This is a genomic window from Cupriavidus sp. 05L310, from assembly GCF_056398185.1.
Genome location: NZ_JBFTOX010000001.1, coordinates 1 through 56,840 on the forward strand (window position 1 = coordinate 1; position 56,840 = coordinate 56,840).

General features: G+C 66.0%; 52 protein-coding genes (1 of these 52 running past the window's edge). 28 read left to right on the forward strand and 24 right to left on the reverse strand.

Annotation, left to right across the window (positions count from 1 at the left end):
- On the reverse strand, positions 1–272 hold a 272-nt coding region (locus tag AC1DS6_RS00005), incomplete at its 3' end, for a citrate/2-methylcitrate synthase (protein ID WP_441637642.1).
- A gap of 69 nt (positions 273–341) precedes the next feature.
- On the reverse strand, positions 342–1,250 hold the full coding sequence (gene prpB, locus AC1DS6_RS00010; protein WP_035867779.1) for a methylisocitrate lyase: 909 nt from the start codon (positions 1,248–1,250) through the stop codon (positions 342–344).
- Positions 1,251–1,539: 289 nt separating this feature from the next.
- Between prpB and prpR the strand changes: the two genes are divergently transcribed.
- Positions 1,540–3,555, forward strand: a complete 2,016-nt coding sequence (prpR, locus tag AC1DS6_RS00015; RefSeq protein WP_477101677.1) for a propionate catabolism operon regulatory protein PrpR — start codon at positions 1,540–1,542, stop codon at positions 3,553–3,555.
- A 12-nt stretch (positions 3,556–3,567) separates the two neighbouring features.
- Here prpR and AC1DS6_RS00020 read toward each other — a convergent pair whose 3' ends face one another.
- From AC1DS6_RS00020 to AC1DS6_RS00060, 9 genes are all read right to left on the reverse strand, one after another.
- Positions 3,568–4,566: a cysteine synthase A gene (locus AC1DS6_RS00020; protein ID WP_441628694.1), complete on the reverse strand. Its 999-nt coding sequence runs from the start codon at positions 4,564–4,566 to the stop codon at positions 3,568–3,570.
- Between the two features lie 170 nt (positions 4,567–4,736).
- The gene (locus AC1DS6_RS00025; RefSeq protein WP_235185115.1) at positions 4,737–5,060 is read right to left on the reverse strand and encodes a putative quinol monooxygenase; all 324 of its coding nucleotides are present in this window, start codon (positions 5,058–5,060) and stop codon (positions 4,737–4,739) included.
- Positions 5,061–5,319: 259 nt separating this feature from the next.
- Positions 5,320–6,780 carry an N-acyl-D-amino-acid deacylase family protein gene (locus AC1DS6_RS00030; protein ID WP_441628692.1) on the reverse strand — a complete coding sequence of 487 codons (1,461 nt, stop codon included), beginning with the start codon at positions 6,778–6,780 and terminating at the stop codon, positions 5,320–5,322.
- Between the two features lie 32 nt (positions 6,781–6,812).
- Entirely contained in the window at positions 6,813–7,805 is a 993-nt protein-coding gene (locus AC1DS6_RS00035) for an ABC transporter ATP-binding protein (protein ID WP_477101678.1), read from the reverse strand.
- Positions 7,802–8,854, reverse strand: a complete 1,053-nt coding sequence (locus AC1DS6_RS00040; protein ID WP_441628688.1) for an ABC transporter ATP-binding protein — start codon at positions 8,852–8,854, stop codon at positions 7,802–7,804. Before AC1DS6_RS00040 ends, AC1DS6_RS00035 begins: the two co-directional genes overlap by 4 nt.
- A 16-nt stretch (positions 8,855–8,870) precedes the next feature.
- Positions 8,871–9,773, reverse strand: coding sequence for an ABC transporter permease (locus AC1DS6_RS00045; RefSeq protein WP_441628686.1), 903 nt, complete (start codon positions 9,771–9,773; stop codon positions 8,871–8,873).
- Between the two features lie 30 nt (positions 9,774–9,803).
- Positions 9,804–10,739 (reverse strand): ABC transporter permease, encoded by a 936-nt coding sequence (locus tag AC1DS6_RS00050; protein WP_035867767.1) that lies wholly within the window; start codon positions 10,737–10,739, stop codon positions 9,804–9,806.
- Positions 10,740–10,779: 40 nt separating this feature from the next.
- The gene (locus AC1DS6_RS00055; protein WP_477101679.1) at positions 10,780–12,363 is read right to left on the reverse strand and encodes an ABC transporter substrate-binding protein; all 1,584 of its coding nucleotides are present in this window, start codon (positions 12,361–12,363) and stop codon (positions 10,780–10,782) included.
- Between the two features lie 58 nt (positions 12,364–12,421).
- Positions 12,422–13,876: a M81 family metallopeptidase gene (locus AC1DS6_RS00060; protein ID WP_441628680.1), complete on the reverse strand. Its 1,455-nt coding sequence runs from the start codon at positions 13,874–13,876 to the stop codon at positions 12,422–12,424.
- A 340-nt stretch (positions 13,877–14,216) separates the two neighbouring features.
- On the opposite strand from AC1DS6_RS00060, the gene AC1DS6_RS00065 reads away from it, so the two are divergent.
- Positions 14,217–14,957, forward strand: coding sequence for a helix-turn-helix domain-containing protein (locus AC1DS6_RS00065; protein WP_441628678.1), 741 nt, complete (start codon positions 14,217–14,219; stop codon positions 14,955–14,957).
- Between the two features lie 309 nt (positions 14,958–15,266).
- Positions 15,267–16,478, forward strand: coding sequence for an HD-GYP domain-containing protein (locus tag AC1DS6_RS00070; RefSeq protein WP_035867758.1), 1,212 nt, complete (start codon positions 15,267–15,269; stop codon positions 16,476–16,478).
- Positions 16,479–16,523: 45 nt separating this feature from the next.
- Here the strand turns inward: AC1DS6_RS00070 and AC1DS6_RS00075 are convergent, their stop codons facing one another.
- Entirely contained in the window at positions 16,524–18,164 is a 1,641-nt protein-coding gene (locus tag AC1DS6_RS00075; protein ID WP_441628674.1) for an acyl-CoA dehydrogenase family protein, read from the reverse strand.
- 109 nt (positions 18,165–18,273) lie between these two features.
- On the opposite strand from AC1DS6_RS00075, the gene AC1DS6_RS00080 reads away from it, so the two are divergent.
- A complete protein-coding gene (locus tag AC1DS6_RS00080; RefSeq protein WP_477101680.1) occupies positions 18,274–18,957 on the forward strand; it encodes a TetR/AcrR family transcriptional regulator in 684 nt (227 codons plus the stop codon).
- A gap of 153 nt (positions 18,958–19,110) precedes the next feature.
- Here AC1DS6_RS00080 and AC1DS6_RS00085 read toward each other — a convergent pair whose 3' ends face one another.
- From AC1DS6_RS00085 to AC1DS6_RS00105, 5 genes are all read right to left on the reverse strand, one after another.
- Positions 19,111–19,905, reverse strand: a complete 795-nt coding sequence (locus tag AC1DS6_RS00085) for a peptidylprolyl isomerase (protein ID WP_035867754.1) — start codon at positions 19,903–19,905, stop codon at positions 19,111–19,113.
- A gap of 4 nt (positions 19,906–19,909) precedes the next feature.
- Entirely contained in the window at positions 19,910–20,224 is a 315-nt protein-coding gene (locus AC1DS6_RS00090) for a BolA family protein (RefSeq protein WP_045236318.1), read from the reverse strand.
- Positions 20,225–20,311: 87 nt separating this feature from the next.
- Positions 20,312–20,851, reverse strand: coding sequence for a septation protein A (locus AC1DS6_RS00095; protein WP_035867747.1), 540 nt, complete (start codon positions 20,849–20,851; stop codon positions 20,312–20,314).
- A gap of 70 nt (positions 20,852–20,921) precedes the next feature.
- Positions 20,922–21,368: a peptide-methionine (R)-S-oxide reductase MsrB gene (msrB, locus tag AC1DS6_RS00100; protein WP_035867745.1), complete on the reverse strand. Its 447-nt coding sequence runs from the start codon at positions 21,366–21,368 to the stop codon at positions 20,922–20,924.
- 102 nt (positions 21,369–21,470) lie between these two features.
- Entirely contained in the window at positions 21,471–23,033 is a 1,563-nt protein-coding gene (locus AC1DS6_RS00105; protein WP_441628710.1) for a protein adenylyltransferase SelO, read from the reverse strand.
- 395 nt (positions 23,034–23,428) lie between these two features.
- Here AC1DS6_RS00105 and AC1DS6_RS00110 point away from each other — a divergent pair, with 395 nt between their 5' ends.
- The 6 genes from AC1DS6_RS00110 to AC1DS6_RS00135 all read left to right on the forward strand — a co-directional run bounded on the left by AC1DS6_RS00110 (position 23,429) and on the right by AC1DS6_RS00135 (position 30,383).
- On the forward strand, positions 23,429–25,054 hold the full coding sequence (locus AC1DS6_RS00110) for a 3-(methylthio)propionyl-CoA ligase (protein ID WP_441628669.1): 1,626 nt from the start codon (positions 23,429–23,431) through the stop codon (positions 25,052–25,054).
- A 163-nt stretch (positions 25,055–25,217) separates the two neighbouring features.
- Positions 25,218–26,456, forward strand: coding sequence for a branched-chain amino acid ABC transporter substrate-binding protein (locus tag AC1DS6_RS00115; RefSeq protein WP_477101681.1), 1,239 nt, complete (start codon positions 25,218–25,220; stop codon positions 26,454–26,456).
- 178 nt (positions 26,457–26,634) lie between these two features.
- Positions 26,635–27,582: a branched-chain amino acid ABC transporter permease gene (locus tag AC1DS6_RS00120; RefSeq protein WP_035867737.1), complete on the forward strand. Its 948-nt coding sequence runs from the start codon at positions 26,635–26,637 to the stop codon at positions 27,580–27,582.
- Between the two features lie 4 nt (positions 27,583–27,586).
- A complete protein-coding gene (locus AC1DS6_RS00125) occupies positions 27,587–28,900 on the forward strand; it encodes a branched-chain amino acid ABC transporter permease (RefSeq protein WP_441628663.1) in 1,314 nt (437 codons plus the stop codon).
- Positions 28,897–29,670, forward strand: a complete 774-nt coding sequence (locus AC1DS6_RS00130) for an ABC transporter ATP-binding protein (protein WP_035867733.1) — start codon at positions 28,897–28,899, stop codon at positions 29,668–29,670. The genes AC1DS6_RS00125 and AC1DS6_RS00130 overlap by 4 nt, the downstream gene beginning before the upstream one ends.
- Entirely contained in the window at positions 29,670–30,383 is a 714-nt protein-coding gene (locus AC1DS6_RS00135) for an ABC transporter ATP-binding protein (protein WP_441628660.1), read from the forward strand. The genes AC1DS6_RS00130 and AC1DS6_RS00135 overlap by 1 nt, the downstream gene beginning before the upstream one ends.
- Positions 30,384–30,514: 131 nt before the next feature.
- Here AC1DS6_RS00135 and AC1DS6_RS00140 read toward each other — a convergent pair whose 3' ends face one another.
- Complete coding sequence (locus AC1DS6_RS00140) at positions 30,515–31,888, reverse strand: esterase-like activity of phytase family protein (protein WP_441628708.1); 1,374 nt, start codon at positions 31,886–31,888, stop codon at positions 30,515–30,517.
- Positions 31,889–32,224: 336 nt separating this feature from the next.
- Here AC1DS6_RS00140 and AC1DS6_RS00145 point away from each other — a divergent pair, with 336 nt between their 5' ends.
- Both AC1DS6_RS00145 and AC1DS6_RS00150 read left to right on the forward strand, forming a co-directional pair.
- The gene (locus AC1DS6_RS00145; protein ID WP_441628658.1) at positions 32,225–33,130 is read left to right on the forward strand and encodes an amino acid ABC transporter substrate-binding protein; all 906 of its coding nucleotides are present in this window, start codon (positions 32,225–32,227) and stop codon (positions 33,128–33,130) included.
- 40 nt (positions 33,131–33,170) lie between these two features.
- Positions 33,171–34,139, forward strand: coding sequence for a threo-3-hydroxy-L-aspartate ammonia-lyase (locus AC1DS6_RS00150; RefSeq protein WP_477101682.1), 969 nt, complete (start codon positions 33,171–33,173; stop codon positions 34,137–34,139).
- 65 nt (positions 34,140–34,204) lie between these two features.
- On the opposite strand, the gene AC1DS6_RS00155 is transcribed toward AC1DS6_RS00150, so the two are convergent.
- On the reverse strand, positions 34,205–35,743 hold the full coding sequence (locus AC1DS6_RS00155; RefSeq protein WP_441628654.1) for an amino acid permease: 1,539 nt from the start codon (positions 35,741–35,743) through the stop codon (positions 34,205–34,207).
- 533 nt (positions 35,744–36,276) lie between these two features.
- On the opposite strand from AC1DS6_RS00155, the gene AC1DS6_RS00160 reads away from it, so the two are divergent.
- The 15 genes from AC1DS6_RS00160 to AC1DS6_RS00230 all read left to right on the forward strand — a co-directional run bounded on the left by AC1DS6_RS00160 (position 36,277) and on the right by AC1DS6_RS00230 (position 52,477).
- Positions 36,277–38,358, forward strand: coding sequence for a 3-hydroxyacyl-CoA dehydrogenase NAD-binding domain-containing protein (locus tag AC1DS6_RS00160; protein ID WP_477101683.1), 2,082 nt, complete (start codon positions 36,277–36,279; stop codon positions 38,356–38,358).
- Between the two features lie 96 nt (positions 38,359–38,454).
- The gene (gene pncA / locus AC1DS6_RS00165) at positions 38,455–39,090 is read left to right on the forward strand and encodes a bifunctional nicotinamidase/pyrazinamidase (protein ID WP_441628650.1); all 636 of its coding nucleotides are present in this window, start codon (positions 38,455–38,457) and stop codon (positions 39,088–39,090) included.
- A gap of 128 nt (positions 39,091–39,218) precedes the next feature.
- Positions 39,219–40,397 carry an acetyl-CoA C-acyltransferase gene (locus AC1DS6_RS00170; protein ID WP_045236328.1) on the forward strand — a complete coding sequence of 393 codons (1,179 nt, stop codon included), beginning with the start codon at positions 39,219–39,221 and terminating at the stop codon, positions 40,395–40,397.
- Positions 40,398–40,413: 16 nt separating this feature from the next.
- Positions 40,414–40,842: a PaaI family thioesterase gene (locus tag AC1DS6_RS00175; protein ID WP_441628648.1), complete on the forward strand. Its 429-nt coding sequence runs from the start codon at positions 40,414–40,416 to the stop codon at positions 40,840–40,842.
- A 199-nt stretch (positions 40,843–41,041) separates the two neighbouring features.
- Positions 41,042–42,892 (forward strand): acyl-CoA dehydrogenase, encoded by a 1,851-nt coding sequence (locus AC1DS6_RS00180; protein ID WP_441628646.1) that lies wholly within the window; start codon positions 41,042–41,044, stop codon positions 42,890–42,892.
- A 69-nt stretch (positions 42,893–42,961) separates the two neighbouring features.
- Positions 42,962–43,744, forward strand: a complete 783-nt coding sequence (locus AC1DS6_RS00185) for an SDR family oxidoreductase (protein ID WP_441628644.1) — start codon at positions 42,962–42,964, stop codon at positions 43,742–43,744.
- Between the two features lie 89 nt (positions 43,745–43,833).
- Positions 43,834–44,277 (forward strand): PaaI family thioesterase, encoded by a 444-nt coding sequence (locus AC1DS6_RS00190; RefSeq protein ID WP_045236331.1) that lies wholly within the window; start codon positions 43,834–43,836, stop codon positions 44,275–44,277.
- A gap of 123 nt (positions 44,278–44,400) precedes the next feature.
- Positions 44,401–45,756: a serine hydrolase domain-containing protein gene (locus AC1DS6_RS00195; RefSeq protein WP_477101684.1), complete on the forward strand. Its 1,356-nt coding sequence runs from the start codon at positions 44,401–44,403 to the stop codon at positions 45,754–45,756.
- A 76-nt stretch (positions 45,757–45,832) separates the two neighbouring features.
- On the forward strand, positions 45,833–46,843 hold the full coding sequence (locus AC1DS6_RS00200) for an NADP-dependent oxidoreductase (RefSeq protein WP_035867707.1): 1,011 nt from the start codon (positions 45,833–45,835) through the stop codon (positions 46,841–46,843).
- An 87-nt stretch (positions 46,844–46,930) separates the two neighbouring features.
- Positions 46,931–47,785 (forward strand): class II aldolase/adducin family protein, encoded by an 855-nt coding sequence (locus AC1DS6_RS00205; RefSeq protein WP_035867704.1) that lies wholly within the window; start codon positions 46,931–46,933, stop codon positions 47,783–47,785.
- Between the two features lie 4 nt (positions 47,786–47,789).
- The gene (locus AC1DS6_RS00210) at positions 47,790–48,611 is read left to right on the forward strand and encodes an SDR family oxidoreductase (protein ID WP_477101685.1); all 822 of its coding nucleotides are present in this window, start codon (positions 47,790–47,792) and stop codon (positions 48,609–48,611) included.
- Between the two features lie 51 nt (positions 48,612–48,662).
- Positions 48,663–49,598 carry a glutathione S-transferase family protein gene (locus AC1DS6_RS00215; protein WP_441628635.1) on the forward strand — a complete coding sequence of 312 codons (936 nt, stop codon included), beginning with the start codon at positions 48,663–48,665 and terminating at the stop codon, positions 49,596–49,598.
- Positions 49,599–49,663: 65 nt separating this feature from the next.
- Entirely contained in the window at positions 49,664–50,569 is a 906-nt protein-coding gene (locus AC1DS6_RS00220) for an SDR family oxidoreductase (RefSeq protein ID WP_035867699.1), read from the forward strand.
- Positions 50,570–50,688: 119 nt separating this feature from the next.
- Positions 50,689–51,609, forward strand: coding sequence for an alpha/beta fold hydrolase (locus tag AC1DS6_RS00225; protein WP_441628631.1), 921 nt, complete (start codon positions 50,689–50,691; stop codon positions 51,607–51,609).
- A gap of 157 nt (positions 51,610–51,766) precedes the next feature.
- The gene (locus tag AC1DS6_RS00230; RefSeq protein ID WP_441628629.1) at positions 51,767–52,477 is read left to right on the forward strand and encodes an aspartate/glutamate racemase family protein; all 711 of its coding nucleotides are present in this window, start codon (positions 51,767–51,769) and stop codon (positions 52,475–52,477) included.
- Between the two features lie 42 nt (positions 52,478–52,519).
- On the opposite strand, the gene AC1DS6_RS00235 is transcribed toward AC1DS6_RS00230, so the two are convergent.
- From AC1DS6_RS00235 to AC1DS6_RS00255, 5 genes are all read right to left on the reverse strand, one after another.
- Complete coding sequence (locus AC1DS6_RS00235; protein ID WP_477101686.1) at positions 52,520–52,900, reverse strand: type II toxin-antitoxin system VapC family toxin; 381 nt, start codon at positions 52,898–52,900, stop codon at positions 52,520–52,522.
- Positions 52,897–53,103 (reverse strand): type II toxin-antitoxin system VapB family antitoxin, encoded by a 207-nt coding sequence (locus AC1DS6_RS00240; RefSeq protein WP_477101687.1) that lies wholly within the window; start codon positions 53,101–53,103, stop codon positions 52,897–52,899. Before AC1DS6_RS00240 ends, AC1DS6_RS00235 begins: the two co-directional genes overlap by 4 nt.
- Before the next feature lie 194 nt (positions 53,104–53,297).
- The gene (locus AC1DS6_RS00245) at positions 53,298–53,666 is read right to left on the reverse strand and encodes a VOC family protein (RefSeq protein WP_441628623.1); all 369 of its coding nucleotides are present in this window, start codon (positions 53,664–53,666) and stop codon (positions 53,298–53,300) included.
- A 336-nt stretch (positions 53,667–54,002) separates the two neighbouring features.
- Entirely contained in the window at positions 54,003–54,524 is a 522-nt protein-coding gene (locus AC1DS6_RS00250) for an O-acetyl-ADP-ribose deacetylase (RefSeq protein WP_477101688.1), read from the reverse strand.
- Positions 54,525–54,605: 81 nt separating this feature from the next.
- Positions 54,606–55,754 (reverse strand): iron-containing alcohol dehydrogenase, encoded by a 1,149-nt coding sequence (locus tag AC1DS6_RS00255; protein WP_441628619.1) that lies wholly within the window; start codon positions 55,752–55,754, stop codon positions 54,606–54,608.
- 230 nt (positions 55,755–55,984) lie between these two features.
- Between AC1DS6_RS00255 and AC1DS6_RS00260 the strand changes: the two genes are divergently transcribed.
- Positions 55,985–56,840, forward strand: partial view of an alpha/beta hydrolase gene (locus AC1DS6_RS00260; protein ID WP_477101689.1) — the 5' portion only. 170 nt of this gene lie beyond the right edge of the window; only the first 856 of its 1,026 coding nucleotides appear in the window; its start codon is at positions 55,985–55,987; its stop codon lies beyond the right edge, outside the window.

Genomic DNA, 56,840 nt, shown 5'->3' on the forward strand with positions numbered 1-56,840 from the left:
GCCTTGACGTTGGCGGGCAGGCCGCGCAGGGCCTTGAGCTTGGCCTTGTAGGCGGTGAGTTCGGCGCGGGTGGGGAGCTTGCCGTGCACCAGCAGGTGGGCGATCTCTTCGAACTCGCAGGTCTCGGCGATGTCGATGATGTCGTAGCCGCGGTAGTGCAGGTCGTTGCCGGTACGGCCGACCGAACACAGCGCGGTATTGCCGGCGGTCACGCCCGACAGGGCGACGGATTTCTTCGGCTTCGGGGCGGCGAGCGGTTGCGCTTCGGACATGGGGGAGTCTCCTTGGGGAATGCTGTGCTGACTGATGTTGCTTACGATCGTACTGCTGTGCAGTTGTGCTTACTTGGCCTTGCCCTGGGCAAACAGGGCATCCAGTTTTTGTTCGAAGTCGTGATAGCCAATGCTCTCGTACAGCTCGGCGCGCGTCTGCATGGTATCGACCACATTTTGCTGCGTGCCGTCGCGGCGGATTGCAGCGTACACGTTTTCGGCCGCCTTGTTCATGGCGCGGAAGGCCGACAGCGGGTAGAGGACCATCGACACACCGGCACCACCCAGTTCCCCGGTGGTGAACAGCGGCGTAGCGCCAAATTCGGTGATGTTGGCCAGCACCGGCACCTTCACGGCGTCGACGAACTTGCGGTACATGGCCAGGTCGGTCATGGCTTCGGGGAAGATGGCGTCGGCGCCGGCTTCCACGCAGGCCACGGCCCGCTCGATGGCCTTGTCCAGGCCTTCCACGGCCAGCGCGTCGGTGCGCGCCATGATGACAAAGTTCTCATCGGTGCGGGCATCGACCGCGGCCTTGATGCGGTCCACCATCTCGCCTTGCGAGACGATTTCCTTGCCCGGACGGTGGCCGCAGCGCTTGGCGCCGACCTGGTCTTCGATATGCATCGCGCCCGCGCCGAACTTGATCAACGACTTGGTGGTGCGGGCCACGTTGAAGGCCGATGCGCCGAAACCGGTGTCCACGTCCACCAGCAGCGGCAGGTCGCACACGTCGGTGATGCGGCGGACGTCGGTCAGCACGTCGTCCAGGTTGGAGATGCCCAGGTCAGGCAGGCCCAGCGAACCCGCGGCCACGCCGCCGCCCGACAGGTAGATGGCGCGGTAGCCTGCGCGCTTGGCCAGCAGCGCATGGTTGGCATTGATGGTGCCGACGACCTGCAGGGGGTGCTCATCGGCCAGGGCCTGGCGGAAGCGGGCGCCGGCGGAGCGGGCGAGGTCGGAAGTGGAGAAGGTCATGATGTTCGCTTTGGGAGTGGACGGGCTATTAGCGCAAGGGGTGTGCCAGGCGTGCCCGGCTACTTGCCCCGGGGAATCGCTGCGACCGCCGTGCAAGGCATCAGCCGTTGTCAGGCTTGGCCTGGCGGCGATCCGCAGCCATTTGCCGCGAGTCATTGCGATGAAACCGGTACGTGCGTGAAATTTCAGATTTGAAAGGATTGCATTTCAATATTGAAATGCACGTTGCCTGCGCGCACAATCTCAAGATTAGCTTGCTACTGGCAAGAGCACTGTTTTTTCCGCTCCCATGACGATTGGCCTTCCCGCTCCGATCAACGCCGCCGGCACCGGCAATGCCGCGCGCCCCCGCATCTGGGCCATCGGCATCAGCCGCCTGTCGCGCGCCTTTGCCGACCTGATCCCCGGCTATGCCGCCCAGGCGGAATTCCGCATCGTCGGCAAGGGCTACGCGGCCGCCGCCAGCGCCGTCGCACGCGAAGCGCGCGAGGGCCGGCTCGATGCCGTGGTGGCGGGTGGCTCCAACGGCGCCTACCTGCGCCAGCATGTCGATGTGCCCGTGGTGCTGGTCAAGGTGACTGGCTTCGATGTGATGAGCGCGCTGGCGACGGCGCGGCGCATCTCGCCGAAGGTGGCGCTGGTGACGCACGCGGCTACCTATCCGGAGGTGGACGAATTCGTGCGGACTTTCTCGCTGTCGATCCCGGCCTACACGTACCTGACCGAGGACGATGCCGCCGCCCGCGTGAAGGCCCTCAAGCAGGAGGGCGTGAAGGTGGTGGTGGGGCCCGGCATGGTGACCGACCTGGCGGACAAGATCGGCCTGATCGGCGTGTTCCTGTACTCCGGCAATTCGGTGCGGGGCGCGCTGGAGGATGTGATTGAAGCGGCCCGCCTGCGCCGCATCGAGTCGGGCCGGCGCGACTACGTGAACACCATCCTGGCTCACCTCAACGAAGGCGTGGCCGCGGTCGACGCGGAAGGGCGCATCCAGACCTACAACCCGGCCATGGAGCGCTTTCTCGGCACGGCGCCGGCCGCCGCCCTGGGCCGCAAGCTGCAAACGCTGGCTCCGGCGCTGTCGCTCGACGGCGTGATGCAAAGCGGCAGCAAGGAGCTGGAAGCCATCCACAAGCTCGGCGACAAGATGGTGGTGGTCAACCGCATCCCCATCGTGACCGAGAACGGCACCGCCGGCGCGGTGCTGACCTTGCAGGACGCCAATGCCATCCACCGGGTCGACCGCAACCTGCGCTCGCGCAGCCGCGCCCGGCCGGCCGGGGTGCGCTACAGCCTTGATGATCTCGCCGGCGCTTCCCCCGCCATGCATCACCTGCGCGAACTGGCGCGTCGCTATGCGGCGGTGGATTCCACCGTGCTGGTGGGCGGCGAAAGCGGCACCGGCAAGGAAGTGCTGGCGCAGGGCATGCACGACGCCAGCCCGCGCCGGGCGTTTCCCTTCGTCGCGGTCAATTGCGCCGCGTTCCCCGAAACCCTGCTGGAAAGCGAACTGTTCGGTTACGAAGAAGGCGCCTTTACCGGCGCGCGCCGCGGCGGCAAGGCGGGCCTGTTCGAATCCGCCCACAACGGCACGCTGTTCCTGGATGAAGTGGGCGATATGCCGCCCGCGCTGCAGACCCGCTTGCTGCGCGTGCTGCAGGAAAAGCAGGTGCTGCCGATCGGCGGCCTGGACGCGGTGCCGGTCAATGTGCGGGTGATCGCCGCCACGCACCGCAACCTGGGCGAACTGGTCCGGCAGGGCAGCTTCCGCCAGGATCTCTACTACCGCCTCAATATCCTGCGCATCGAGATGCCGCCGCTGCGCGAGCGCGCCGGCGACCTGCCCGAACTGGCGGAACTGCTGTACCGCCGTGCCCAGGAACGCCTGGGGCAGCCGGCGCCGCAGCCGCTGCCGCAAGCGGTGCGGGCAAGGCTGGCGGGCTATGCCTGGCCGGGCAATATCCGCGAGCTGGAAAACGTGACCGAGCGCATTGCCGTGCTGGTGGCGGGGCGCGAGCTGGCGCCCCGGGATTTGCTCGATGAATTGCAGGCGGCCGCGCCGGAGTTGTTTGGCACGGAGCCGCAGGGCGATCCTGCGCCGCTGGCCGGCGGCTTGCGGCGCGCGGCGGCCGGGGCGGCGGACGATGCGGCCGGGGCCGGCTCGCTCGCGGGCGTGGCCCGCGCGAGCCAGGCAGAGCATATACGGCGCGTGCTGGCGGAATGCGGGGGCAACCGCGCTGCCGCCTGTCATCAGTTGGGCATCAGCGCCACTACCCTGTGGCGGCGCCTGAAAGAGGCGCCGTAGCCATGCCAGGGCTCAGTGCCGTGCCACGAGGGGCTGCGGCGTCAGCCCCTTGGCCGCCAGCCAGTCCGCATTGAACAGGCGCCCGGCATACAGGTCGCCGCGGTCGCACAGCAGCGTAACGATGGTGTGGCCGGGCCCCATCTCGCGGGCCAGCCACGCCGCCGCCGCCACGTTGATGCCGGACGAACCGCCCAGCCATAAGCCTTCCTCGCGCAGCAGCCGGTAAACCGTGTCGACGCAGGACCGGTCGTCGATCCGGACCGCATCGTCGATCGGCGTGTCCGCCAGGTTGGCGGTGACCCGGCTGGAGCCGATGCCCTCGGTGATGGAGTTGCCCTCGGCCTTGACCTCGCGGTGCTTGACGAAGTGATACAGCCCGCTGCCGTGCGGATCGGCCAGCACGATGCGCACGGGCGGGTTGCGCTCCTTCTCCTTCAGGAAACGCGCGACGCCGGCCAGCGTGCCGCCCGTGCCGGTGGAACAGACAAAGGCATCGACCTTGCCGGCGGTGTCATGCCAGATTTCCGGGCCGGTGGTTTCGTAATGCGCCTGGCGGTTGGCCAGGTTGTCGAACTGGTTCGCCCAGATGGCGTTTTCCGTCTCCTGGGCCAGGCGCCCGGCCACCTTCTGGTAGTTGTTGGGGTCGGCATAGGGCGCCGCGGGCACCGGGCGCACCTCGGCGCCGAGCAGCCGCAGGCGGTCCATTTTTTCCGGGGACTGGGTGTCTGGGATCACCACGATGCATCGATAGCCGCGCGCGGAGCAGATATGGGCCAGGCCGATGCCGGTATTGCCGGCGGTGCCTTCCACCACCGTGCCGCCGGGCTTGAGCACGCCGCGCCGTTCCGCATCGCGGATGATGAAGAGCGCCGCGCGGTCCTTGACCGAACCGCCCGGATTGAGGAATTCCGCCTTGCCCAGGATTTCGCAGCCAGTCTCCGCGCTCAGTCCTGCCAGCCGGATCAGCGGCGTGTGGCCGATGGTGCCGACGAAACCATCCCTGACGTCCATGATGTACTCCGGGTGATGCGCTCCGGATGCGCTGGAGCGTCACTCAAAGTGATAGATCGGCGTTGGGGGAATAACAAGCCGTGCCGGAAAAACCGGATGGCCGACGGGTTCGGCTTCGGCCGGAAAAGCGGGTTTTGGGCCACTTCGGGATGGCGGCCCTTGGGCGGCCGTCAGGCAGCGTTCAGCCACCGGAAATTGATGTCACCCTCAAGAAATTCCTGCCGGGTGTCGTGAAAATCACGCACATATTCGCTGTTGAGATGCGATTCCAGCGCGTGCCTGGAATTCCACTCCATATAAAGCACAAACACCTCGGCATCCTCGGCGTCTTCTCCCACGTGGTAGCGCAGGCAACCGGGTTCCATGGCGCCGCGCAGGCGCAGCGCGGCCAGCTTGGCAACCAGGACTTCACGGCGGTGAGCCTTGGCGCGCGCAATTCCGACAAGCGTGTACGTTGTGGACATGGTGTGAACGGCAAGCGTGTGGCGCGCCATTGTAGCCGTGCTGCCGGTCCTTGGGCCGAATGCCCGAGGGCGCTGGCCGGATATTTGGGCGGGTTGACAAGTGGGCCCGAGGGTGATGGCGGGGTGCGGCGCCGGCACCGGTGGGCATAGCGGGTTCGCATGCGCCTCATGCGCCTCAGGTCCCGTATGCGCCAGCCGGCATGTGCGTCGCTAAGCCGCAACGCCCGGAACTCGTGGCCGAGATCAAGGCGGTGGCGGCGGTCCGTAAGCAAGCGGCACGTTTCCCGCGTTATGGCGTGGCTTGCCGTGTGATCACCTGCCCGTTGCGCGCCCCGCTGTGCGCGCCGTGCCGCCACGTAATGGCACCGTTGACGATCACGGTGTCGATGCCTTCGGCCGGTCGGGCAGGGGTTTCGTAGCTGGCGGCATCGCGCACGTTCGCGGCATCGAAGACGACGATATCGGCATGGTGGCCCACCTCCAGCGTGCCGCGTTGATGCAGGCCGAAGTTGCGCGCCGTCAGCCCGGTCATCTTCCACACCGCCGTCTCTAGCGGGAACAGCCCGATCTCGCGGCAGTAGTGGCCGAGTACGCGCGGGAAGGTGCCCCACAGGCGCGGATGCGGGCTTTCGCCGACAGGAATGCCGTCGGAGCCGATCATGGTTTCGTCGAACGCGAGGATGCGCTGGACATCGTTCTCGTCCATCAGGAAGTAGACCGCGCTGCCGGGCTGCAGGCGGCGCGCGGCCTCGTCCTTGGGCACGCCCCATTCCCTGGCAATGTCGTCGAGATCGCGGCCCGCGCATTCGGGGTGCGGCTGGCTGGCGGAGATCAGCACCCGGCCTTCGAGCATGCCGCGGTCGGTGCGGATCATGGTGGAGCCGGCCGTGTACGGGTAGCAGTCGAGCGAGACGCACTGGTGCTTCATGGTTTCACGGATGAATGGCAGCGTGACCTGGCTCTTGCCGAAATTTGCCGTGTTCTGCACCTTGTGGTGCGACACCACCACCGGCACGTCGAGCTCGCGGCCGATGCGGAAGGTTTCTTCCAGCGACTGCATGACATGGTCGGACTCGTCGCGCATATGCGTCACGTATAGCGCCTTGCGCGCGCTGAGCGGCCGGCAGACCTCGATGATCTCCTCGGTCGTCGCCTTGGCGGCGGGCGGGTAGAAGGTGCCGGTCGACAGGCCGATCGCGCCGGCCTGCATGGCTTCCTCGACCAGTGCCCGCATGGCAGCAATTTCCTCGGCATTGGCGGGCCGGTCGAGCGCTGGCATGGTGACCGCGCGCAGGGTCGAATGCCCGACCATCGCCGCCACGTTGACGGAGCTTGGCGTGGCGCGCAACGCGTCGAGATAAGCCGCGAAGGTGGTGAAGCGGCCCTCGGCCGGCGAGTCGATCAGGCTCAGCGGCATGGGCAGGTCCATGTCGGCGCGCAACGGGGCGGCACTGATGCCGCAATTGCCGGCAATCACGGTCGTTACGCCCTGCGAGATCTTGAAGGGCATGGTGGCCTGCGACAGCACGGCCTGGTCATCGTGCGTGTGCGCATCGATGAAGCCGGGCGCGACGATCTGGCCCGCCGCGTCCAGCGTCCGGTCGGCCGTGTGCCCGGTCAGGTTGCCGATCGCCGCGATGCGGCCGCCGCGCACGCCGATATCGGCGCTGAAGCGGGGTGCCTTGCTGCCGTCGATCACCGTGCCGCCAGCGATCAGCAGGTCGTAGTGCGTGGAATTGGGATCGGACATCGGATTCCTCATTTTGGTCTGCAGCGAGTCGGTCAGCGGAAATGGCAGGCCACCTGATGCCCACCGCCGGCGGATGGCCGTTCGGTGAGGGCGGGCGCCTGTTCCTTGCATACGGCTTGCGCCAGCGGGCAGCGTGTGTGAAAGCGGCAGCCCGCTGGCGGGTTGGCCGGGCTCGGCGGGTCGCCTTGCAGTAGCAGGCGCCGGGCCGGCGTGCGCGGATCGGGCACTGGCACCGCGGACAGCAGGATCTCGGTGTACGGGTGGCGCGGTGCGGAGAACAAGGTGTCGCGGCCGGCCAGTTCGACGATCTGGCCCAGGTACATCACGGCGACCCGGTGGCTGATGTGGCGCACCACCGCCAGGTCATGCGCGACGAACAGGTAGGCGATGCCGAACTCGGCCTGCAGGTCCATCAGCAGGTTGACCACCTGCGCCTGCACCGAGACGTCGAGCGCCGACACCGGTTCGTCGCAGACGATCAGCTTGGGGTTGAGCGCGAGCGCGCGTGCGATGCCCAGCCGCTGCCGCTGGCCGCCCGAGAATTCGTGCGGGAATTTCTTCGCGGCCTCCGGCCGCAGGCCGACCTTGCCGAACAGCCACTGCACGCGTTCGCTGCGCTCGGCGCGCGACTGCACGCCGAAATTGCGCAGCGGCTCGCTGACGATCTCGCCGGCTGTCAGGCGCGGGCTTAGCGAGGCATAGGGATCCTGGAAGATGATCTGCAGGTCGCGCCGGCGCAGCCGCATGGCGCTGGCCGGCAGGCCCACCAGTTCCTCGCCGTCGAGCTGCACCGAGCCCGAGGTAGGCTCGATCAGGCGCAGCACCGACTTGGCGGTGGTGGTCTTGCCGCAGCCGGATTCGCCGACCAGCGAGAGCGTTTCGCCGCGCTCGACGGTGAAGGACACGCCATCCACCGCCTGGATGGGCGGCTTGCGCGGCGCCAGCCAGCGCTGCGGCGCGACGTAGTGCTTTTTGAGCCGGTCGACCTTGAGCAGGGGCGATGGCGTTGCGGAGTTGGTGCTCATGCGATGGCTTCCTGGGCTTCCCGGGCTTGCTGGTTGCATTCGATACGGCCTTCCTCGACCGCGAAGCAGGCCACCGCATGGTCTGCGCCGTGGCGCGTGAGTTGCGGGATCTCGCGCGCGCAGCGCGTGTCGGCATGCGGGCAGCGCGCCGCGAAGGCGCAGCCCCGGCGCGCTTCCTGGGGCGATGGCACCAGGCCGGGGATTTCGGCCAGGCGCTGGCTGCTGGTATTCATCGAGGGCATCGAGGCCATCAGCGCGCGGGTATAGGGGTGCAGCGGGCGGTCGAACAGGTCGGTGACATCGGCTTCCTCGACCTTGCGCCCGGCGTACATCACGATCACCCGGTCGCAGCACTCCGCCACCACGCCGAGGTCGTGCGTGATCATCACCACGCCCATGCCAAGCTCTTTCTGCAGGCGGCGGATCAGGTCCAGGATCTGGGCCTGGATGGTCACGTCGAGCGCGGTGGTGGGCTCGTCGGCGATCAGCACTTCGGGGTTGCAGGCCAGCGCCAGCGCGATCATCACGCGCTGCCGCATGCCGCCGGACAGCTGGTGCGGATACTCGTTGACGCGGCGCTCGGGCTCGGGGATCTGCACCAGGCGCAGCATTTCCACCGCGCGCCGCATCGCGCCGGCACGGCTTGCACCCTGATGCAGGCGCACCGTCTCGGCGATCTGGCGGCCGATCGTGAGCACCGGGTTCAGCGAGGTCATCGGCTCCTGGAAGATCATCGAGATGCGGTTGCCGCGGATGCGGCGCATCTCGCGCTCGCTGATCTGCAGCAGGTCGGTGCCGCGCAGCCGCACGGCGCCGCGGATGCGCGCCGGCGGCGTCGGCAGCAGCCGCATGACCGACAGTGCCGTCACGCTCTTGCCGCAGCCCGACTCGCCAACCACGCCAAGGGTCTGGCCGGCGCATACCGTGTAGGAGACGCCGTCGACCGAGCGGGCGGGGCCGGTGAGCGTATCGAAATGGGTGTAAAGCTCGTCGACTTCGAGCAGCGGCTCGCCGGTGGCCATGGCGGCGCGGGACATCGTCATCGTCATGAATGCGCTCCCTGGTTCAGAGTTGCCGCGCCAGGCGCGGATCGAGCGCATCGCGCAAGCCGTCGCCCAGCAGGTTGATCGCCAGCACCGTCGCGGCCAGCAGGATGCCGGGGTACAGGATGATGTGGAAGGCCACGGCCACGAAGTTGCGGCCCTCGGCCATCATGTTGCCCCAGCTTGGCGTCTGCGCCGGGACGCCTACGCCGAGGAAAGACAGTGCCGCTTCGGTCAGCACGGCGGCGGCGGCCACGAACGTGGCCTGCACGATCAGGGGCGCCACCATATTGGGCACCACGTGGCGCGCCAGGATCACCGGCAGGCGGGTGCCTACCGCATGCGCCGCCTCGACGAAGAGCTGCTCGCGCAGGGTCAGCGCCAGCGAGCGCACCAGCCGCACCACGCGCGGAACCTCGGGGATGGTGATGGCGACGATCACGGCGGTCAGGCTGGCCTGCGTGACGGCCATCAGCGCGATCGCCAGCAAGATGCCGGGGATAGCCATCAGGCCGTCCATCACGCGCATCACGAAGGCATCGGCCCAGCGCACAAAGCCCGCGGTGAGGCCGAGCAGCACGCCGAGCACGGTCGCGAGCAGGCCGACCGAGAGGCCGACGATCATGGAGACGCGGCCGCCCCAGACCGCGCGGCTGAACACGTCGCGGCCCAGCGCGTCGGTGCCGAACCAGTGCTCGGCCGAGGGCGGCTGCATGCGCGCCAGCGGGTCGATGTCCTGGGGGTCAATGGTGGCAATCCAGGGCGCGCCGATGGAGAGCACGGCGATCGCGATCAGCAGCAGCGCGCCGATGATCAGCGTGGGATGCTTGCGCGCCCAGTGCCAGCGCGGCAGCACGAAGGGCGCGTCGTCGGCGGCCACCCCTTCGGGGGCGGCGCCTTCGGTCACGGGCAGGGAAGTGGTCATGTCAGCAGGTCTCGCGGCGAGGAAAGGCGCTCAGTACTTGATGCGCGGATCGAACAGCCGGTAGCTCAGGTCGATCATCAGGTTGATCAGCACGTACACGCCGGCCGAGATCAGCAGCACGCTCTGGATCACCGGGTAGTCGTGACGCTGTACCGAGTCGACCACCAGGCGGCCGACGCCGGGAATGGCGAACACGGTCTCGGTAACGACCACGCCGCCGATCAGCAGCGCGATGCCGACGCCAATCGTGGTGGCGATCGGGATCGCCGCGTTGCGCAGCGCATGGCCCAGCACCGGCAGCACGCCCAGGCCCTTGGCGCGCGCGGTGCGGATGTAGTCCTCGTGCAGCACTTCGAGCACGGTGGCGCGCGTCATGCGGGTCACCAGCGCGATATAGACCAGCGCCAGATTGATGCAGGGCAGCACCAGGCTGCGCAACCATTCGCCGGCGCCGTCGGCAAAGCGCGCGTAGCCCTGTACCGGGAACCACGGCAGCTGGATGGCGAAGGCATAAACCAGCAGGTAGCCCACCAGGAACACCGGTAGCGAGAAGGCCAGCACCGCGAACAGCATCACCAGCCGGTCGATCCAGCTGCCGGCGCGGTAGGCCGCCAGCGTGCCCAGCGGCACCGCGACCAGCAAGGTCAGCAGCATCGTCAGCGCGGCGATGGAGACGGTGGGCTCCAGGCGCTGCGCCAGCAACCGGGCCACCGGTACCTGGGTGAAGATCGAGGTGCCGAGATCGCCGGTGGCAAGCCGGCCGGTCCACAGCGCGAACTGCCGCCACAGCGGCTGGTCAAGGCCCAGCGCGCCGCGCAGCCTGGCGATGTCGTCGACCGTCGCGAGGTCGCCGGCGATCAGCGCCGCCGGGTCGCCCGGCGACAGGTGGATCAGCAGGAATACCACCACGGCTACCACCGCCATCACGGGTAGCGTCGCGGCCAGGCGTCTGAGCAGGTAGCCCATCGTCGTGTCTCCTCGGTGGGGTCGTTCTTCGTTCTCTTTCTTACTTGTCGAGCATCCAGACCGTGGGCATGCCGGCCCACAGCTTGTCGATGCCCTTGAGGCTGGCGCGCGCCGCGAAGGCCGCCGAGTACTGGCCGGCGTTCACGTAGGGCACGGCCTCATAGGCGCGCTTCTGGAACGCATCGAGCAGTTCCTTGCGCCTGGCCGGCACGGTCTCGCGGATCCAGGCTGTGCGCAGCTCGTCGAGCGGCTTGTCGCAGGGCCAGCCGGGCAGGCTGTTGCCGCAAGCGGCGCTGAGGTAGGCATTGGTGATCGGTGAATTCGAATCGAACTCGCCCGCCACGGTCACGTACATATTCCAGCCGCCGGCCTCGGGCGCGTCGCGCTTGGCGCGGCGCGCGCCGATGGAGGCCCAGTCCATGTTCTGCATGTCCACGTTCATGCCCATGCTGCGCATGGTCTGCGCCGCCATCAGGGCTTCGGCGTTGAGCTGGGGCACGTCGGTCGGTACCAGCACCACCACCTTCTCGCCCTTGTAGCCGGCCGCGCCCAGCAACTGCTTGGCGCGGGCCAGGTCGGCCTTGCGGTAGGGTTCGGCACCGGCCGACGTATCGTTGGCGCCGCCGCAGATGAAATAGGTGGCGCAGTAGTTCATGCGCATATCGAGCGGATACCCCATGGCCGCGGTGAAGCGGTCCTGGCTCACTGCCTGCAGGAAGGCCTGGCGTACCTTCGGGTTGTTGAAGGGCGGATGGAGCTGGTTCATCACCAGCACGCCCTGGTAGGCGCCGCCCGAGCCGATCTTGACGCTGGTGTCGGCACGCAGCGGGGCGATATAGTCGGGCGGCACCTGTTCGACCAGATCGACCTCGCCGCGCTTGAGCGCCGCGATGGCGCTGTTGGCGTCCGGCAGGTAGAGCCATTCGACGCTCTCGAACTGGCTCTTCTTGCTGCCGGCGAGACCGCTCGCCGGTTCGCTGCGCGCCACGTAGTGCGGGTTGCGCACGAATACCGCCTTGTTGCCCGGTACCCATTCGTCGCGCTTGAAGACGAAGGGGCCGGAGCCGATCACCTCGGGCAGCGGCGCGGTGGCTGGCATCCTGGCCAGGCGCTCGGGCAGGATCACCGGGGGAAATCCCGAGGGCTTGGCCAGCGCGTCGAGCACCATGCCAAAGGGCTCCTTGAGCGTCAGCGTGAAATTGCGCGCGTCGACGGCCTTCCACTCCGCGCCGGCATCGCCCATGGCGCGGCCCAGGCTGTCGCGCGCGCCCCAGCGCTGCAGCGATGCGACTGCGTCGGCGGCAGTGACGGGGCTGCCATCCGAGAATTTCAGGCCGGGGCGCAAGGTGAAGCTCCACTGCTTGCCGTCCTTCGAGCTGCTGTACTTCTCCACCATCTGGGGCTGCGGCTTGCCGCTTGCATCCTGCGCGAACAGCGTGTCGTACACCATGTAGCCGAAGTTGCGCGTGATGTAGGCCGTGGTAAAGGTCGGGTCGAGGATCTTCAGGTCGGCGTGCGCCACCACCTTGAGCGTCTTGGTCTGGGCCAGCACGGGAAGGCTGGCACCAGCCAGGGCGAGGGCGCTCGCCGCGAGGGCGGCGGACAGCGGGGCATTCAGTTTCATCTGCGAGTCTCCTTTGTCGTCGTTATCGTCGTTATCGTTGTAGACAGGCGGGCGGTGCTCAGGCCGCGGCGCTGTCGAGCGGCCACTTGGGACGGCGAACCTTGCGGTAGGGCAGCGTTGTGAGATCGAGCGTCACGGCACCGGGGGCGCCCGCGTAGATCACGTGCTTCGCCACCTTCGAGAACGACGCGTAGAAATGCTGCGAGGACTTGACCACGATGATCTTCTTGCGGGCAAGGTCGCATCCCAGCTGTGTGAAGAGGTCCGTGCCCATCGCCTGGTTGCGCAGCGTGATCAGCACGATGTCGATGCCGTTGGCTTCCACCAGCGCGCAGTCGCCCATCTGTACCGGGGTGTTCGACAAGCCGGTCATGACCATGTCGGCTTGCAGCGCCTTGACCGTGCAGTCCAGGTCCAGCGGATCGCCCGAGAGAGGGCTGATCTTGCCGCCGATTCGCATCGCCAGCCGCGCGCCGACGCCGGCGTCGAAGGCGATGCGCGCCGCGATCGGGTCCCACATCGGGCCGATCGCCGCGTTGCCGATGCCGCGCTCGATCATGCGGCGCAGGATGAAGGTGGAGTCGCTCGCCGCGCCGCCGCCCGGGTTGTCGGCGCCATCGGCCAGCACCACGGGTCCGCCGTCGAAGGCCAGCGCCTCGTCGAGCGCGGTGTCGATGTCCGGGTAGGGCACCGTGAGCGCCTCGCGCATGCCGATCAACTCATCGGCCAGCTGGCGGGCCAGCGCATCGGCCCTGGCCTGGTCGCCATCGGTGTAGACCAGCACCTTGGTGCCCATGCCCGGCACGTCGCCCCAGGAGAAGCCGTGCGCTATGGAGACCGACAGCACGCCGTCCCGGCCTTCCAGCGACTGGATGCGGTCCACGAAGCCGCGCGCGGGCTCGCGCGAGGTATGGACGGTGACGATCATCTCGCAGTCGACCACCGACGCCACCGGCCGGACCTTGCCTTCCACCTTGGCCGCGCACAGGTCGACCAGTTCCAGCGCGCGCTCCAGCACGTCGGTGTGCGGGTATTCCTTGAAGGCGATCAGCAGGTCGGCGTGCGCCACCATCTCCGGCGTCAGGTGGCTGTGCGGATCCAGCTCCGCGCCGATCACCACGCCGGGCCCGACCATGGCCCGCACGCGCTGCAGAAGGTCGCCCTCGCAGTCGTCGTAGCCCTCGGCCACCATCGCGCCGTGCAGGCCGAGCAGCACCATGTCCACCGGCAGTGCCGCGCGCAGGTCGGCCAGCAGTTCGTCGCGCAGGGTTTCGTAGGCATGGCGGGTGGTGGTGCCGCTGGGCTGCGCGCCGGCCACCATGCCTTCGGACAACTGCCAGCCGCGCTCCTTGCCACGCAGCCGGGCGGCCCACAGCGGGCCGGAGAAGAAGGTCATCTGGCCGGGATGCTGGCCGGCGGGGAAGTAGCCGCGGTCCCGGAAGGAAGCGAGGCCCGTCGGCATCGGCGCGAAGGTGTTGGTTTCGGTGGCGAGGGAGGCACTGAAGACACGCACGGTGGTGAACTCCTGGTTGGGCGGTTGGAGGACAGATGCGATTCAGGTCGATGCTGCAGCGCGGGCCCGTTCTCGGGTAAGCCCGGACGAGGCGGGAAGCGCGGGCGCCAGCGCGGCGCAGGTTTTGCCCCAGCGCCGCCAGTGTCCGGATGCCATGGCCGCCCTGGCCCGCGACCCGGATGACAGGACGCGAGTGCTTTGGAATGCGAGTGAGTGTATTCAAGAATTTGCGAATATGCAAATTGCGAATACGCAAATTTTCCACTAGAGTGAGCAGCATGGGATGTACCCGGCGGTGCCGTCTGATAGCATCCGGCCCAACGGAAAAAAGGACGCAGGCTTGAAAACACATATCGCCCCGGGGCGCGGCAGCGACGACAGCGACGAGTCTGGCGACGACTCGCGCACGCTCGACCGCGAGACCTTTGGCAAGCGTCTGCGCACGGCGCGCAAGGCCTTCGGCTGGACGCTCGCGCACCTCGCCGAACTCTCCGGTGTTTCCATCACCACCATCTCGCGCGCGGAACGCGGGCAACTTGCATTGGGCTACGAGAATTTTGCCGCGCTGGGCAAGGCGCTGCAGATGGATATGGGCTCGATGTTCGCCGGCGCGGGCGTGAAGACGTCGCCGTTCCAGGGGCCCGTCGTGACGCGGGCCGGCGAGGGCGTGACCTACCGGGGCTCTTCGTTTTCCTATGAGTTTCTTGGCACCGAGGCGGTGGGCAAGCAGATGAGCCCGGTGATCGGCACCGTGCATGCGCGCCGCATCGAAGGCCCCGAGGACTTCGCCCGCCATCCCGGCGAGGAATTTGTCTACGTGCTCACCGGCGAGGTCGAGGTGCATTTCGACAACGGCGAGAAGGTGCACCTGGCGCGCGGCGACGCGCTGTACTTCGATGCCCGCATGGGCCATGCCTACGTCAGCGTAAGCCGGCAGCTCGCCAGGGTGGTGGGCGTGACCACCAGCGAAAGCAGCTTCATGAAGTCAGCCCAGGCCGGGGAGGCGGAGGCCGCGCCAGCGCGTGTCGTCAGGCGGCCCCGGGGGAAGGCCGCTGCCGGCAAGGGGCAGGGCAAGGGCTGAGGTGCCCGCGTCAGCGCCGGCTCCGTGGAGCCGCGCGGCTTCGCCCCGGATCCATCCACCGTAATCCCTGCTGCCCTGTGAGGCTTATGTTCGGCCTCGCCGCGCCCGGGCCGGAAGCGTCGTGCGTCGATGCGCCGGTTTCCCGGCTAAGTCCGTTCCTGGAAACTACCGATTGTGGGCAAAATCATAGCCATCCCGCATGGCGGGGCTGGCGTTGGCGGCACGGAAAGAATCCGTCAGCCCTAAAGTATTCCGGCTTGCTGCCGTTAAGCGACCACGCCTTATTCAATCTGTACGCGAGGAGCTGGCATGCTGAAGCGGATCAAGACCCGGCAGCTTCAAGTTGGAATGTTCGTGGCCAGGGTGGGCGGGCCATGGATTGAGCATCCCTTCTGGCGGTCGCGGTTCCTGGTGAACAGCCAGGAACAGATCGACCAGATGATTGCCTCCAAGGTCGAGGAGGTATGGATCGACCTGCTCAAGGGCAAAGGCATTCCGCCGCCCGTGCAGCTGGCGGCAACCGGATCGCTGAGCGTGAAACCCGTGGCCGACGAGCCGGCCAGCGCCGTGCCGCAATCGGCGGTATCGCTGGAGGTGGAGTTCGGGCTCGCGCGGGAAGTCATGAAGAACGGCAAGGCGGTGGTCGGCTCGATGTTCACCGACGCCCGCATGGGCCGCGCGCTCGAAGTGGAGGGCGCCCTGATGCTGGTCGACTCCGTATCGAATTCGCTGACGCGCCATTCGCAGGCCCTGATCGCGCTGGCGCGGCTCAAGGTCCGGGACGACTACACCTATCTGCATTCCTTCGCGGTCTGCGCGTTGATGATCGCGCTCGGACGTACCCTCGGGCTGGACAATGGCGAGGTGCAGCAACTCGGCCTGGCGGGCCTGGTGCACGATATCGGCAAGATTTCCATTCCCACCCAGGTACTGCACAAGCGTGGCGACATGACCGCCGCGGAGATGGCCATGGTGCAGCGCCATCCGTCCGTCGGCTATCGCATCCTCAACGAGGCCAGGCTCTACAGCAATATCCCGCTCGATGTCTGCGTGCACCATCACGAACGGATCGACGGGCGCGGCTATCCGTTCGGCCTGCATGGGCATGAGATCAGCGTGCACGCCAAGATCGCGGCGGTGTGCGACACCTATGACTCGCTGACCTCCAGCCGCCCGGGGCACCAGGCCTGGACGCCGGCGCGGGCGCTCGAATACATGGCGGTGCGGGTCGATACCTTGTTCGACCGCACCGTGTTCCAGGCTTTCACCAGGTCGATCGGCATCTATCCGCTGGGCACGGTGCTGCGCTTGCGCTCCGGACGGCTGGCGGTGGTGTTTGCACAGAACGACAACGAGCCGCTGCGCCCGCGGGTCAAGGTGTTCTACTCGCTGAGCGAGGCCACGCAGGTGGGCCCCGAAACACTGGACCTGAGCGAGGCGGAAGACACCATCGTGAGCTTCGAGGACCCGGCGCAATGGGGCTTCCGCGACGAACAACTGCTGGAACTCTGCGCAGCCTGACCGGCGATCCATCCTGCGAGGCGCATCTTGTCCGCAAGGACAGCGTCAGGCGGCCCAGGCCTGTTCGAGGATGCGCGCGGCATCGCCACCGCCCGCGCTGATGCCCATGACGGCACCCCATTCCGGGTCGAAGCGGCTGGCCAGGAAGGCGCCGGCGGTGGCCGCATCGGCATGCTGGAGCATCAGGCAGGCCTGGGCGGTCAGCACCAGCCGCGCGGTGGTGCGGCGGGCCTCGGCCTGCTGCTCTTCCTCGGGCAGGCGCAGCGCCGCGCGCAATGCCGCCACGCTGGCCTGGATGCGCGGCTCGCCCGCGCCCACGACGCTCATCTGGTCCAGCACGCGCAGGTAATCCTCTGGGTTGCGGCCGATGGCGCGCAGCACGTCCAGGCACATCACGTTGCCCGAGCCTTCCCAGATCGAGTTGACGGGCGCTTCGCGGAACAGCCGGCCCATCGGGCCTTCCTCCACATAGCCGTTGCCGCCGAAAACTTCCATTGCCTCGCCGGTCATTTCAACCGCGCGCTTGCAGATCCAGAACTTGGAGGCGGGCGTGAGGATGCGGCGCCATGCGAGACGGGCGGGATCGCCGGTGGCTTCGAAGGCGGTGGCCAGGTCCATCGCCAGCAGCATCGCGGCTTCCGCCTCCAGCGCCATGTCGGCCAGCAGCCTGACCATCAGCGGCTGGCGGATCAGCGGCTTGCCGAAGGCGCTGCGGTGGCGCGCATAGTGCAGGCACTGCACCAGCGCCTGGCGCAGGAAGCCCGCGCTGGAGAGTGCGCAGTTCAGGCGGCTGTAGGTGGCCATCTCCAGGATGGTGGGAATGCCGCGGCCCTCGTCGCCCACCATGATGCCCCAGGCTTCACGGAATTCCACTTCGCTGCTGGCGTTGGAACGGTTGCCCACCTTGTCCTTCAGGCGCTGGATCTCGATGGGGTTCTTGCTGCCGTCGGGCCGCCAGCGCGGCACGAAGAAGCAGGAGGAGCCGGCTTCGGTATTGGCCAGTACCAGGTGGGCATCCGACATCGGCGAGGAGAAGAACCACTTGTGGCCAGTGATCAGGTACTCGGCGCCACGTCCCTCGCCGCGGCCGGGTACCGCGCGGGTGGTATTGGCGCGCACGTCGGAGCCGCCTTGTTTCTCCGTCATGCCCATGCCTACGTTGATCGACGGCTTTTGCTCGATGGGGATGTCGCGCGGATCGTAGGCCGGGGTCAGCAGCTTGCCGCCGAGCTGCGCGAACAGGTCCGGCTCCTTGCGCAGCACGGGGATGCAGGCCTGGGTCATGTTGGTGGGGCAGAGCGAGCCGGACTCGATCTGGCAGTGCATGTAAAGCGAGGCTGCATACGAGGCCCAGGCGGACGGGCGCGTATCGGCGAAGGGCAGGTTGGCCAGGCCGCTCCTGCGCGCGATGGTCATCATCGCGTGCCAGCCGGGGTGGAAGCGGACCTGGTCGATGCGCTCGCCGATGCGCGAGTGCGTATGCAGCTCGGGGTGGTGGCGGTTGGCATCCTCGGCGTGGCGGATGGTTGCCTCGGCGCCGAGTACCGCGCCCTGGCGTTCAAGCTCGGCTTCGTTCCAGGCCGCGCCGGCGCGTTCCACGGCACGCCGGATGCCGGGGTCGCTGGTGTAGAGGTTGTAGTCCTTGAGTTCGGGGACCTGGTTGGTGATGGCATGGGTGGCGTTCATTGCGGGCTGTCTCCTTGGGCCGGACTGGCAGGGCTCGCTGCCGCCCGTTAGATTCGAAAGGTCATTCTAGATACAATGCCCAGCCTGCATGTTCGGCTTTCGGAGCACCATGAACCCACAGCAGAAAGGCCCGGAAAAACCTCGCCGCAAGCCGGTGCAGTCGCGCTCGTGGCAGACCTCGCTGGCCATTCAGGAGGCCTTTGTTCGGCTTTTGGCCGGGCAGGATTACGGGCAAGTGACGATTCGCGCCATCGTCGACCTGGCCGGGGTGGGGCTGGGTACCTTCTATGAGTACTTCGGCAGCAAGGAAGAATTGGCCCGTGTTTGCCTGCATCTGCGTGCCAAGCGCATCGTGCAGTCCATGGACGAATGCCTGGCGCAACGCCGGGGCGAGCCCATCGCAGTGATCGTGGACGCGCTGATTGCCGTCAATGTCGGGCACCACCGGGAGACGCCGGAGCGGTGGGGGCCGGTCTACCTGCTGGAGCGGCACTATTCGGGGCGCGCGGCGTATCGAAAGATGTATGGGAGGTTCGTGGCGCTGTGGAGCCGGGCGCTGCAAAGCGCCGCCGACGCGCCGCCAGCCCCGGTGATCGAGGAGGCCTCGGTGACGCTGCAGGCCATCGTCTACGGCCTGATCTCGCATGCCTGCATCGACGAAGGGGAGGAAATCGATTTTCCGCGGCTGATGCGGCGGCTGCGGGGGGCTGCGCATGGGTATCTGGGTACGCTGGGCGAGCCGCCCGAGGTACTGAACGAAGCAGGCAAGACGCGCCAAAACCGTCTGAAATGACGACGGCTGTCACTCCCTCTCCCCCGGCTTGCTCTCCCACAAGTGGGAGAGGGGAGCAAACATGCGGTTGAAGTAAGCCGCAGCCGCGGGCCACAAAAACAAAACCGGCGCCATCGGCGCCGGTTTCGTCTTACTGCCAGGGCTGAATCCAGCTTACTGGATCTTGGCCTTTTCCTTGAGCGACTTCATCATCGCCTGGAACTGCTCGCGCTGCCAGTTCTGGTCGCCCATCAGCATCTGCACCAGCTGCGGCTTGACTTCTTCGAAGGTCGGGATCTTGGCGTCGCGCACGTCGTCGAGCTGGATGATGTGCCAGCCGAACTGGGTCTTGACCGGGGTCTCGGTCATCTGGCCCTTCTTCAGCCCCGTCATGGCGGCGGAGAATTCCGGCACGTAGCTGCTGCTGTTGGCCCAGTCAAGATCGCCGCCGTTGGCCGCGGAGCCCGGGTCCTTGGACGAGGCCTTGGCCAGGTCTTCGAACTTGGCGCCGGCCTTGATCTTGGCGATGATGGCGCGCGCGTCGGCTTCTTTTTCCACCAGGATGTGGCGGGCGTGGTATTCCTTGCCGCTGCCGAACTGGGACTTGATCTTGTCGTATTGCTTGCGCAGTTCTTCGTCGCTGGCGCCGTGGGTCTTGACGTAGTCTTCGAAGACGGCACCGGCCAGCACATTGAGCTTGGCCTGTTCCAGTTGTTCCTGCAGGTCATCGCGCTGGGTCAGGCCGCGCTTGTTGGCTTCCTGCAGCAGCAGCTCACGGTCGATCAGCATGGTGCGGGCACGGTCGCGCAGTTCTGCGCTGGGAGGCTGTCCGGTGCCGGCTATCAGCTTGTCCAGCTTGGCCGAGGGGATCGCCTTGCCATTCACGACGGCGGCGTTCTGGGCGAGGGCGGGCAAGCTGCCAGCGGCAAGCACAGCCGCCAGGCTGAACGAGAGGACTGTGGTCTTCATGGAATCAGGTCTGAGAGTTGCTCGAGGAATCGCGGGAGGTTTCGCGGGATTCAAGTTCTTGGTCGGTCAGCGCCGTCACTGCCAGCGCATGGATTTGCGTGGGGAACAGATCGCGCAGCGCATCATACACCATGCGGTGGCGTGCCACCCTGGTGCTGCCGGCAAATTGCCCGCTGACGATGGTCACGTGATAGTGCCCGCCGCCGGAGGCGGCGCCGGCATGGCCGGCGTGCAGCGCGCTGTCGTCGCGCACCTCTACGCGGGAGGGAGAAAGGGCTGCTCGCAGCAGGGCTTCGATTTGTGCGGGTTCTGCGGCCATCGGCGTTTGTGCTTGTCCTGGTGGGAGTCCGGCCGGGGCCGGACGGTCAGTCTTGGAAGGCGCGGCGGGAACGGCCCGCCGGGGCGCTTACTCGGAGGTGTTTTCCTGCATGTGGCGCGACAGCCAGACGCTTTGCGCCAGGATGAACACCAGCATCAGGCCCATGCTGCCGAACAGCTTGAAATTGACCCAGGCATCGGTGGAGAACTGGTACGCCACGTAGAGGTTGACCACGCCCATCACGGCGAAGAAGGCGGCCCAGGCGGCGTTGAGCTTGCCCCAGGCGGCTTCCGGCATGGTCACCTGCTTGCCCAGCATGGCGCGGATCAGGTTCTTGCGCCAGATCAGCGCCGACAGCGTCAGCGTGGCGGCAAACAGCCAGTACAGCACGGTGGGCTTCCACTTGATGAAGGTCTCGTTGTGCAGCAGCAGCGTGGCGCCGCCGAACACCGAGATGATCACCAGGCTGACCCACTGCATCGGCTCGACCTTGCGGTGGCGCAGCCAGACCCAGCCGATCTGCACCACGGTGGCGGCGATGGCCACTCCGGTGGCGGCGTAGATGCCCGCGAACTTGAAGGCGACGAAGAACAGGATGACCGGAAACAGGTCGAACAGGAATTTCATGCGGACTGGATTGAGCGACGCAAGGTCGAGGACAGGGTTGGCGGCGAACCGCCGCGCGGGCGGTTCGGGCTTAGCGCGGCGTGTCGGGCGATGTCGGCGCGGCGTCACCCGCATCGAAGTCGGCGGGGTCGCGCTCATCGAATTTTAGCGCAGCCGAGTTGATGCAGTAGCGCAGACCGGTGGGCGCAGGGCCATCTTCGAAAACATGGCCGAGATGGCTGCCGCATTCCTTGCAGCGGACTTCCACCCGTACCATGCCGTGGGTGCGGTCGGTGTGCTCATCGATCACCTCGCCGTTGATGGGGCGGAAGTAGCTGGGCCAGCCGCAACCGGCGTCGAACTTGGTGCTGGCTTCGAACAGCGGCGTGCCGCAGCCGACGCAGCGGTAGGTGCCGCGCTCCCAGTGGTCCCAGTAGCGGCCGGTGAAGGGCCTTTCGGTGGCCGCCTCGCGGGCAACGCGGTATTCGATGTCGGAGAGTTGCTCGCGCCACTCGGCTTCGGTCTTTTGCGTGGTCATATCCGGCTTTCCTTTCTGGTTGGCTGGGAAACGATCGCTTTTCGTCACCCACGGCCAGTTGGTCGTATCTCGACTGCCAATCCTTACAGCGTGGCCGCGTGCTTATGACGAACAGCTCACTTCCAGCCCCGCGGCCCAGTCCGGCGGCAACGCGGCATAGCCTTCCGCTTCGGGCTGCTCGTCGAAAGGGCGCGACAGCACAGCCAGCAGGCGGTCAACCTCGCTGAAATCGTTCTCGCGAGCACGGCGGATGGCGGTTTCGGCCAGGTGGTTGCGCAGTACGTACTTGGGGTTGACCGCCAGCATGGCCACCGCCCGCGCGGCGTCGACGGAGTTCTCGGCACGCAGCCGTGCGCGGTACTTGTCGGCCCAGGCATCCCATGCCGCGCGATCCAGGAACAGGTCGCGCACCGGCGCATCCTGGCTGCCATCGACGGAAGAGATGCGGGCGAGATTGCGCCAGAACAAGGTGTAGTCCACGCGCTGTGTGTGGAGCAACTGGAACAGGTCGGTCAGCAGCGGTTCGTCGTCCTCGTCGCCGGCGCCCGTTGGACGCAGGCCCAGCTTGTCGCGGTATTGCCGGAAAAAGGCCGCGGCATAGCGCTCGCGGAACGGATCGAGCGCGGCGCGCGCGGCTTGCACCGCGGCATCGGTGGCGGCCTTGCCGGCTTCGCCTTCGTCCTTGCCATCGCCCTCGCGCCACAGCGGCATCAGCGCCTGGGCCAGGCAATGGAGGTTCCAGAACGCAACCTGCGGCTGCTGGCTGTAGGCGTAGCGGCCCTGCGTGTCCGTGTGGTTGCAGATGTGGTTGGCGTCGAAGGCATCGAGGAAGCCGAAGGGGCCGTAGTCGATGGTCAGGCCGAGAATCGACATATTGTCGGTATTCATCACGCCGTGGCAGAAGCCTACCGCCTGCCAATGCGCCATCAGGTCCGCGGTGCGCAGCGAGACTTCGCGCAGCAACGCCTGGTACGGCTGCTTGTCCTCGCGGCATTCCGGCATGAAGCGGTTGATGACGAAGTCCGCGAGCTGGCGCAGCGCGCCGATATCCTCGCGCGCGGCGAAATGCTCGAAATGGCCGAAACGGATGAAGGAGGGCGCCAGCCGTGTCACCACGGAGGCGGTCTCGATGGTTTCGCGTCGCACAGGAGCGTCCGAGCCGACGATGCACATGGCGCGGGTGGTGGGCACGCCCAGCGCGAACATGGCTTCCGAGCACAGGTATTCACGGATCGAGGAGCGCAGCACGGCGCGGCCGTCTGCCATGCGCGAGTAGGGCGTCATGCCCGCGCCCTTGAGCTGGATTTCCCAGGGGCCGCCGGCGGTGCGCGCTTCCGCCAGGCGGATCGCGCGCCCGTCGCCCAGCTGGCCGGCCCAGACGCCGAACTGGTGGCCGGAATAGACGCTGGCAAGAGGATCCGCCCACTCGGGTACGTGATTTCCTGCAAAAATTTCGATGAAGCTACGCTGTGTTGCATCATCCGCGTTCCAGCCCAGCAGGCCGGCGGCCGCCGGCGATACGCTTACCAGCCGTGGGGAGGGTAGCGGCGTCGGGGCAAGCCGGGTAAAGAAGCGCGCTCCCAGGTCGGCAAAGCCGGGCACGGTCGTGAACGGCGGGACGGCCGCAGCCGCGTCCAGTTGGGCGGGGCTGGCGGCTTCAGGCAAGGCGCGGGGGGCGCCGGTTGGCTCGGGAGAGTTCACTGAGGCATCACTGTGGGTGGCTGGGCACTGCAGCGCCAGCATGTCGAATTTCTCGCAAGTGCGCTTGCAGGCTAGGGAAAACGACATGTTGAGGTGCAACATGGCAGGCGGTATTGTACTTCCACGCCGTCGTTCGCATCTCTGACCGCCGTTGCCACCACAATGTTTCCGGTTATTCCTTAAGTCCCGTCCCCGACGCACCGCGATGGGGCCGGAGTGCAGCAACCCAGCCTTCCGGATATGGCGCTGCACAAAGGATTCCCGTTGACGTTTCATCAATGGATGGCAACAATCGGCCAAAAAATAGAACGGTTGTTCGTTTTTCTAACGAATCTCAAAAAATTTCAGGAGACTATTCCATGGCATTGATGGGTCAAATGATGAGCGAACCCCTGCTCATTTCCTCCATCATCAAGCACGCCGCCCGCCACTATGGCGGCACGGAAATCGTCTCGCGACGGACCGAAGGCGATCTGCACCGCTATACCTATCGCGACTGCGAGCTGCGTGCCCGCAAACTGGCCCAGGCCATTGCCGCGCTGGGCGTGCAGTCGGGCGACCGTGTCGGCACGCTGGCCTGGAATGGCTATCGCCACCTGGAGATCTACTACGCGGTGTCGGGTTCGGGGGCGGTATGCCATACCGTCAACCCGCGCCTGTTCCCTGAGCAGGTCGCCTACATCATCAATCACGCCGAGGACCAGTACGTCTTCTTCGATGCCACCTTCCTGCCGCTGGTGGAAGGCGTGGCGGCGCATTGCCCGGGCGTGAAGGGCTGGGTGATGATGAGCGACCGCGCGCATATGCCGGCCGACGCCAAGGTGCCGCTGCTGTGCTACGAAGACCTGATCGACGCGCAGGACGGCAACTACGCCTGGCCGCAGTTCGACGAGAACACAGCGTCCAGCCTGTGCTACACCTCCGGCACCACCGGCAACCCCAAGGGCGCGCTGTATTCGCACCGTTCCACCGTGTTGCATTCCTACGCATCCGCGCTGCCGGATGCGCTGGGGTGCTCGGCGCGCGACGTGATCCTGCCCGTGGTGCCGATGTTCCACGTCAACGCGTGGGGCCTGCCGTATTCGGTGCCGCTGGTCGGGGCCAAGCTGGTGCTGCCGGGCGCCAAGCTCGACGGCGCCTCACTCTACGAATTGTTCGAGCTGGAGAAGGTGACCTTCTCGGCCGGCGTGCCCACGGTGTGGCTGGGCTTGCTGCAGTACGTGCAGGCCAACAAGCTCAAGTTCTCCACGTTCCATCGCACCGTGATCGGTGGCTCGGCGGCGCCGCCGGCCATGATCCGCACGCTCAAGGAACTGGGCGTGGAAACCATCCACGCCTGGGGCATGACCGAGATGTCGCCGCTGGGCACGTCGTGCAGCCTGCTGGCTAGCCACGACGGCCTGCCGGAAGACGAGCGGCAGAAGATCCAGGAAAAGCAGGGCCGCGTGATCTACGGCGTGGACATGAAGATTGTCGACGGCGACGGCAACGAACTGCCCTGGGACGGCAAGGCCTTCGGCGACCTGCACGTGCGCGGTCCCTGGGTGATCGAGCACTACTACCGCAACGACGCTTCGCCGCTGGTGGATGGCTGGTTCCCCACGGGCGACGTGGCCACCATCGATCCCGACGGCTATATGCAGATCACCGACCGCAGCAAGGACGTGATCAAGTCCGGCGGCGAGTGGATCTCCTCGATCGATATCGAGAACGTGGCAGCCGCCCATCCCGCGGTGCATATGGCGGCCTGTATCTCCTGCTATCACCCCAAATGGGATGAGCGCCCGCTGCTGGTCGTGATGAAGCGGCCCGGTGCCGAGGTGACGCGCGAGGAGTTGCTCAAATACTTCGAAGGCAAGGTCGCCAAATGGTGGATCCCCGACGATGTGGCTTTTGTTACCGAGATTCCGCTGACCGCCACCGGCAAGATGCAGAAACTCAAGCTGCGCGAGCAATTCAAGGACTACCGCCTGCCGGCGGCCTGACCCCAAGCGAAGGCGGCCACAGAGCCGCCAATCCTTGCCGGCCATACGGCCGGCGCCTGCACGAAGGTTCGAGGCGCGCCGAGGTTTCGGGAGAGGGCGCCGCCGCGAACCGGAAATTACAGCCAACAATATACAGCCAACAATAAAACCGAAGGAGACAAGCATGATCAGATTGCGTCCGCTCGTGGCCGCCACGGCCATTTTCGCGGCAATGGGTTCCGGGGTCGCGGCTGCCGATACGGTGAAGATCGCCTTTATCGATCCGCTGTCCGGCCTGATGGCGCCGGTGGGCCAGAACCAGCTCAAGAGCTGGCAGTTCGTCGCGGACATCGCCAACCAGAAAAACTGGGGTGGCGGGCACAAGTTTGAAGTGGTTGGCTTCGACAACAAGCTCTCGCCGCAGGAAAGCCTGACCATCCTCAAGCAGGCGGTGGACCAGGGCATCCGCTACATCGTGCAGGGCAATGGCTCCTCGGTGGGCCTGGCGCTGGAAGACGCGGTGGCCAAGCACAACGAGCGTAATCCGGGCAAGGAGATCGTCTACCTGAACTACGCCGCGGTGGACCCGGACATGACCAACAGCAAGTGCAACTACTGGCACTTCCGCCTGGACGCCAACTCCGACATGAAGATGGAAGCGCTGACCACTTACCTGGCCAAGGATCCCGGCGTCAAGAAGGTCTACCTGATCAACCAGAACTACTCCTTCGGCCACCAGGTGGCGCGCGCCGCCAAGGACTACCTGAAGCGCAAGCGTCCGGACATCCAGATCGTCGGCGACGACCTGCACCCGCTGGCCCAGGTCAAGGACTTTGCCCCGTACGCGGCCAAGATCAAGGCCTCCGGCGCCGACACCGTGATCACCGGCAACTGGGGCAGCGACCTGGCCCTGCTGATCAAGGCCGGCAAGGACGCGGGCCTGACCACCAACTACTACACCTACTACGGCGCCACCACCGGCGTGCCGACCGCCATGGGGCCGTCGGAAGCCGGACGTGTCAAGTACGTCGGCTACTACAACCCCAACAACAAGGGCTTCAAGGGCGGCGATGTCATCGAAGGCTTCAAGAAGAAGTACAACGACGACTTCTACGTGATGGCCGCCTATACCGGCATCGCCATGCTGGGCAAGGCGTTCACGGATGCCAAGTCGACCGATCCGGTCAAGGTGGCCAAGGTGCTCGAAGGGATGAAGGCCGACAGCCTGAACGGTACGGTGGAGATGCGCGGTTCGGACCACCAGGCCCAGCAGTCGCTGGTGGTGGCTACCTGGACCAAGGTCGACGGCAAGGAGATCAAGTTCGACCAGGAAAACACCGGCTTTGGCTGGAAGACCGATGCGCTGATGGACCAGTATGTGGCAGCGCAGCCGACTTCCTGCCAGATGAAGCGCCCGGGCTAAGCCTGCGCTTGGCGGGCAGCGCGGCCAGGTCCGGCGCGCCGGCCCGATCCTGCATACTTCGGTCGGCCCGGGGCGACGTCTGTCGCCGCGGGCGGGTGACGCGCACCCGCGTGCATCCGTTTCCAGACCGGCCAGCGGCAGCCAGCAGGCTGACCGGTGCCAGATTGAAGGATATGTTGTGGAATTCTTCGTCATCTCTCTATTGAACGGCGTCAGCTACGGGCTGCTGCTATTCATGCTCTCTTCCGGGCTTACGCTGATCTTCAGCATGATGGGCGTGCTGAACTTCGCGCACGCCAGTTTCTACATGCTGGGCGCCTATTTCGCCTACACCATCGCCAGCAAGATCGGCTTCTGGCCCGCGCTGATCTTCGCGCCGCTGCTGGTGGCCGGCGCCGGGGCGCTGGTGGAGCGTTTCGGGCTGCGTGCCGTGCACAAATACGGACACGTGGCCGAGCTGCTGTTCACCTTCGGCCTGGCCTACCTGATCGAGGAAGGGGTCAAGCTGGTATGGGGCCTTGCCGCCGTGCCTTACCGCATTCCGGCCGAACTGGATGGCCCGCTGTTTACCGTATTCACCTCCTCCTTCCCCAAATACCGCGCCTTCATGATGCTGGTGTCGCTGGCCATGCTGGTGGCGATCTACCTGGTGCTCACCCGCACCCGCATCGGGCTGGTGATCCAGGCCGCGCTGACCCATCCCGAGATGGTCGAGGCGCTTGGCCACAATGTGCCGCGCGTGTTCATGATGGTGTTTGGCGGCGGCGCCGCGCTGGCGGGGCTGGCAGGCGTGATCGGGGGCAATGCCTTCATCACCGAGCCGTCGATGGCGGCGGCCGTGGGGTCGATCGTTTTCGTGGTGGCGGTGGTGGGCGGCATGGGGTCACTGGTGGGGGCGTTCATTGCCTCGCTGCTGATCGGCGTGCTGCAAACCTTCGCCGTCACGCTCGATGCCTCGCTGGCAGGCTTGCTGGGCTCGATCGGCCTGCAGATTACCGACAGCACGCCGCTGTCTTCGCTATGGAAGCTCACGGTGGCGCAGGTGGCCCCGGTCCTGCCGTATTTGTTGCTGGTGGTGATGCTGATTTTCCGCCCGCGTGGTTTGATGGGTACGAGGGAGGGCTGACAGCATGGAGACGACAATGCAACAACGCCGCGAGGCGGTCGTGACCGGCCGCACCATGCGCTACCGCCCGTTGAACCTGGCGCGCTGGATCATCTGGGGCCTGACTGCGTTCCTGATGCTGGTGATGCCGCTGTTTTTCTCCGGCGGCTTCGCCATCACGCTGATGTCGCAGATGGGCATCATGATTATTTTCGCGCTGTCCTACAACATGCTGCTCGGGCAGACCGGCATGCTGTCGTTCGGCCATGCGGTCTATGCGGGCCTGGGCGCGTTTATTGCCATCCATGTGCTCAACATGGTGGGCGCGGGCAAGGTGTGGCTGCCGGTGTCGCTGCTTCCGGTGGTGGGCGGCCTGGCCGGCGCCTTCTTCGGCGTGCTGTTTGGCTACGTCACCACCAAGAAATCCGGCACCACCTTCGCCATGATCACCATGGGCATCGGCGAGATGGTGTTCGCCAGTTCGCTGATGTTCCCCGATTTCTTCGGCGGCGAAGGCGGCATTTCCACCAACCGCATGGTGGGCGATCCGGTGTTCGGCATCACCTATGGGCCGGGACGGCAGGTGTACTACCTGATCGCGGTGTGGTGCCTGCTGTCGATGGTGGCGATGTACGCCTGGACGCAGACGCCGCTCGGCCGCATCGCCAACGCGGTGCGCGACAACCCGGAGCGGGTCGAGTTCATCGGCTATAACACCCAGCGCGTGCGCTACCTGGTGCTGATCCTGTCTGCCTTCTTCGCCGGTATTTCAGGCGCGCTGTCGGCCATCAACTTCGAGATCGTGTCGGCGGAAAACGTCAGCGCGGTACGCTCGGGCGGGGTGCTGCTAGCCGCCTTCATCGGTGGCGCGGGCGTGTTCTTCGGGCCGGTGATCGGCGCCGTGGTGTTCATCCTGTTCGCGGTGGCGCTGTCGGACCTGACCAAGGCGTGGCTGCTGTACCTTGGCCTGTTCTTCGTGCTGATGGTCATGTTCGTGCCGGGCGGTATCGCCAGCCTGCTGATGATGCAGGTGCCGCTGCTCGCGCGCGGCAAGCTGCGCCGCATGCTGCCGGATTATGGCCGCGCCGCGGCCGCCGGGCTGGTGCTGCTGGCCGCGGTGATCCTTACCGTGGAACTGATCTACAAGGTGCAGGTGGATAGCGCGAATGGCACCGCGATGACGCTGTTCCGTATCGGCTTCGACGCCGGCACCGTCACGCCGTGGCTGGTGGCGGCCGCACTGTGGGTGGCCGGCCTGCTGGCCTGCCGCGCCGCGCGGACGCGGGTGCGCGCCACCTGGGACAAGGTACAAGCCGAAATGGCGGGAGGTACGGCATGAGCGCCGCGCTGGAATTGAACGATGTGCGCAAGAAGTTCGGCCAGACCGAAATCATCCGGGGTGTCAACCTGACCATCCCCAAGGGGGAGCGCCATGCGCTGATCGGCCCCAATGGGGCCGGCAAGTCGACCACTTTCAACCTGATCTCCGGCCGTTTCGCGCCCAGTTCGGGCACGGTCAGGCTAAACGGGCAGGAGATCGGCGGGCTGCAACCCTTCGTGATCAATCGCATGGGGCTGTCGCGCAGCTTCCAGATCACCAATATCTTTCACCGGCTGTCGGTGTTCGAGAACCTGCGCTGCGCGGTGCTCTGGTCGCTGGGCTACAAGTACTCGTTCTGGCATCGCCTGTCGGAGTTGCGCGACGCGCGCGAGCGCGCCGAGGAAGTGCTGGAGCTGATCGGCCTGCATCACCGCCGCAATACCCAGGCCAGCCTGCTCACCTATGCCGAGCAGCGCGCGCTGGAGATCGGCATCACCATCGCCGGCGGCGCGGAAGTGATCCTGCTGGACGAACCCACCGCCGGCATGAGCCGTTCGGAGTCCGACCACGCGGTGGAGCTGATCCGCCGTGTCACCGTGGGCAAGACGCTGGTGATGGTGGAGCACGATATGAGCGTGGTATTCGGCCTGGCCGACCGCATCTCCGTGCTGGTCTACGGCGAAGTCATCGCCACCGACACCCCCGAGGCCATCCGCGCCAACCGCAAGGTCAAGGAAGCCTACCTGGGTACCACCCTCGACGAACCCGCCACCGAAGGAGCGCACTGATGGGCAAGCGCATGCTGGACGTGCAGGGACTGCACGCCTACTACGGCAAGAGCCATATCCTCCACGGGGTCGATGCGCATATCGACGAAGGCGAAATCGTCGCGCTGCTGGGCCGCAACGGGGTGGGACGCTCGACCATGGCCAAGGCCATCCTCGGCATGGTCAAGGCGGAGGGTTCGGTGCGCTTTCGCGACGAGGAGATCCTCGGGCGGCGCACTTTCGAGATCGCCCACCTCGGCATCGGCTATGTGCCGGAAAACCGCGATATCTTCCCCACGCTGACGGTGCGCCAGAACCTGCTGCTGGGCGAAAAGCGCAATCCGCGCCAGTCCAAGCCCCGCTGGACGGTGCAGGACATGTACAACATGTTCCCGCGCCTGAAGGAACGAGAGAACACGGCCGCCGGCGTGCTCTCCGGCGGCGAGCAGCAGATGCTCACGCTTTGCCGCACGCTGATGGGCGACCCCGACCTGGTGCTGATCGACGAGCCCACCGAAGGGCTGGCCCCGATGATCGTCACGCTGGTGGGCGACTACCTGAAGGTGCTGAAGGAGCGTGGCGTGTCGGTGCTGCTGATCGAGCAGAAGCTGGCCATCGCGCTGGATATTTCCCAGCGGGTCTACGTGATGGGGCACGGGCACATTGTGTTCGAAGGCTCGCCGCAGGATCTCAAGGCGAATGCGGCCATTCGCAAGGAATGGCTGGAGGTGTAGGGCGGTTGGTGCCCGGTGTTCGATATGACGCGGGACATTGGTAAAACAGCCAGCATGCGCTGGCTGATTTACCATTTGGCGATCGTTCGCTTCGCCATCGGCTGGAAGCAACGGCGCCGCCTCGCCGACGCTTATTTCGCCTTCAGAAACTCCCCGACCTCCAGCAACACCAACTCATTGTCGTCCGCCTTGTCAGGCTCTCGGCTGCTGGAAAACGGCAGGTTGTTGTCGTTGCCAACCACGATATGGGTGGGGTCCACCACGTCTACGTTCTCGATCGTGAAGAACGGGAACTTGAGCACGCCGTCGTTGAGCGGCTTGCGGGCCAGCTTGTCGGGGTCGGCGATATTGAGCAGGTCGATATAGCCGATCTTGCGCACCGGCCCGCCGGCGTTGGCATCGGTCAGCTCAACCTTGTAGATGCGCTTGAACCTGGCGATGTCGGAGAAGCAGTCGCTGCGCTTCTGGCCTTCGGGGCAGGCCTTGTCGGCCGTGCCTTCGCCGTTGTCGCGTTCGATGATCAGGCCCGTGGTGGCGTCGATCATGTTGAAGTCGCCGATGGCGTTGCCGTTGGCTTCCAGCGGGTACTTCCACGAGCGGCCCGTCCATTTGCCGGCCTGGGTGTCGAACTCCAGCACGCGCAGGGTTTCCTTGCCGTCGGTGCGTTCGAAGTCCTTGGCCTGGGCGTTCCAGACCGGGCCTTCAAGCAGCGCATAGAGCTTGCTGCCGTCGGGCGACGAGGCCATGCCTTCGAAGCCCTTGGAGCGCTTGACCTGGAAATCCACCGCGCCACCCGGCACGCCGGGCGTGGTTACGGCAGGGTGGTCGGGGGAGCGCACGGGCTTGCCGTCGACCAGCGTGTCGTACACGGCCAGCACCTTGCCTTGCAGGTCGGCCTTGATCAGGAAGGGGCCGAATTCGTCGCCGATCCACAGCGCGCCGCCGGCGAACTGGAAGCTCTCGGTGTCGAAGTCCGATCCCGTCAGGTAGCGCTGTTTGGTCCCTTCGTGGACGATGCGGAAGGGTACCTTCTTGTCCGGATCGTGGAGGAACACGGTGCCGAGGCGCCGAAGCTTGCCGCTCTTGAAGTCCACCTTGTAGTGGTTCAGGTAGAGCATGAAGTCGGGCGAGTTGGCCTTGCTGCCGGCGCCATTGTCGGTCAGCACCCAGAAGCTGCCGTCAGCCATGTGCTTGATGCCGGAATGCCCTTGCAGCGGCTGGCCCCTGAAGGGCACGGAGACACCCGTGGGCCGGTTGTTCGACTGGCCTTCCACGCTGCCCAGCTTTTCCACGCGCGCGCCGGTGGTGAATTTGCCGCTCGCCTGCAGGTCCTGCGGCGCATCCTTGGGCGCGGCAATGAAGTTCTCGGCCGGCAGGATGGCATGGCCGGCCAGGGTGGCGGGGTAGGCGGGCGCGGCGGCCGTCTGTGCCACGGCGGGCAGGGCCCATGCGGCAGCGGTGATGGTGATTACAGCAGTGACGGTCGCGGACGGAAGCATGCGCATGTAGGTGAACAATCGAGTCGAAAGACCACTACGATGCATGGTCAGCGTGACGGCGGCATGAAAGGAGTGTGACGGGAGCATGACAGGCAAGTGTCTCGAAATGTCTCGAACTGACAACAGCCGCACCGGCCAGGAAAGGTTCGACCCGGCTGAGGCTTGGCCATGACGCAGCTCCCGCATGCCAGGTGCCACGCAGGAGCAAGCGCGCGGCTACTTGCCGGCTTGCTCGGAAAAGCGATTAGCTTATGAGGTGGGCGGGCATGCACTTATAAAAAAGATATTGTTTGGCCGGAGCGCTGTGCGCAATACGCTACGCGCTTTTCCTGAACGCCTGCCATGTCCTCTCCTTCCGCATTGACAACACGCGCCTTCGCCGCGCTGCTCGCCCTCGCTACGTTCACGGCCCCCCTGGCCGCGAATGCCCAGAGCCCGATACTGGAGCAGATCCGTGAATCGGGCACGATCACAATGGGTTATCGCGAGGGCGCGCTACCGTTCTCTTTCTCCGACATCAAGGGGCAGCCTTCGGGCTACGCCGTGGACCTGTGCCTGCGCGTGGCCGAGGCCGCGCGCCAGAAGCTCGGCTTGAAGGACCTGAAGGTGCGCTGGCTGCCGCTGACGGCGCAGAGCCGCGTGCCCGCCGTGATGAACGGCCTGGTGACAGTCGACTGCGCGCCCAATACCAATACGGTCGAGCGCCAGAAGCAGGTGGCCTTCAGCGTAGCCCACTATGTGTCGGTGGTACGCATGCTGGTACGCTCCGATTCGGGCATTCAGTCCTTCGACGACCTGCGTGGCAAGGTGGTCGTCACCAGCGCGGGCTCCACCGGCGACCGCCACGTGCGCCGGCTGAAGCCCCAGTACGCATTCAACGACGTGTATGCGAAGGATCATAACGAGTCCTTCCTGTTGCTGGAGACCGGCCGCGCCCAGGCGTTCGTGCTGGATGATGTGGTCCTGTACGGCCTGCGCGCGAATTCGAAGGCCCCGTCTCAGTACACCGTTGCCGGACCGGCGCTGTCCATCGAGCGTAATGCGCTGATGCTGCCGAAATCCGATCCCGAGTGGAAGCAACTGGTCGACCAGACGCTGACATCGGTCTTCGCCGGCCCCGAGGTGGTCGCATTGCAGAAGCGCTGGTTCCAGCAGCCCATCGGCGCACGCGGCATCAACCTCGCACTGACGCCGTCTCCCGAAGTGCTGGCCGCCTGGAAGCAGCCCACCGATCAGGCAGCGGAGTGAGGCCGGTGTCCTGTCCAACTGCGATGCGGGGAGCCGGCCGATGAGCGAAGTCCTGCCGACCTACGACGATGTGGTGGCCGCCGCGAACCGGCTGGCCGGGCACGCATGGCGCACGCCGGTACTGCGCTCGCCGGCGATGGATGCCTGGGTGGGGGCCGAACTGTTCTTCAAGTGCGAGAACCTGCAGCGCACTGGCGCCTTCAAGTTTCGTGGCGCATTCAATGCCCTGGCGCGATTCGATGCCGTGCAGCGCCGCCGTGGCGCGATCGCGTTCTCCGGCGGCAACCACGCGCAAGGCATCGCGCTCGCCGGGCAGGTGCTTGGCATTCCGGTGACGGTGGTGATGCCGCGCGACGCGCCGGCGTCCAAGGTGGAGGCGACCCGCGCCTGCGGTGCGCAGGTGGTCCTGTACGACCGCCAGGTGGACGACCGCGAAGCGATCACGCAGCGCTTGTCGGAGGAGCGCGGACTGACCCTGATCCCGCCATACGACCATGCCGATGTCATCGCCGGACAGGGCACGGTCACGCGCGAACTGATCGAGGAAACCGGACCGCTCGATGCGTTGCTCGTTTGCCAGGGCGGTGGCGGCCTGCTCGCTGGTGCCGCGCTCGTGACGGAGCGGCTCTCGCCCGGCTGCCGGCTGTACGGCGTCGAGCCCGAGACCGGCAATCATGGGCAGCAGTCGCTTCGCCGCGGCGCCATCGTGCATATCGATCCGCCCGATACGATCGCCGACGGGGCGCGCGCACAGCATCTCGGCGCGCTGACGTTCGCCCTGATTCGCCGCCGCGTGACCGACATCGTCGCCGTGCCGGACCTTGCGCTGATCGAATGCATGCGCATGTTCGCGCAGGCCATGAAGCTGGTGGTCGAGCCGACCGGCTGCCTTGGCCTTGCGGCGGCGCGTCATGCGGGATTGCCGGTGCAGGGCAAGCGTGTCGGCATCGTGGTCAGCGGCGGCAATGTCGACCTGCCGCGCTATGCGGAATTGCTGTCGGCACGTTGAAGGGACACGCCGGATGACCAGGAAGCCTGGCCGGTCCCCGGGCGTGGCACGCCCGGGGTGCGTGGCTAGCGCATCAGCGGGCTGCCCGCTTCTTGCGCGAGCGGCGAGGCCGTGGCCTGGTCGGCCGCCCGCTTGCAGTTGAACGGCATGTCTTCATAGTCGATCAGCCGGGTTTTCCGTACCAGCCGGTAGCCGAGCCAGAGCAACAGGAACAGCGGCACGCCAATATAGGTGCCGACAATCTCCATCCAGCGCCCGCGCACGTCGGTGAAGGCCTGGTAGTTCTGGCCCAGCACGATCACCACGCACAGCACGATGGCAAAGATCGGGCCGAAGGGATAGAGCGGCGAGCGGTAGGCCAGGTCGGACGCCTTGAAGCCCTGGTGCACCAGCCCGCGGCGGAAGCGGTAGTGGCTGACAGCGATGCCGAGCCAGGCAATAAAGCCGGTCATGCCGGACGTGTTGAGCAGCCACAGGTAAACCGCCTTGTCGCCAAACAGCGAGCTGAGGAAGCACAGGGCGCCGATGGCGGTGGTGGCGAACAGCGCGTTGTAGGGCACGCCGCTGGCCGAGAGCCGGGCGAGCGCCCGTGGCGCGCGGCCGCTGACGGCCAGGCCGTACAGGATCCGCGTGGAGGCGTACATGCTGGAGGTGCCGGCGGAGAGCAGCGCGGTCAGCACCACGGCGTTCATCAGCCCGGCGGCGAAGGCCAGGCCGGCGTGGCGGAACACCAGCGCGAAGGGGCTGACGCCGATGTCGGTGACGTCGTTGCGCAGCAGGCTGGGGTCGGTGTAGGGGATCAGCACGCCGATGATGAGGATCGCCAGCACATAGAACAGCAGGATGCGCCAAAAGGTCTGGCGGATGGCGCGCGGGATGGTGCGTGCCGGGTCGGCGGCTTCGCCGGCGGCGACGCCGACGGTTTCCGTGCCCTGGAAGGAGAACCCTGCGATCATGGCCACGCCGAACATGGCGGGGATGCCGCCGACGAATGGGGCATCGCCAAGCGTGAAGTTCTGCCAGCCGGATTGCGGGCCGCCCTGCATGATGCCGAAGATCATCATCAGCCCCGCCGCCAGGAAGATCAGGATCGTGGCCACCTTGATCAGCGCGAACCAGTATTCGGCCTCGCCGAAGCCGCGTACCGAGAACGCGTTCAGGCCGAACATCAGCAGCAGGAAGCCCGCACTCCAGACCACGCCGGAGACATGCGGGAACCAGTACTGCATCACCAGTTGCGCCGCCACGAGTTCCACGGCAATGGTCACGGCCAGGCTGAACCAGTAGCTCCAGCCGAGGGCGAAGCCGAAGCCTTCCTCCACATAGAGCGCGCTGTAGGTGACAAAGGAGCCGGCCACCGGCATATGCACGGCGAGTTCGCCCAGGCTGGTCATCAGGCAATACACCATCAGGCCGATCAGGCAATACATCAGCAGCGCGCCGCCGGGTCCCGCCTGGGAGATCGACGCGCCGGAGGCCACGAACAGCCCGGTGCCGACCGCGCCGCCAATGGCGATCATGGTCAGGTGGCGGGCTTTGAGTTTGCGCTGCAGGTCGTCGTGCTCGACGACGGGGTGCTGGTGAGGATGAGGATGGGAAGACATCAGGGTCACTGGAACTTCGGCGGGCGGGGCCGCGGCTTCGGCACGGGCGACACCTCGTGGGGCGCCCGAGCGGGCAAAGGGCGCGAGTTTACCGGGTTATCCGGGTAAATCCGAGGGTTATGGCGGTTTATGTCAGGAAAGTCGCCTACTGTGACTAGAGGCATTCCTCGGGATCAGGGGAATGTGCTGCATGGGGCATGGCGGTCCGGATTTACCCTAGCTTTCCGGGTGCCTTTCCCAGCTTGAATGCACGCCGGTGAGCTCGCCCATGAACCGGGCGCATGGCGCCACCGGACGGGCCCCAAAATGAAATTGAACGACCGTGCTATTTTGTGTATGCTTGTCCCGCTTGCACCGGCGGCACCAGGGGCGGGCACCGGCAAAGGGGCGCTGGCATGCGTTCCCCGGCAGCCGGGCGGTGGTCGGGCGGAACACGGCGGCGTTGGCCGCGCCGGCGCTCTCCACAGCGCGCAGAACAACATAATTCGAGAATTCGAATCCCGAGACAACATCCAGTTACCAAAGGAACCAGCATGACAGCGCAGTATCAGGTTCAGGACGGCGTAGCCGTCATCACGCTCGACAATCCCCCCGTGAACGGCCTGGGTCTCGGCACCCGGCTCGGCATCGTCGAAGGCATGACCCGTGCGCTGGACGATGCGGCCGTCAAGGCCATCGTCATTACCGGCGCCGGCAAGGCTTTTTCCGGCGGCGCGGACATCCGTGAATTCAATACGCCCAAGGCCACCCAGGAGCCGACGCTGCATTCGGTGATCAAGGTGGTGGAAGGCTCGGCCAAGCCGGTCGTGGCGGCGATCCATTCCGTGGCCATGGGCGGCGGCCTGGAACTGGCGCTGGGTTGTAACTACCGTGTGGCTTCGAAGGGCGCGCAGATCGCCCTGCCGGAAGTGAAGCTGGGCCTGCTGCCCGGCGCCGGCGGCACGCAGCGCCTGCCGCGCGTGATCGGCCTGGAAGCCGCCCTGAACATGATTGTCTCGGGCAACGCCATCCCCAGCGAGAAGTTTGCCGGTACCAAGCTGTTCGACGAGATCGTCGACGGCGACGTGCTGCCCGCGGCCGTGGCCTTCGCCAGGACGGCGGCGGCCAACCCCGGCCCGTACCCGAAGGTGCGCGACCTGAAGGTCAAGCACGAGAACGCGGAAGGCTTCATCGCCTTTGCCCGCAACACCGTCGCAGCCGTCGCCAAGAACTTCCCCGCGCCGCTGAAGTGCGTGGACGCCGTGGCAGCCTCGCTCAAGCCGTTCGATGCCGGCCTGAAGGACGAGCGCGAAGGCTTCATGTACCTGATCACCACGCCGGAATCGCGCGCGCTGCGCCACGCCTTCTTTGGCGAGCGTGCCGCCAGCAAGATCCCCGACGTGCCGGAAGGCACCGCCACCCGCAAGCTCGAGAAGATCGCCGTGATCGGCGCGGGCACCATGGGCGGTGGCATCACCATGAACTTCCTGAACGCCGGCATCCCGGTGATCATGCTGGAAACCAAGCAGGAAGCGCTGGACCGTGGCGTGGCCACCATCCGCAAGAACTACGAAAACAGCGCCAAGAAGGGCAAGCTCACGCAGGAGAAGGTCGAGCAGCGCATGGGCCTGCTGACCACCACGCTGTCCTATGACGAGATCAAGGACGCGGACATGGTCATCGAAGCCGTGTTCGAGGAAATGGGCGTCAAGGAAATCGTCTTCAAGAAGCTGGATGAAGTGATGAAGCAGGGCGCGATCCTGGCTTCCAACACCTCCACGCTGGACGTCAACAAGATCGCTTCCTTCACCAAGCGTCCGCAAGACGTGGTCGGCATGCACTTCTTCAGCCCGGCCAACGTGATGAAGCTGCTGGAAGTGGTGCGCGGCGAAAAGACCGGCAAGGACGTGCTGGCCACGGTCATGCAGGTCGCCAAGAAGATCAAGAAGACCGCCGTGGTGTCGGGTGTGTGCGACGGCTTCATCGGCAACCGCATGATCGAGCAGTACAGCCGCCAGGCCGGCTACCTGCTGGACGAAGGTGCGCTGCCGGAGCAAGTGGACAAGGCCATCGAGAAGTTCGGCTTTGCCATGGGCCCGTTCCGCATGGGCGACCTGGCCGGCAACGACATCGGCTGGGCCATCCGCAAGCGCCGCGCCGTGGACAAGCCGGACATCCAGTACTCGAAGACCGCCGACCTGCTGTGCGAACAGGGCCGCTATGGCCAGAAGACCGGCGCGGGCTGGTACGACTACAAGGCGGGCGACCGCAAGCCGTACCCGAACCAGCAGGTCAACGACATGATCGTGCAGCACTCGAAGGACCTGGGCATTACCCGCCGCAAGATTTCCGATGAGGAAATCGTCGAGCGCCTGGTGTTCGCGCTGGTCAACGAAGGCGCCAAGATCCTGGAAGAAGGCATTGCCTCCAAGGCCTCGGATATCGACATGGTCTACCTGACCGGCTACGGCTTCCCGCTGTTCCGCGGTGGCCCGATGCTGTACGCGGACCAGGTTGGCCTGTTCAACGTGGCGCAGTCGATGGCGCGCTATGCCAAGGGCTACCACGGCGAAGCCTGGAAGCCGGCAGCGCTGCTGGAGAAGCTGGCTGCCGAGGGCAAGGGCTTCAACGACTAAGCATAGCCAGCGGCGATTCGATCCTGCGCGGCCAGGCTGGCCGCGCAGGGTTTCCACCACAGATCGCAAACCGGTCACAAAGCGGGGAGTAGCGGCATGGCCAAGCAATACGGCCCGGAAGATTGCCTGCTGGTCATCGACGTGCAGAACGATTTCATGCCCGGCGGCGCGCTTGCCGTGGCGCAGGGCGATGAAGTCGTGCCCGTGATCAACCGCCTCGCGGCGGCGTTTGCGCATGTGGTGCTGACGCAGGACTGGCATCCCGCCGGCCACGTTTCGTTTGCCGCAAACCATGCCGGCACCCAGCCGTTCCAGACCGTGGCGTTGCCCTATGGCCAGCAAGTCCTGTGGCCCACGCACTGCGTGCAGGGCACCCATGGCGCGGCGCTGCATGCGGGGCTGGATGTGCCGCATGCGCAGATGGTGATCCGCAAGGGCCATCATCGCGAGGTGGACAGCTATTCGGCCTTCATGGAGGCCGATCGCGCCACCCCGACCGGGCTTGCGGGCTACTTGCGCGAGCGTGGCGTGCGCAGGGTGTTTTGCGTGGGACTGGCGACGGATTACTGCGTTGCCTGGAGCGCGCTCGATGCCCGCGCGGCGGGGTTCGGGGCCATCGTGGTCGAGGACGCCTGCCGCGCCATCGACCTTGGCGGATCGCTGGCCCGTGCGTGGCAAGACCTGCAAGCCGCGGGCGTGCAGCGCCTGCAGTCCGCCGGCCTGCTGTCCTGAAACGGAAGAATCGCCAAGCCAACCCAAGCTAACCCGGCTGAACCCAGCCAACGACATATTGCATGACACTGCCGGACGTGAATGCACGCCGCAGGTCACCAGATACCAGAGATACCGAGGAGCAAGACATGAAAGAGGCAGTCATCGTTTCCACCGCACGGACCGGCCTGGCCAAGAGCTGGAAGGGCGGTTTCAATATGACCCACGGCGCCACCCTGGGCGGCCATGCGGTCCAGCACGCCATCGCCCGCGCCAAGATCGACGCCGCTGAAGTGGAAGACGTGCTGATGGGCTGTGCCAACCCGGAAGGCGCCACCGGTGCCAACATCGCGCGCCAGATTGCCCTGCGCGCAGGCTGCCCGGTTACCGTGCCCGGCGCCACCGTCAACCGCTTCTGCTCGTCCGGCCTGCAGACCATCGCCATGGCCGCGCAGCGCGTGATCGCCGATGAGGGCGATATCTTCGTGGCCGGCGGTGTGGAAAGCATCTCCTGCGTGCAGCAGGAAATGAACCGCCACATGATCCAGGAAAGCTGGCTGACCAAGAACAAGCCGGAAATCTACTGGAACATGCTGCAGACCGCCGAGAACGTGGCCAAGCGCTACAACATCTCGCGCGAGCGCCAGGACGAGTACGGTGTGCGCAGCCAGCAGCGCGCCTTCGCCGCCCTGGAAGCCGGCAAGTTCAACGACGAAATCGTGCCGATCACGGTGCTCGCGGGCGTGGCCGACAAGGCCACCGGCCAGTTGATGACCAAGGAAGTCACGGTCTCGGCCGACGAAGGCATTCGCGGCGACACCACGCTGGAAGCCGTGTCCAAGATCCGCACCGCCATGCCCGGCGGCGTGGTTTCGGCCGGTAACGCATCGCAATTCTCCGACGGCGCTTCGGCAGTCGTGGTGATGGACGCCAAGGTGGCCGAGGCCAAGGGCCTGCAGCCGCTGGGCGCCTTCCGCGGCTTCGCCGTGGCCGGTTGCGAGCCTGACGAAATGGGCATCGGCCCGGTGTTCGCGGTGCCCAAGCTGCTGAAGAAGGCCGGCCTGACCGTGGCCGACATCGGCCTGTGGGAACTCAACGAAGCCTTTGCCGTGCAGGTGCTGTACTGCGCCGACACGCTGGGCATCCCGATGGACCGCCTCAACGTCAACGGCGGCGCCATCGCGGTGGGCCACCCCTACGGCGTGTCCGGCGCCCGCCTGGTCGGCCATGCGCTGATCGAAGGCAAGCGCCGCGGCGTCAAGTACGTGGTGGTGACCATGTGCATCGGCGGCGGCCAGGGTGCTGCCGGCCTGTTCGAAGTCCTCTGAGCGCCAGGGCGAGCCCGTGAGCGAGCAAGCGGATGCCCTGCTGGCGCATGGCCGGGAGGTGCTGGCCAGCCAGCCCTTCTCGGTGCTGGTCGGCACGGAGCTGGCCGCGCTCTCGCCCGGCCGTGCCGAACTGCGCCTGGCCATCCGGCCGGACCTGCAGCAACAGTACGGCTTCCTGCACGGGGGCGTGGTCAGCTATCTGGCCGACAATGCACTCACCTATGCGGGCGGCGCGGCCATGGCCGCGCCGGTGGTGACTTCGGAGTACAAGATCAACTACCTGCGTCCGGCGATCGGAGATACGCTGATTGCCCGTGCCGAATGCCTCAGCCGGGGCCGCCAGCAGGCGGTGGTACGGTGCGATGTATTCGTGCTCAAGGATGGCGAGGAAAAGCTCTGCGCGGTAGCGCAGGGCACGATCGCCCGCATGGGCGAAGGCAGCTAGAGTACGGCAAGGGAGGGAAGGGCGCGCGAGCGCCTTTTTCTTTCCCCGCGCCATTTACAGAATTAGCAGAATTTGCGGCGCGCCATGCAGCGTGCCGTTGTGGAGACAGCGACGATCCATGCCGCGAGGCCGCCACTGGCGCCAACGCCGGGTCGCGCATCTTTGATTTTCCCTTTCAGTCTGGGAGCCGTTTCCTGCCATGTCGCTGATCCTTTCCCGCCGTGACCTGAACTTCGTGCTGTACGAGTGGCTCAAGGTCGAGGGGCTGACCCGCATTCCGCGCTACGCCGACCATTCCCGCGAGACCTTCGACGCCGCGCTCGATACCTGCGAGAAGATCGCCACCGACCTGTTCGCGCCGCACAACAAGAAGAACGATCAGCAAGAGCCGCATTTCGACGGCGAGACTGTCGCCATCATTCCCGAGGTCAAGACCGCGCTGAAGGCCTTCTGCGAGGCCGGCCTGATGGCCGCCGGGCAGGACTACGACATCGGCGGCATGCAGTTGCCGGTAGTGGTGGAGAAGGCCGGCTTCGCCTATTTCAAGGGTGCCAACGTCGGCACCAGTTCCTATCCCTTCCTGACCATCGGCAATGCCAACCTGTTGCTCGCGCACGGCACGCCGGCGCAGGTGGAGACCTTCGTCAAGCCGGAGATGGAAGGCCGTTTCTTCGGCACCATGTGCCTGTCCGAGCCGCAGGCGGGCTCGTCGCTGTCGGACATCACCACGCGCGCCGACTACGAAGGCGAATCGCCACTCGGCCAGCAGTACCGCCTGCGCGGCAACAAGATGTGGATCTCGGCCGGCGAGCACGAACTGTCCGACAATATCGTGCACCTGGTGCTGGCCAAGATCCCCGGGCCGGACGGCAAGCTGATTCCGGGCGTGAAAGGCATCTCGCTGTTTATCGTGCCGAAGTACCTGGTCAATGCCGACGGCAGCCTGGGCGAGCACAACGACGTGGTGCTGGCCGGCCTGAACCACAAGATGGGCTATCGCGGCACCACCAACTGCCTGCTGAACTTCGGCGAAGGCATGAAGTACAAGCCCGGCGGCAAGGCCGGCGCGATCGGCTACCTGGTGGGCGAAGCGCACAAGGGCCTGGCCTGCATGTTCCATATGATGAACGAGGCCCGTATCGGCGTGGGCCTGGGCGCGGTGATGCTGGGCTATACCGGCTACCTGCACTCGGTGGACTACGCGCGCAACCGCCCGCAAGGCCGCCCGATCGGCCCCGGTGGCAAGGATCCGGCCAGCCCGCAGGTGCGGCTGGTCGAGCACGCGGATATCCGCCGCATGCTGCTGGCGCAAAAGAGCTATGTGGAAGGCGGGCTGGCGCTCAATCTGTATTGCGCGCAACTGGTGGACCAGGAGCGCGCCGCCGAGGGTGCGGAGCATGAACGCCTGGCGCTGTTGCTGGATATCCTGACGCCCATCGCCAAGAGCTGGCCGTCGCAGTGGTGCCTGGAGGCCAACAGCCTGGCCATCCAGGTGCATGGCGGCTACGGCTACACCCGCGAATACAACGTCGAGCAGTTCTATCGCGACAACCGCCTGAATCCCATCCACGAAGGCACGCACGGCATCCAGGGCTTGGACCTGCTGGGCCGCAAGGTGGTGATGAAGGACGGTGCCGCGTTTGCGGCGCTGGGCGAAGAAATCCAGTCCACCATCGGCCGCGCCCTGGCCAGCGGCGATGCCGCGCTGGGCAGCCATGCGAAGGCGCTGGGCGCCGCCGTCAAGCGCGTGGCGGAAGTCACGCAGGCGCTGTGGGCGGCGGGCGACGCCAAGGTGACGCTGGCCAATGCCTCGGTCTACCTGGAAGCGTTCGGCCATGTGGTGCTGTCGTGGACGTGGCTGGAGCAGGAACTGGTGGCGCAGGCCGCGCTGGCGGGCGCCAGGAGCCAGGAGGACCAGGACTTCTACCGCGGCAAGCTGGCGGCTGCGGAATACTTCTTCCGCTGGGAACTGCCCAAGGTGGGCCCGCAGCTTGACCTGCTGGCCTCGCTCGACCGCACCACGCTGGACATGCAGGACGCCTGGTTCTGAGCGGCAGCCGCACTAGATGAACGAGCGCGCGCACCGATTTGCGCGCGCCACACCAAATCGGGAGACACCATGAATACCATCCAGCAATTGTTCGACCTGAAGGGCAAGACGGCGCTGATCACCGGCGGCTCGCGCGGGCTTGGCCTGCAGATCGCCGAAGCGCTTGGCGAGCAGGGCGCGCGCATCGTGCTGTCGGCACGCAAGGCCGACGAGTTGCAATCGGCGCAGGCTCACCTGAAGACGCTCGGCATCGATGCCGAATGGATCGCCGCCGACGGCGCCCGCGACGCGGATATCGCGCGCCTGGCCGACGAAGCACTGGCCAAGCTGGGCCATGTCGATATCCTCGTCAATAACGCTGGCGCCACCTGGGGTGCGCCCGCCGAGGATCATCCGGTGGAAGCGTGGGACAAGGTGATGAACCTGAATATCCGCGGCGTGTTCCTGCTGTCGCAGCGCATCGGCAAGCTGTCGATGATTCCGCGCCGCTATGGCCGCATCATCAACGTGGCTTCCATCGCCGGGCTGGCGGGCAACCCGCCGGGATCGATGGAAACGATCGCCTACAACACCTCCAAGGGTGCGGTGGTGAACTTCACCCGCACGCTGGCGGCGGAATGGGGCGAGCACAACATCACGGTGAACGCGCTGGCGCCAGGCTTCTTCCCGTCCAAGATGACCCAGGGTTCGCTGGACCGCCTGGGCGTGGAAGCCATGTGCGCGTCGGTGCCGCTGCACAGGCTGGGCGACGACGAAGACCTGAAGGGCGCGGCGCTGCTGTTCGCCAGCGCCGCCGGCAAGCACATCACCGGCCAGGTGCTGGCGGTGGACGGCGGCGTGAGCGCGGTTTAAGTCCATGCTCTAATGCGGTTGGCATATGGCTTGCGTGGCTCAACCCGAGCCTGCCGGCCAACCGTACTGTCCTCGCCTCTTTAGCAAACATGACTCAAACCAACGGTTTCCCCCTCAAGATTCCCTTTCTTGCCGATCTCGGCGTGCAGTGCACGCGCATGGACAAGGAAGGCAGCGAGATCGAACTGGCGCTGGAAACGCGCCACCAGAATAGCTGGGACATGGCGCACGGCGGCGTGCTGATGACGCTGCTCGACGTGGCCATGGCGATTGCCGGCCGCGCAGCCGATCCCGACGGGCGCGGCGTGGTCACCATCGAGATGAAGACTACCTTCATGGCGCCCGGGCGCGGCAAGCTCATCGCACGCGGCCAGTGCGTGCACCGTACCAGCACCATGGCCTTCTGCGAAGCCGAGATTCTCGACGCCGATGGCAAGACCGTATCGCGCGGCTCCGGCACGTTCAAGTTTGTCAGGCGTGTGCCGCCGCAACGCGCGGCGGGCGGCGCCTCGGATACCGGCGCCGACGGCTGATACGGCACATGTCCGGCAGCGGCGCGCCGCACGCCGGGCCCGCCGGCGCAGGGAGCAGCACACCAAGAACCAGACCGGAAACAACCGGCACGCGGCACCGATAAAACTAATAATGGAGACCAGATGCTGTTTGAACGGATTGCCGCCACGCGGCTATTGAAACTGACCGTGCTCGCCGCCTGCGGCGCAGGAGCCCTTGCCATGTACCAGCCGGGCCATGCCCAGAATGCGCCAGCTCCTGCGCCCGCCGCGCCGAGCTTTCCGGATGCCGCCGCTACCGATCCCGTGACCGCGGGCTGGATGCAGGGCTTTCCCCCGGCAGCCGCCAAGATCATCAGCTTTACGCCCGCCAGCAACGGCTTTCCGCGCTCCCGCTGGAGCTTTTCGCATATCCGCGAACTGGTCCCGACCGCGTCGGTCTGGCACGGGCGGGGCCCGGCCGCGGCATTGCCGCGCGCCGAGCACGATATCGGCGGCGTGGCCTTTACCGATGCCGACGGCACGAGTCGCACCTTCAGCGACATGCTGGGCCTGACCTATACCGATGGCATCCTGGTGATGCACAAGGGCCGCGTGGTCTACGAGAAGTACTTCGGCGCGCTTGACGACCATACGCCGCACATCGCCATGTCGGTTACCAAATCCTTCGTCGGTACGCTGGCCGCCATGCTGGTGGCGGACGGCAAGCTCGATCCCGCCGCGCCGGTCACGCGCTACCTGCCGGAGATGGCCGGCACAGCATACGGCGATGCCACCGTGCGCGAAGTCATGGACATGACGGTAGGCGTGAAGTATTCGGAAAACTACGCCGATCCCAAGGCCGAAATCTGGGACTACAGCCGTGCCGGCGGCATGATGCCGCGCGAGCCTGGCTATGCCGGGCCCAAGACCTTCTATGAATTCCTCGCCACGCTGAAGAAGGAGGGCGAGCACGACCAGGCCTTCGCCTACAAGACCGTCAATGCCGAAGTCCTCGCCTGGATCGTCAAGCGGGTGTCGGGGCAGTCGCTGGCCAAGCTGCTGTCCGAACGCGTATGGCAGAAGATGGGCGCGGAGAACGATGCCTATTTCATGGTGGACAGCATCGGCAGCGAGTCCGGCGGCGGCGGCCTGAATACCACGCTGCGCGACCTGGCCCGCTTCGGCGAGACCATGCGCAACGGCGGCCGCTATAACGGCCAGCAGGTCATCCCGGCCGAAGTGGTGGCGGACATCCGCCGCGGCGGCGACCGCGCCAAGTTCGCCAAGGCCGGCTACGCCACCTTGCCGGGCTGGAGCTATCGCTCGATGTGGTGGGTCTCGAACGACGACCACGGCGTGTTCGAGGCGCGCGGCATCCACGGCCAACGTATCTATATCGATCCAAAGGCGGAACTGACCATCGTGCGCTACGCATCGCACCCCATCGCTGCCAATGGCGCCAACGACCCCGTCACGCATCGCGCATACCGGGCACTTGCGCTGTCATTGATGAAGTAATCGGCCCGCCATTGACAACGAACAACGCATGACAAAGGACGAGTGTCCTTGTCCATTTCACTGTAAGGAAACCATCATGTCGAAGACCTTCAAGCGCATCGTCCTGGCCTCGCGTCCCACCGGCGCCGTGACTCCGGACAACTTCCGCCTGGAAGAGGTGCCTGTGCCCGAACTGGGTGACGGCGAGGTGCTGGTCCGCAACCATTTCCTGTCGCTCGACCCCTATATGCGCGGCCGCATGAACGAGGGCAAGTCCTACGCCACGCCGCAGCCGCTGGGCGAAGTCATGATCGGCGGCACGGTCGGCGAGATCGTGGCGACGAAGAACCCCAAGTACGCCGTCGGCGACAAGGTGGTCGGCATGTTCGGCTGGCAGGAGATGGGTGTCACCAACGGCATCGGCATCCAGAAGGTCGATACCACCCATATCCCGCTGTCGGCGTACCTTGGCTCGGTTGGCATGCCCGGCGTCACCGCCTGGTATGGCCTGAACAAGATCATCCAGCCGAAGGCCGGCAAGACCATCGTGGTGAGCGCGGCTTCCGGCGCGGTCGGCAGCGTAGTGGGCCAGCTGGCCAAGCTGCAGGGCTGCCGCGTGGTCGGCTTTGCCGGCGGCAAGGACAAGTGCGACTACGTGGTCAATGAGCTGGGCTTCGATGCCTGCATCGACTACAAGGCGGCCAAGGACAGCAAGGAGCTGTACACCATGTTCAAGGAAGCCACCCCGGATGGCGTGGACGGCTACTTCGAGAACGTGGGGGGCGAGATACTCGATACGGTGCTGGCCCGCATGAACGCCTTCGGCCGCATCGCCATCTGCGGCATGATCGCCGGCTACGATGGCCAGCCGATGCCGCTGAAGAACCCGCAACTGATCCTGGTGTCGCGCCTGACCGTGGAAGGCTTTATCGTGTCCGAACACATGGACGTGTGGCCGCAAGCGCTGCAAGAGCTGGGCACCGCCGTGGCGCAAGGCAAGCTTAAGTTCCGTGAGAGCGTCGCGCAAGGGCTGGCGAGCGCGCCGGAAGCGTTCATGGGCCTGCTCAAGGGCAAGAATTTCGGCAAGCAGCTGGTCAAGCTGGTGTAAGGACGGGCCTGCGGACGTTCCCTCTCCCGCTTGTGGGAGAGGGAACGCAAACCGGTGGTATGAATGACGAAAAAAAGGAGACACCCCATGAATGCTCCAGCAGAACAAGCCAGGCCGCTGGCCGATCAGGACGAAATGGCTGCCGGCCTGTCCGAAGAGGTGAAAGCCAAATATCGCGTGCTGCCGCGTCCGCCCAAGTTCGATACGCCGGCCGAGGAACGCCTGCACCGCAAGCAGCGGCTGGCGGCGGCCTTCCGGCTGTTCTCCAAGTTTGGCTTCGATGAAGGCGTGGCCGGCCACATCACGGCGCGCGATCCGGAGTTTCCGGACACGTTCTGGGTCAACCCCTTCGGCGTGCACTTCAGCCAGGTCAAGGTCTCCAACCTGATCCGCTGCGACCACCACGGCGAAGTGGTGGAGGGCGACTACCCGGTCAACGCCGCCGCCTTCGCCATCCATTCGCGCGTGCACCAGACCCGTGCCGACGCAGTGGCCGCCGCGCACTCGCACAGCACGTATGGCCGTGCCTGGTCCACGCTGGGCCGGCCGCTCGATCCGCTGACACAGGACGTGTGCGCCTTCTACAACGACCATGCCCTGTACGACGATTTCGGCGGCGTGGTGGTGGAACTGGACGAGGGCCAGCGCATTGCCACCGCGCTCGGCGGCAACAAGGCCGCAATCCTGCAGAACCACGGGCTGCTGACTGTGGGCAAGACGGTGGACGAAGCCGCCTGGTGGTTTATCACCATGGAGCGTTCCTGCCAGGTGCAGTTGCTGGCCGAGGCTGCCGCCGCGCGCACCAACGCGCCCCTGAAGGTCATCTCGGACGCGGCCGCGCGCCAGGCTTACTCGATCGTCGGCACCGCGCAGGCAGGCTGGTTCCAGTTCCAGCCGCTGTACGCCCGCATCGTCAAGGAACAACCCGACCTGCTGGATTGACGCCATGGCTGCCTTCGCACCGTTTACCGGCAAGGTCGTTCTGATTACCGGCGCCTCGGACGGCATCGGCGCGGAACTGGCCGTGCTGCTGGCCCGGCAAGGCGCGCGCCTGGCGCTGGCGGCCCGCCGCGTGGACATGCTGCACGCGCTGGCGGAACGCATCCGCCGCCAGCACCCGGCCGCCGACGTGGCGGTATGGCGCGCCGACGTGTCCGACGAGGTCGATTGCAGGCGGCTGGTAGCCACCGTGGCTGCGCAATATGGTGGGATCGATGCGCTGGTCAATAACGCTGGCGTGTCGGCCCACGGCTACTTCGAGCAAGTCTCCGACTACAGCTACTACGAGCAGGTGATGCGCGTGAACTACTTCGGCGCCATGTGGTGCACGCGCGAGGCGCTGCCATACCTGCGCCAGCGCGGCGGCCTGATGGTGGCGGTGTCCAGCCTGGCCGGCAAGATCGGCGTGCCGGGCCGCACCGCCTACTCGGCCAGCAAGTTCGCGCTGGCGGGCTTTTGCGAGGCGCTGCGGGCCGAACTGCGCGGTACCGGCGTGGATGTGTGCGTGGTGTTCCCTGGCGTGGTGGCGACCGATACGCGCATCAACGGCTTCGGCCCGGACGGGCGCGCGCTGGGCGAAAGCCGGCTGCGCGAGGATGACGCCATGACCGCGCAGGAATGCGCGCGCCAGATGCTGGGCGCCATGGCGGCACGCAAGCGCGAACTGGTGATGACGGCCAGGGGCAGGCTGGGCCTGTGGCTCAGGTTGCTGGCGCCCGGCATGGTCGAGAACATGGCGCTCAAGGCCCTGAAGCAGGCGGGGCGGTAACGGCAGCAATCAGGACAATTTCAGCTGGACAACAAGAGCGACAACGACAACATGGCCGATCTAATCCTTCACCAGTACGCAACCTCGCCGTTCTCAGAAAAGATCCGGCTGCTGATGGGCGCCAAGGGCCTGGCCTGGCAGGCGGTGGAAGTCCCGCCGATCCTGCCCAAGCCGGATGTGGTGGCGCTGACAGGCGGCTACCGGCGTACCCCGATCCTGCAGGTGGGCGCGGACATCTATTGCGATACCGCGCTGATCTGCGAGGTGATCGACAGCGTGGCGCCCGCGCCCGCGCTGTACCCCGCGGCGCAGGCGGCCAGCGCGCGTGTCGCCGCGAGCTGGTTCGATACCGCGCTGTTCACCGCCGCCGTGACTTACCTGTTCCAGCCGGCCGGTGCGCAAAGCATGCTGGGCCATCTCACGCCAGCGCAGATCCAGGCCTTCGCCGCAGACCGCAAGGCCATGCGTGGCGACACCAATGCGTTGCGCATGCCCTTGCCCGAGGCCATCGCGCTGCTGCACGAAACCTTCGGCCGGCTGGAGCAGCAATTCACTGCCGGCGTGGCGCACGTGGCGGGGCCCGAGCTGTCGGTGGCGGATTTCTCGCTGTATCACAACGTCTGGTTTATCCGGCGCGCCAGCGAACTGGCCCGGCTGCTGGACGCGTATCCGGCCGTGCAGGCCTGGTATGACCGCATGCAGGCCTGCGGCCATGGCACCGTGCGGGTGATCGGCAGCGAGGCCGCGCTGGACGTGGCGCAACGCACCGATCCGCTGGCGCAGACCGGTGGGGTGGCGGCCGACAGCGGTTTTGAGGCCGGCGATGCGGTTACCGTGACGCCGACCGACTACGCGCGCGACCCGGTGGCGGGCGTGCTGGTGGCGCTGGATGCGCACCGCGCCGTGCTGCGCCGGCAGGACCCGCGCGCGGGCGCGGTCAATGTGCATTTCCCGCGCCAGGGCTATCAGGTGCTGCGCGCGGGCTAGGACCGGCGCGCGGCGGGACTGGCAAGACAACCCCATACCAACCAGAGCAACCAGAGGCAGACAACATGAAGCAATTCCAGGGCAAGGTGGCAGTGATCACTGGCGGCGCATCCGGCTTCGGCAAGGAATTCGCCAGGCTGGGAGCGGGACTCGGCATGAAGCTGGTGCTGGCGGACGTGCAGGAAGATGCACTGGACGCAACGGTGGCGGAATTCAAGGCGCAAGGTGTGCCGGTCATCGGCGTGCGCGTGGACGTGTCCAAGGCGGAGCAGGTCCAGGCGCTGGCCGATGCCGCCATCGCCGCCTTCGGCCAGGTCAACCTGCTGTTCAACAACGCGGGCGTCGGCGCGGGTGGACTGATGTGGGAGAACAGCGAGCGCGACTGGGAGTGGGTACTGGGCGTCAACCTGTACGGCGTGATCCACGGCGTGCGGATCTTCACCCCGCTGATGCTGGCCGCCGCGGCCAAGGACCCGTCGTTCGAAGGCCATATCGTGAATACGGCTTCCATGGCCGGCCTGCTAAGCCCGCCTGCGATGGGTGTCTATAACGTTTCCAAACACGCCGTGGTTTCCTTGTCCGAATCGCTGTACCAGGATCTCAGCCTGGTCAGCGAGCAGGTGCGTTGCTCGGTGCTATGCCCGTATTTCGTGCCGACCGGCATCACGCAATCGGGCCGCAACCGCCCCTCGGAACTGGCCAACGAGGCGCCGCCCACGCGTTCGCAACTGGTGTCGCAAGCGCTCTCGGACAAGGCGGTCAGTTCGGGCAAGGTCACGGCCGCAGAAGTGGCGCAACTCACCTTCGATGCGATCCGCGACAACGGTTTCTATATTTACTCGCATCCGCAGCAACTGGCGCCCGTGCGGCAGCGCTTCGAAGATATCATTAGCCAGCGCAACCCGAGCGATCCGTTCGCCGACAAACCGGAGGTGCGCGCGGGACTGGTCGCGGCCCTGCGCGGCGAGTAAGCCGCCAGGCGGCGGACAGGGCATCGGCTGGTGGACCGGACGACCTGCCGGCCCTGGGCGCCGCGGGCGGCAGCCAGTCCATCGGAGACAAGTCAGCCATTGCGGCAAGGGAGGATTCCATGACCAAACCTGCAGTCATTCGCCATCTGCAGTACGCCACCTTACCCAACGGCACGCGCCTGCATTACGCCAGCGCGGGGGAGCGCGGCAGGCCGCTGGTGCTGTTCGTGCATGGCTTCCCGGAATTCTGGTACGAATGGGAAGAGCAGCTCGCCGAGTTCGGCAAGACCCACTACGCGGTGGCGCCGGACCTGCGCGGCTTCAACCTGTCGAGCAAGCCCGCCGACGTGGAATCCTACCGGCCGCGCCACATTGTCGAAGACCTGGTGCAGTTCATCAATGCGCTTGGCTATTCGCACTGCGTGGTGGTGGCGCACGACTGGGGCGGGGCGATCTGCTGGAACCTGGCCATCCAGTTTCCGAAGATGGTCGAGCGGCTCGTCATCATCAACTCCCCGCATCCTTACGTGTTTGCCAGGGCCCTGACCAGCGATCCGCAGCAGCAGGAAGCCTCGGCCTATATGAACTGGCTGCGCGCGCCGGGATCGGAAGACGCGCTGGCGGCCGACGGCTTCGCCAGGCTGGAGAGTTTCCTGACCGGAGGCGGCAAGCAGCCCGCGCCCTGGTTTGCCGGCGAGACACGCGAGAAATACCACGCTGCCTGGTCGCAGCCTGGCGCCGGCGGCTCGCACTCGCTGACCGGCGGCGTCAACTATTACCGCGCCTCTCCGATGCATCCGCCGGGTCCCGGCGAAACGCCGCCCGATATTTCCAAGCTGGACCCCGCGGCATTTACGGTAAGGGTGCCGACCCTGGTGATCTGGGGCGAGCGCGATACCGCGCTGCCCAGGAGCCTGCTGGATGGCCTGGATAAGTTCGTCCCGGACATGCGGCTGGAACGCATTCCGGACGGCACGCACTGGGTCATCCACGAACAACCGGAGCGCATCAACCTGCTGATCCGCAGCGCCTTGCCCTGAACCGCGCCTGACGCGGCTGCCTTTCCGGCCAGCCGCGTCAGGCGTTTGCCGCAGCGCTGGCCCGGTGGGAAACCGGCGCACTGTGCATGGGGCAGCGTGCCGCCGGCTGCTACATTGACCGGATTCGACAGCGCCGGTGCGCGCAAGGAAGGTCAAGATGAAGACGATCGGACTGATCGGCGGCATGAGCTGGGAATCCTCGGCCGAGTACTACCGCCTGATCAACCAGGACATGAAGCAGCGCCTGGGCGGCCATCACAACGCGCGCAGTGTCATGGTCACGGTGAGCTTCGAGCAGATCAAGGCACTGCAGCACGCGCAACGCTGGGACGAACTCGGCGAGTGCATGCAGCAGGCCGCCTTGCAGGTACAGGCGGCGGGAGCGGATTTCGTGCTGCTCTGTACCAATACCATGCACCGCGTGGCGCCGGCCCTGGAAGCCGCGCTCGACATTCCCTTCCTGCATATCGTCGATCCCACCGCGCAGGCCTTGCGCCGCTCCGGCATCACGCGGGTCGGCCTGCTCGGCACGGCCTTCACCATGGAGCAGGACTTCTATCGCGGCCGCATGCAGGAGAAGCATGGTATCGAAGTGGTGGTGCCGGAGGCCGCGGACCGTGCGCTGGTCCACGGGATCATCTATGACGAACTCTGCCATGGCATCGTGCGCGACGGCTCGCGGGATGCGTACCGCCGGATCATCGATGGCTTGCAGGCCCGGGGCGTGGGCGGGGTGATCCTGGGGTGTACCGAGATTGCGTTGCTGATCGGGCAGGATGATGTGGCGCTGCCGGTGTTCGATACCACTGCGCTGCATGCACAGGCGGCGGTGGGATGGGCGCTGGAGGGGGCGGTGGCCACGCGCTAGACCAGGCACGGGGGAGGGAGAGGACGTTTCGGGAGCCTGCACCTAGTGAAGCTTGGGGCGATGCGCCACACCAAAACGCTCCGACAAATCGTCGAGACGCTTGTCCAGTGTCCATAGCTGCGCGCCTGGTGTGATCAGAGTGGAAGCCAGTAATGAGACGTCTACCAGGCCGCAACCTAGCCCATACAATTTCTCGTGTTCGATAAACGCCATTACCTCTGCAAGGCTAGCCTGCTGGGCAGGCTGCAACAGTCCGATGTCCCAGAGTGTCCGGGTACGTGGTGCCGGAGGCGTCCCGAAAGCCAATTCAACCACGACCATAGGATGGGTCAGTGCTTGATCCGACAGGATCAAATTGACCAGTGCGTTATTGCGGTTCCTAAAATGATCTACCCATACCGAAGTGTCGACGAGTACGCTCATTTCGCTTGAGGCCCCGTACGGCGACGCGACACATCTTGCATGTCTGGAGCGGTACCACCGAGGGCCGCGAGGCGCTTGGCCGCTTGTACCCGGACGAACGTCTTAATCGCCTCCCGAAAGAGGTCAGATTTGTCCATGCTGGGGTCGGCCACCTCTAGCGCTTGTTCATAGAGGGCATCGTCGATTGTGACGGTAGTGCGCATAACGTGCTCCTTGCCTCAAAGTTGATGTAAATTTGCACCAATAACAGCATCTCGGCAAGGCGCTCGAAGCTGGCGTTTTCCGCTGTTGCACGCGGCGGACTTCGTCGTGGCGGCTTTTCACGGGAAGCGCGATGCCGCGGAATGCCGAAGCCCGTGGCAGTCGTCGCGCCACTTCCTCTCGATGCGCATGCGTCTTATCCCTTCGTGAAGATTTCCAGGAGATGCTTGCTCGGATCTTCGAAATAGATTCTGCGGCAGCCATCGTCCGTGCTGACCTCGCCGGGGCGGCGGCGGTATGGGTCCGACCAGTACATCAGGTTGCGCGCGCGGATTCGGGCGAGGCTTTGCCCGAATTCGACGTCGCTGATCAGAAAGGCATAGTGCTGCAGGGCAACATCGCCTTGCGCGTCCATGAAGTCCAGGGTGACTTCGTTGTCCAGCCGTACGGCAAGAAACGGCCCGAACGGCACGGCAGCGGGACGTCCGAGGATCTCGCAGAGGAAGTCGGCGGACACCTTCTTGTCATGAGAAAAGACGATGGTGTGGTTGAGCTGGATGGCCATGTCGCAATCTCCGGGACGAGGTATGTGCAAGCGGAGCCCACGCTGAACCCTTACGAGCGCGCGGATATTGCTTGCGGCTTGCTGGTCCAGCCAATCCGGTGCCGCATCTGCGCGGCCACGCGCCGGGCATCATCTTCCGCATGCAGGTGGGCGCTGGTGGTGGGCAATGGACTCGTGCCCGAAATTGTCTCTGGCAAACCGCAGGTTCACCTGCTGGCCATGCAACCAACCGGGAATCGCCAGCGCCCGATGCCCGGTTGCCTGAAATCGCTTCGGCCACGTTGCGGCAAGCACCGCCGGCGTGGCCCGAAGCTCAACGCGATCAACGCAACGCGATCAACTCAACCGATGCCGGTACAGCCGGTAATTCTCATCGTCGAAGCACACAAAACTGACCTGCTCGATGCTGGGGGCCGCCGCCAGCGCCTTGCGCACTGCGTCGATGGCAATATCCACGGCCCGCTCGCGCGGGAATCCGTAGATGCCGGTGCTGATGTTGGGAAAGGCGATGGTCCGTAGCTTGTGCTGCGCGGCCAGCGCGATGCTCGCCTGATAGGCGCTGGCGAGCAGGGCGTCTTCGTCGTGGCCGCCCCCTTGCCAGACGGGACCGACCGCATGGATGACGTAAGGCGCGGGCAGCAGGCCGCCGGTGGTCATCACCGCCTGGCCGGTGGGGCAGCCGCCCTTGGTTTCGCGGATGCCGCGGCAGGCGGCCATGATGGCGGGGCCGCCGGCGCCGTGGATGGCGCCATCGACGCCGCCGCCACCGAGCAAGCCGCTATTGGCGGCATTGACGATGGCGTCGACTTCCATGCGGGTGATGTCTCCGTGCAAGACCTGCAGGTGTTCCCCTGTCATGACCTCTTCTCCGTGCTGGTTGGATAAAGCTGGACCGCCCCGGCTGTTCCGCGCACCTGTGCTGCCGGCCCGCCGCGGCACTTACATGGATTCCGCCAGCATACGCCGATAATCCGCGGCGCTGGCCTCTTTCGGGTTGGTCTTGTGGCAATGGTCCACCAGCGCACCGGCGATCACCTTGTCGAACATGTCCTCGGTGACGCCCATCTGGCGCAGGCCGGTGGGCAGCCCGAGGCGCGCCGTCATGTCATGCACGGCCTGGGCCAGGTCGGCATCCGCGGGCAAGCCCATGGCGTGGCGCAGGCGGGCGTAGCGGTTGTCGCGCACCACGCTGGGCGCGTCGGCGTTGAAGCGCAGCACGGCCGGCATCACCACCGCGTTCAGGGTGCCATGGTGCAGGCCGGTCTTGCCGTCCACCTTGAGGCCGCCCAGCGGGTGCGACAGCGAGTGCACGCAGCCCAGGCCCTTCTGGAAGGCCATGGCGCCCTGCATGGACGCGCTCATCATGTTCAGCCGTGCCTCGCGGTCCTGGCCGTCACGCGTGGCGCGTTCGATGTGCTTCCAGCCGCGTTCCAGGCCGTCCAGCGCGATGCCGTCAGCGGGGGGGTTGAAGGCGGGTGCCAGGAAGGTCTCCACGCAGTGCGCGATCGCATCCATGCCGGTGGCGGCGGTCAGGCTGGCCGGCAGGCCCAGCGTGAGGCCCGGATCACAGATGGCGGACTTGGGCAGCAGGTGCCAGGAGTGGAAGCCGAGCTTGCGGCCGTCTTCCAGGATGATGATGGCGCCGCGCGCGACTTCGCTGCCGGTGCCCGCGGTGGTCGGCACGGCGATCAGCGGTGCGGCGCGCTCGGTGATCCTGGCGCTGCCGCCTTCGATGGTGGCGTAGGTGGTCAGCTCGCCGGGATGGGTGGCGAGGATCGCAATGCCCTTGGCCAGGTCGATGGAGGAGCCTCCGCCCACCGCCACCAGTCCGTCGCAGCCGCCTTCCCGGTATTGCGCGGCGGCCTTCTTGACCATCGCCTCGGTCGGGTTGGAGGGGGTTTCGTCGAAGATCCCGTGCGGCAGGCCGCCCAGGGCGTCGATGGCCTGCTGGGCTACTCCGGCGGCGACCACGCCTTTATCCGTCACGATCAGGGGGCGGCGGATGCCGATGCGCTCGCACTCCGCCTTGAGCTGGCCGATCGTGCCGAAATCCAGGTGGATATGGGTGAGGTAATAAATGAAGGCCATCTATGCTGTCTCCGTCGGTGAGGGGTTTTATTTTCTTCTGACGATGGCCGATGATCGCGCAAAACCTGCCGATCTGGCCAGCCCCGGCTAAATTTCATAGGCTTTGCTGCCGAAACATACGGAATCATACTAAAATCGAACGATCGTTCACAATTCGAACATCCGGCATGCCAGAGCGGCCGGCGCTTCGGTTTGCCGAAGGTTCGTTGCCACTACACTGACCGTCTTTCATGTCCGCTGTTCCGTCTGCCTCCGTGTCCGCCCAGCCCGCGCCTGCCATGTCCGGCATGCCCACGGCCCCGCTCGACCCGCAGGTGGCGGCACTGCTGGAGTTGATCGGACGGGTCAAGCGCCCATCCATCCACGAACTGGATCCGGCCGACGCCAAGATCGCTTACGAGAAGAGCGCGCCCATCATGGATATCGCGCCGCAGCCCGTGCACAGCGTGGAAAACCTGAGCGTGGCCGCGCGCGATGGCTACGATATCCCGGTGCGCCTGTACGCGCCACGCGAGGCCAACTGGACCGAGCCGCTGCCGCTGTTGCTGTATTTCCACGGCGGCGGCTTCACGGTGGGCAGCGTCAATTCGCATGATCCGCTGTGCCGGTTGCTGTGCGCGCAGGCGGACTGCATGGTGCTGTCGGTGGACTACCGCCTGGGCCCGCAGTGGAAATTCCCCCACGCGGCGAACGATGCCTTCGACGTGATGCAGTGGGTGTTCGACGAGGCCGCGCGCCTGGGTGCCGACGCCAGCCGCATCGCCCTGGGCGGCGACAGCGCGGGGGGCACGCTGGCCAGCGCCTGCGCGGTGCACGCGCGCGATCTCGGCCTGGCGCCGGTGCTGCAGATGCTGATCTACCCCGGCACGTGCGCCCGCCAGGACATGCCGTCGCACCGCGCGCTGGCCGAGGGCTACCTGCTGACGGCGCCGATGATCCAGTGGTTTTTCGCGCAATACCTGGACAGCGAAGCCAGCCGCGACGACTGGCGCTTCGCCCCGCTCGATGGCGGCGGCCAGGGCGCCAATGTGCACGGCTGCTGTCCCGCCTGGATCGCCGTGGCCGGCTACGATCCGCTGCACGACG

Bases quoted from the DNA above. Each gene is read 5' to 3' on its own strand.
- AC1DS6_RS00050 (WP_035867767.1), bottom strand. From the start codon at position 10,739: ATGGGCTACCTGCTCAGACGCCTGGCCGCGACGCTACCCGTGATGGCG.
- AC1DS6_RS00145 (WP_441628658.1), top strand. From the start codon at position 32,225: ATGTCCTCTCCTTCCGCATTGACAACACGCGCCTTCGCCGCGCTGCTC.
- AC1DS6_RS00075 (WP_441628674.1), bottom strand. From the start codon at position 18,164: ATGAACGCCACCCATGCCATCACCAACCAGGTCCCCGAACTCAAGGAC.
- AC1DS6_RS00235 (WP_477101686.1), bottom strand. From the start codon at position 52,900: ATGAGCGTACTCGTCGACACTTCGGTATGGGTAGATCATTTTAGGAAC.
- AC1DS6_RS00210 (WP_477101685.1), top strand. From the start codon at position 47,790: ATGGCTGCCTTCGCACCGTTTACCGGCAAGGTCGTTCTGATTACCGGC.
- AC1DS6_RS00200 (WP_035867707.1), top strand. From the start codon at position 45,833: ATGTCGAAGACCTTCAAGCGCATCGTCCTGGCCTCGCGTCCCACCGGC.
- AC1DS6_RS00245 (WP_441628623.1), bottom strand. From the start codon at position 53,666: ATGGCCATCCAGCTCAACCACACCATCGTCTTTTCTCATGACAAGAAG.
- AC1DS6_RS00130 (WP_035867733.1), top strand. From the start codon at position 28,897: ATGAGCGCCGCGCTGGAATTGAACGATGTGCGCAAGAAGTTCGGCCAG.
- AC1DS6_RS00040 (WP_441628688.1), bottom strand. From the start codon at position 8,854: ATGACGATGACGATGTCCCGCGCCGCCATGGCCACCGGCGAGCCGCTG.
- AC1DS6_RS00255 (WP_441628619.1), bottom strand. From the start codon at position 55,754: ATGGCCTTCATTTATTACCTCACCCATATCCACCTGGATTTCGGCACG.
- AC1DS6_RS00215 (WP_441628635.1), top strand. From the start codon at position 48,663: ATGGCCGATCTAATCCTTCACCAGTACGCAACCTCGCCGTTCTCAGAA.
- AC1DS6_RS00240 (WP_477101687.1), bottom strand. From the start codon at position 53,103: ATGCGCACTACCGTCACAATCGACGATGCCCTCTATGAACAAGCGCTA.
- AC1DS6_RS00095 (WP_035867747.1), bottom strand. From the start codon at position 20,851: ATGAAATTCCTGTTCGACCTGTTTCCGGTCATCCTGTTCTTCGTCGCC.
- AC1DS6_RS00115 (WP_477101681.1), top strand. From the start codon at position 25,218: ATGATCAGATTGCGTCCGCTCGTGGCCGCCACGGCCATTTTCGCGGCA.
- prpR (WP_477101677.1), top strand. From the start codon at position 1,540: ATGACGATTGGCCTTCCCGCTCCGATCAACGCCGCCGGCACCGGCAAT.
- AC1DS6_RS00225 (WP_441628631.1), top strand. From the start codon at position 50,689: ATGACCAAACCTGCAGTCATTCGCCATCTGCAGTACGCCACCTTACCC.
- AC1DS6_RS00150 (WP_477101682.1), top strand. From the start codon at position 33,171: ATGAGCGAAGTCCTGCCGACCTACGACGATGTGGTGGCCGCCGCGAAC.
- AC1DS6_RS00230 (WP_441628629.1), top strand. From the start codon at position 51,767: ATGAAGACGATCGGACTGATCGGCGGCATGAGCTGGGAATCCTCGGCC.
- AC1DS6_RS00030 (WP_441628692.1), bottom strand. From the start codon at position 6,780: ATGTCCGATCCCAATTCCACGCACTACGACCTGCTGATCGCTGGCGGC.
- AC1DS6_RS00055 (WP_477101679.1), bottom strand. From the start codon at position 12,363: ATGAAACTGAATGCCCCGCTGTCCGCCGCCCTCGCGGCGAGCGCCCTC.
- AC1DS6_RS00135 (WP_441628660.1), top strand. From the start codon at position 29,670: ATGGGCAAGCGCATGCTGGACGTGCAGGGACTGCACGCCTACTACGGC.
- AC1DS6_RS00090 (WP_045236318.1), bottom strand. From the start codon at position 20,224: ATGGCCGCAGAACCCGCACAAATCGAAGCCCTGCTGCGAGCAGCCCTT.
- AC1DS6_RS00220 (WP_035867699.1), top strand. From the start codon at position 49,664: ATGAAGCAATTCCAGGGCAAGGTGGCAGTGATCACTGGCGGCGCATCC.
- AC1DS6_RS00035 (WP_477101678.1), bottom strand. From the start codon at position 7,805: ATGAGCACCAACTCCGCAACGCCATCGCCCCTGCTCAAGGTCGACCGG.
- AC1DS6_RS00110 (WP_441628669.1), top strand. From the start codon at position 23,429: ATGGCATTGATGGGTCAAATGATGAGCGAACCCCTGCTCATTTCCTCC.
- AC1DS6_RS00205 (WP_035867704.1), top strand. From the start codon at position 46,931: ATGAATGCTCCAGCAGAACAAGCCAGGCCGCTGGCCGATCAGGACGAA.
- AC1DS6_RS00180 (WP_441628646.1), top strand. From the start codon at position 41,042: ATGTCGCTGATCCTTTCCCGCCGTGACCTGAACTTCGTGCTGTACGAG.
- AC1DS6_RS00085 (WP_035867754.1), bottom strand. From the start codon at position 19,905: ATGAAGACCACAGTCCTCTCGTTCAGCCTGGCGGCTGTGCTTGCCGCT.
- AC1DS6_RS00070 (WP_035867758.1), top strand. From the start codon at position 15,267: ATGCTGAAGCGGATCAAGACCCGGCAGCTTCAAGTTGGAATGTTCGTG.
- AC1DS6_RS00160 (WP_477101683.1), top strand. From the start codon at position 36,277: ATGACAGCGCAGTATCAGGTTCAGGACGGCGTAGCCGTCATCACGCTC.
- AC1DS6_RS00125 (WP_441628663.1), top strand. From the start codon at position 27,587: ATGGAGACGACAATGCAACAACGCCGCGAGGCGGTCGTGACCGGCCGC.
- AC1DS6_RS00155 (WP_441628654.1), bottom strand. From the start codon at position 35,743: ATGTCTTCCCATCCTCATCCTCACCAGCACCCCGTCGTCGAGCACGAC.
- AC1DS6_RS00190 (WP_045236331.1), top strand. From the start codon at position 43,834: ATGACTCAAACCAACGGTTTCCCCCTCAAGATTCCCTTTCTTGCCGAT.
- prpB (WP_035867779.1), bottom strand. From the start codon at position 1,250: ATGACCTTCTCCACTTCCGACCTCGCCCGCTCCGCCGGCGCCCGCTTC.
- AC1DS6_RS00080 (WP_477101680.1), top strand. From the start codon at position 18,274: ATGAACCCACAGCAGAAAGGCCCGGAAAAACCTCGCCGCAAGCCGGTG.
- AC1DS6_RS00250 (WP_477101688.1), bottom strand. From the start codon at position 54,524: ATGACAGGGGAACACCTGCAGGTCTTGCACGGAGACATCACCCGCATG.
- AC1DS6_RS00045 (WP_441628686.1), bottom strand. From the start codon at position 9,773: ATGACCACTTCCCTGCCCGTGACCGAAGGCGCCGCCCCCGAAGGGGTG.
- AC1DS6_RS00140 (WP_441628708.1), bottom strand. From the start codon at position 31,888: ATGCGCATGCTTCCGTCCGCGACCGTCACTGCTGTAATCACCATCACC.
- pncA (WP_441628650.1), top strand. From the start codon at position 38,455: ATGGCCAAGCAATACGGCCCGGAAGATTGCCTGCTGGTCATCGACGTG.
- AC1DS6_RS00170 (WP_045236328.1), top strand. From the start codon at position 39,219: ATGAAAGAGGCAGTCATCGTTTCCACCGCACGGACCGGCCTGGCCAAG.
- msrB (WP_035867745.1), bottom strand. From the start codon at position 21,368: ATGACCACGCAAAAGACCGAAGCCGAGTGGCGCGAGCAACTCTCCGAC.
- AC1DS6_RS00185 (WP_441628644.1), top strand. From the start codon at position 42,962: ATGAATACCATCCAGCAATTGTTCGACCTGAAGGGCAAGACGGCGCTG.
- AC1DS6_RS00025 (WP_235185115.1), bottom strand. From the start codon at position 5,060: ATGGCGCGCCACACGCTTGCCGTTCACACCATGTCCACAACGTACACG.
- AC1DS6_RS00020 (WP_441628694.1), bottom strand. From the start codon at position 4,566: ATGGACGTCAGGGATGGTTTCGTCGGCACCATCGGCCACACGCCGCTG.
- AC1DS6_RS00195 (WP_477101684.1), top strand. From the start codon at position 44,401: ATGCTGTTTGAACGGATTGCCGCCACGCGGCTATTGAAACTGACCGTG.